General features: G+C 70.0%; 56 protein-coding genes (2 of these 56 running past the window's edge). 11 read left to right on the top strand and 45 right to left on the bottom strand.

The annotated features are described in order from the left end of the window. Both IWX63_RS00500 and IWX63_RS00505 read right to left on the bottom strand, forming a co-directional pair. Positions 1–344, bottom strand: the 5' end (the start) of a protein-coding gene (locus tag IWX63_RS00500) for an exonuclease SbcCD subunit D (protein ID WP_199276206.1). 820 nt of this gene lie to the left of the window's left edge; 344 of the gene's 1,164 nt are visible here — the first part of the coding sequence; the start codon lies at positions 342–344; the stop codon falls past the left edge of the window. 65 nt (positions 345–409) lie between these two features. Beyond that, positions 410–1,579 (bottom strand): aquaporin, encoded by a 1,170-nt coding sequence (locus IWX63_RS00505; protein ID WP_199276207.1) that lies wholly within the window; start codon positions 1,577–1,579, stop codon positions 410–412. Positions 1,580–1,731: 152 nt separating this feature from the next. Here IWX63_RS00505 and IWX63_RS00510 point away from each other — a divergent pair, with 152 nt between their 5' ends. Continuing rightward, on the top strand, positions 1,732–2,841 hold the full coding sequence (locus tag IWX63_RS00510; RefSeq protein WP_334685562.1) for an ADP-ribosylglycohydrolase family protein: 1,110 nt from the start codon (positions 1,732–1,734) through the stop codon (positions 2,839–2,841). 69 nt (positions 2,842–2,910) lie between these two features. Next, complete coding sequence (locus IWX63_RS00515; RefSeq protein WP_199276209.1) at positions 2,911–3,831, top strand: SDR family NAD(P)-dependent oxidoreductase; 921 nt, start codon at positions 2,911–2,913, stop codon at positions 3,829–3,831. Positions 3,832–3,858: 27 nt separating this feature from the next. On the opposite strand, the gene IWX63_RS00520 is transcribed toward IWX63_RS00515, so the two are convergent. After that, positions 3,859–4,851 carry an exonuclease domain-containing protein gene (locus IWX63_RS00520; protein ID WP_199276210.1) on the bottom strand — a complete coding sequence of 331 codons (993 nt, stop codon included), beginning with the start codon at positions 4,849–4,851 and terminating at the stop codon, positions 3,859–3,861. 95 nt (positions 4,852–4,946) lie between these two features. On the opposite strand from IWX63_RS00520, the gene IWX63_RS00525 reads away from it, so the two are divergent. After that, positions 4,947–5,582, top strand: coding sequence for an HAD family hydrolase (locus IWX63_RS00525; protein WP_199276211.1), 636 nt, complete (start codon positions 4,947–4,949; stop codon positions 5,580–5,582). On the opposite strand, the gene IWX63_RS00530 is transcribed toward IWX63_RS00525, so the two are convergent. The 8 genes from IWX63_RS00530 to clpS all read right to left on the bottom strand — a co-directional run bounded on the left by IWX63_RS00530 (position 5,560) and on the right by clpS (position 10,940). Beyond that, the gene (locus IWX63_RS00530; RefSeq protein WP_199276544.1) at positions 5,560–5,961 is read right to left on the bottom strand and encodes a GNAT family N-acetyltransferase; all 402 of its coding nucleotides are present in this window, start codon (positions 5,959–5,961) and stop codon (positions 5,560–5,562) included. The genes IWX63_RS00525 and IWX63_RS00530 overlap by 23 nt on opposite strands. Further along, positions 5,958–6,545 (bottom strand): DedA family protein, encoded by a 588-nt coding sequence (locus IWX63_RS00535; protein ID WP_199276495.1) that lies wholly within the window; start codon positions 6,543–6,545, stop codon positions 5,958–5,960. The genes IWX63_RS00530 and IWX63_RS00535 overlap by 4 nt, the downstream gene beginning before the upstream one ends. Before the next feature lie 190 nt (positions 6,546–6,735). Beyond that, on the bottom strand, positions 6,736–7,368 hold the full coding sequence (rdgB, locus tag IWX63_RS00540) for an RdgB/HAM1 family non-canonical purine NTP pyrophosphatase (RefSeq protein ID WP_199276212.1): 633 nt from the start codon (positions 7,366–7,368) through the stop codon (positions 6,736–6,738). Continuing rightward, the gene (gene rph, locus IWX63_RS00545) at positions 7,361–8,149 is read right to left on the bottom strand and encodes a ribonuclease PH (RefSeq protein ID WP_199276213.1); all 789 of its coding nucleotides are present in this window, start codon (positions 8,147–8,149) and stop codon (positions 7,361–7,363) included. The genes rdgB and rph overlap by 8 nt, the downstream gene beginning before the upstream one ends. A gap of 83 nt (positions 8,150–8,232) precedes the next feature. Then, positions 8,233–9,030, bottom strand: a complete 798-nt coding sequence (locus tag IWX63_RS00550) for an MBL fold metallo-hydrolase (protein WP_199276214.1) — start codon at positions 9,028–9,030, stop codon at positions 8,233–8,235. After that, positions 9,027–9,938: a glutamate racemase gene (gene murI, locus IWX63_RS00555; RefSeq protein WP_199276215.1), complete on the bottom strand. Its 912-nt coding sequence runs from the start codon at positions 9,936–9,938 to the stop codon at positions 9,027–9,029. Before murI ends, IWX63_RS00550 begins: the two co-directional genes overlap by 4 nt. A 108-nt stretch (positions 9,939–10,046) precedes the next feature. Further along, a complete protein-coding gene (locus tag IWX63_RS00560; RefSeq protein ID WP_199276216.1) occupies positions 10,047–10,622 on the bottom strand; it encodes a DUF2017 domain-containing protein in 576 nt (191 codons plus the stop codon). A 9-nt stretch (positions 10,623–10,631) separates the two neighbouring features. After that, positions 10,632–10,940 carry an ATP-dependent Clp protease adapter ClpS gene (clpS, locus tag IWX63_RS00565; RefSeq protein ID WP_199276217.1) on the bottom strand — a complete coding sequence of 103 codons (309 nt, stop codon included), beginning with the start codon at positions 10,938–10,940 and terminating at the stop codon, positions 10,632–10,634. 135 nt (positions 10,941–11,075) lie between these two features. On the opposite strand from clpS, the gene IWX63_RS00570 reads away from it, so the two are divergent. Continuing rightward, positions 11,076–12,392 (top strand): nicotinate phosphoribosyltransferase, encoded by a 1,317-nt coding sequence (locus IWX63_RS00570; protein ID WP_334685564.1) that lies wholly within the window; start codon positions 11,076–11,078, stop codon positions 12,390–12,392. Then, complete coding sequence (locus IWX63_RS00575) at positions 12,389–13,015, top strand: isochorismatase family protein (protein ID WP_199276218.1); 627 nt, start codon at positions 12,389–12,391, stop codon at positions 13,013–13,015. Before IWX63_RS00570 ends, IWX63_RS00575 begins: the two co-directional genes overlap by 4 nt. A 78-nt stretch (positions 13,016–13,093) precedes the next feature. Here the strand turns inward: IWX63_RS00575 and IWX63_RS00580 are convergent, their stop codons facing one another. The 3 genes from IWX63_RS00580 to IWX63_RS00590 are packed head-to-tail and all read right to left on the bottom strand — an operon-like array spanning position 13,094 to position 16,659. Then, on the bottom strand, positions 13,094–14,872 hold the full coding sequence (locus IWX63_RS00580; protein WP_199276219.1) for a DEAD/DEAH box helicase: 1,779 nt from the start codon (positions 14,870–14,872) through the stop codon (positions 13,094–13,096). Further along, a complete protein-coding gene (locus IWX63_RS00585) occupies positions 14,869–16,326 on the bottom strand; it encodes an MFS transporter (RefSeq protein ID WP_199276220.1) in 1,458 nt (485 codons plus the stop codon). The genes IWX63_RS00580 and IWX63_RS00585 overlap by 4 nt, the downstream gene beginning before the upstream one ends. A gap of 33 nt (positions 16,327–16,359) precedes the next feature. Next, the gene (locus IWX63_RS00590; protein WP_199276221.1) at positions 16,360–16,659 is read right to left on the bottom strand and encodes a DUF3039 domain-containing protein; all 300 of its coding nucleotides are present in this window, start codon (positions 16,657–16,659) and stop codon (positions 16,360–16,362) included. A 169-nt stretch (positions 16,660–16,828) separates the two neighbouring features. Between IWX63_RS00590 and IWX63_RS00595 the strand changes: the two genes are divergently transcribed. Next, on the top strand, positions 16,829–18,082 hold the full coding sequence (locus IWX63_RS00595) for an HNH endonuclease (protein ID WP_199276222.1): 1,254 nt from the start codon (positions 16,829–16,831) through the stop codon (positions 18,080–18,082). Positions 18,083–18,112: 30 nt separating this feature from the next. Here IWX63_RS00595 and IWX63_RS00600 read toward each other — a convergent pair whose 3' ends face one another. The 7 genes from IWX63_RS00600 to IWX63_RS00630 all read right to left on the bottom strand — a co-directional run bounded on the left by IWX63_RS00600 (position 18,113) and on the right by IWX63_RS00630 (position 26,416). After that, positions 18,113–18,778 carry a PKD domain-containing protein gene (locus tag IWX63_RS00600; protein ID WP_199276223.1) on the bottom strand — a complete coding sequence of 222 codons (666 nt, stop codon included), beginning with the start codon at positions 18,776–18,778 and terminating at the stop codon, positions 18,113–18,115. 320 nt (positions 18,779–19,098) lie between these two features. Beyond that, positions 19,099–19,629: a DUF6318 family protein gene (locus IWX63_RS00605; protein WP_199276224.1), complete on the bottom strand. Its 531-nt coding sequence runs from the start codon at positions 19,627–19,629 to the stop codon at positions 19,099–19,101. A 458-nt stretch (positions 19,630–20,087) separates the two neighbouring features. Then, complete coding sequence (locus tag IWX63_RS00610; RefSeq protein WP_199276225.1) at positions 20,088–21,653, bottom strand: transporter; 1,566 nt, start codon at positions 21,651–21,653, stop codon at positions 20,088–20,090. Beyond that, on the bottom strand, positions 21,635–22,444 hold the full coding sequence (locus tag IWX63_RS00615) for an ABC transporter ATP-binding protein (protein WP_334685514.1): 810 nt from the start codon (positions 22,442–22,444) through the stop codon (positions 21,635–21,637). The genes IWX63_RS00610 and IWX63_RS00615 overlap by 19 nt, the downstream gene beginning before the upstream one ends. A gap of 61 nt (positions 22,445–22,505) precedes the next feature. Beyond that, entirely contained in the window at positions 22,506–23,618 is a 1,113-nt protein-coding gene (locus IWX63_RS00620) for an NADH:flavin oxidoreductase/NADH oxidase (RefSeq protein ID WP_334685515.1), read from the bottom strand. A gap of 52 nt (positions 23,619–23,670) precedes the next feature. Further along, the gene (locus IWX63_RS00625) at positions 23,671–24,627 is read right to left on the bottom strand and encodes a tetratricopeptide repeat protein (protein ID WP_334685516.1); all 957 of its coding nucleotides are present in this window, start codon (positions 24,625–24,627) and stop codon (positions 23,671–23,673) included. Positions 24,628–24,682: 55 nt separating this feature from the next. Continuing rightward, positions 24,683–26,416 (bottom strand): hypothetical protein, encoded by a 1,734-nt coding sequence (locus IWX63_RS00630; protein WP_199276226.1) that lies wholly within the window; start codon positions 26,414–26,416, stop codon positions 24,683–24,685. 287 nt (positions 26,417–26,703) lie between these two features. Between IWX63_RS00630 and IWX63_RS00635 the strand changes: the two genes are divergently transcribed. Next, a complete protein-coding gene (locus tag IWX63_RS00635; RefSeq protein WP_199276227.1) occupies positions 26,704–28,023 on the top strand; it encodes an AI-2E family transporter in 1,320 nt (439 codons plus the stop codon). Positions 28,024–28,062: 39 nt separating this feature from the next. Here IWX63_RS00635 and IWX63_RS00640 read toward each other — a convergent pair whose 3' ends face one another. Then, complete coding sequence (locus IWX63_RS00640) at positions 28,063–28,875, bottom strand: alpha/beta hydrolase (RefSeq protein WP_199276228.1); 813 nt, start codon at positions 28,873–28,875, stop codon at positions 28,063–28,065. Between the two features lie 76 nt (positions 28,876–28,951). Then, positions 28,952–29,275: a hypothetical protein gene (locus tag IWX63_RS00645; protein WP_199276229.1), complete on the bottom strand. Its 324-nt coding sequence runs from the start codon at positions 29,273–29,275 to the stop codon at positions 28,952–28,954. A 95-nt stretch (positions 29,276–29,370) separates the two neighbouring features. On the opposite strand from IWX63_RS00645, the gene nucS reads away from it, so the two are divergent. Beyond that, positions 29,371–30,066: an endonuclease NucS gene (gene nucS, locus IWX63_RS00650; RefSeq protein ID WP_199276230.1), complete on the top strand. Its 696-nt coding sequence runs from the start codon at positions 29,371–29,373 to the stop codon at positions 30,064–30,066. Positions 30,067–30,098: 32 nt separating this feature from the next. Then, positions 30,099–31,307: an N-acetylglucosamine-6-phosphate deacetylase gene (locus IWX63_RS00655; RefSeq protein ID WP_199276231.1), complete on the top strand. Its 1,209-nt coding sequence runs from the start codon at positions 30,099–30,101 to the stop codon at positions 31,305–31,307. A gap of 36 nt (positions 31,308–31,343) precedes the next feature. Here IWX63_RS00655 and IWX63_RS00660 read toward each other — a convergent pair whose 3' ends face one another. From IWX63_RS00660 to IWX63_RS00720, 13 genes are all read right to left on the bottom strand, one after another. Then, positions 31,344–31,775: a DUF2550 domain-containing protein gene (locus IWX63_RS00660; RefSeq protein WP_199276232.1), complete on the bottom strand. Its 432-nt coding sequence runs from the start codon at positions 31,773–31,775 to the stop codon at positions 31,344–31,346. A gap of 10 nt (positions 31,776–31,785) precedes the next feature. Then, positions 31,786–32,079 (bottom strand): F0F1 ATP synthase subunit epsilon, encoded by a 294-nt coding sequence (locus tag IWX63_RS00665; RefSeq protein WP_199276233.1) that lies wholly within the window; start codon positions 32,077–32,079, stop codon positions 31,786–31,788. A 5-nt stretch (positions 32,080–32,084) separates the two neighbouring features. Then, positions 32,085–33,548, bottom strand: a complete 1,464-nt coding sequence (gene atpD, locus IWX63_RS00670) for a F0F1 ATP synthase subunit beta (protein ID WP_199276234.1) — start codon at positions 33,546–33,548, stop codon at positions 32,085–32,087. Between the two features lie 85 nt (positions 33,549–33,633). Continuing rightward, the gene (locus tag IWX63_RS00675) at positions 33,634–34,527 is read right to left on the bottom strand and encodes a F0F1 ATP synthase subunit gamma (RefSeq protein ID WP_199276235.1); all 894 of its coding nucleotides are present in this window, start codon (positions 34,525–34,527) and stop codon (positions 33,634–33,636) included. A gap of 92 nt (positions 34,528–34,619) precedes the next feature. Beyond that, positions 34,620–36,254: a F0F1 ATP synthase subunit alpha gene (gene atpA / locus IWX63_RS00680; RefSeq protein ID WP_199276236.1), complete on the bottom strand. Its 1,635-nt coding sequence runs from the start codon at positions 36,252–36,254 to the stop codon at positions 34,620–34,622. 99 nt (positions 36,255–36,353) lie between these two features. Beyond that, positions 36,354–37,166, bottom strand: coding sequence for a F0F1 ATP synthase subunit delta (locus IWX63_RS00685; protein ID WP_199276237.1), 813 nt, complete (start codon positions 37,164–37,166; stop codon positions 36,354–36,356). Further along, positions 37,166–37,720, bottom strand: a complete 555-nt coding sequence (locus IWX63_RS00690; protein ID WP_199276238.1) for a F0F1 ATP synthase subunit B — start codon at positions 37,718–37,720, stop codon at positions 37,166–37,168. Before IWX63_RS00690 ends, IWX63_RS00685 begins: the two co-directional genes overlap by 1 nt. 50 nt (positions 37,721–37,770) lie before the next feature. Continuing rightward, the gene (locus IWX63_RS00695) at positions 37,771–37,986 is read right to left on the bottom strand and encodes an ATP synthase F0 subunit C (protein WP_043446083.1); all 216 of its coding nucleotides are present in this window, start codon (positions 37,984–37,986) and stop codon (positions 37,771–37,773) included. 75 nt (positions 37,987–38,061) lie between these two features. Continuing rightward, the gene (gene atpB, locus IWX63_RS00700) at positions 38,062–38,883 is read right to left on the bottom strand and encodes a F0F1 ATP synthase subunit A (RefSeq protein WP_199276239.1); all 822 of its coding nucleotides are present in this window, start codon (positions 38,881–38,883) and stop codon (positions 38,062–38,064) included. An 85-nt stretch (positions 38,884–38,968) separates the two neighbouring features. Next, entirely contained in the window at positions 38,969–39,286 is a 318-nt protein-coding gene (locus IWX63_RS00705; RefSeq protein WP_199276240.1) for an AtpZ/AtpI family protein, read from the bottom strand. Position 39,287: 1 nt separating this feature from the next. Further along, complete coding sequence (locus tag IWX63_RS00710; protein ID WP_199276241.1) at positions 39,288–39,797, bottom strand: hypothetical protein; 510 nt, start codon at positions 39,795–39,797, stop codon at positions 39,288–39,290. Positions 39,798–39,952: 155 nt separating this feature from the next. Beyond that, positions 39,953–40,975 carry an MraY family glycosyltransferase gene (locus IWX63_RS00715; protein WP_199276242.1) on the bottom strand — a complete coding sequence of 341 codons (1,023 nt, stop codon included), beginning with the start codon at positions 40,973–40,975 and terminating at the stop codon, positions 39,953–39,955. Next, the gene (locus IWX63_RS00720; protein WP_199276243.1) at positions 40,972–42,891 is read right to left on the bottom strand and encodes a polysaccharide biosynthesis protein; all 1,920 of its coding nucleotides are present in this window, start codon (positions 42,889–42,891) and stop codon (positions 40,972–40,974) included. The genes IWX63_RS00715 and IWX63_RS00720 overlap by 4 nt, the downstream gene beginning before the upstream one ends. Before the next feature lie 203 nt (positions 42,892–43,094). On the opposite strand from IWX63_RS00720, the gene IWX63_RS00725 reads away from it, so the two are divergent. Continuing rightward, the gene (locus IWX63_RS00725; protein WP_199276244.1) at positions 43,095–44,072 is read left to right on the top strand and encodes a glycosyltransferase; all 978 of its coding nucleotides are present in this window, start codon (positions 43,095–43,097) and stop codon (positions 44,070–44,072) included. Continuing rightward, positions 44,069–45,019: an NAD-dependent epimerase/dehydratase family protein gene (locus IWX63_RS00730; protein WP_199276245.1), complete on the top strand. Its 951-nt coding sequence runs from the start codon at positions 44,069–44,071 to the stop codon at positions 45,017–45,019. The genes IWX63_RS00725 and IWX63_RS00730 overlap by 4 nt, the downstream gene beginning before the upstream one ends. A gap of 10 nt (positions 45,020–45,029) precedes the next feature. Here the strand turns inward: IWX63_RS00730 and IWX63_RS00735 are convergent, their stop codons facing one another. From IWX63_RS00735 to IWX63_RS00775, 9 genes are all read right to left on the bottom strand, one after another. After that, positions 45,030–45,812 (bottom strand): L-threonylcarbamoyladenylate synthase, encoded by a 783-nt coding sequence (locus IWX63_RS00735; RefSeq protein WP_199276246.1) that lies wholly within the window; start codon positions 45,810–45,812, stop codon positions 45,030–45,032. Positions 45,813–45,898: 86 nt separating this feature from the next. Then, on the bottom strand, positions 45,899–46,840 hold the full coding sequence (locus IWX63_RS00740) for a glycosyltransferase (RefSeq protein WP_199276247.1): 942 nt from the start codon (positions 46,838–46,840) through the stop codon (positions 45,899–45,901). Beyond that, on the bottom strand, positions 46,837–47,709 hold the full coding sequence (prmC, locus tag IWX63_RS00745) for a peptide chain release factor N(5)-glutamine methyltransferase (protein WP_199276248.1): 873 nt from the start codon (positions 47,707–47,709) through the stop codon (positions 46,837–46,839). Before prmC ends, IWX63_RS00740 begins: the two co-directional genes overlap by 4 nt. 2 nt (positions 47,710–47,711) lie before the next feature. After that, a complete protein-coding gene (gene prfA, locus IWX63_RS00750) occupies positions 47,712–48,791 on the bottom strand; it encodes a peptide chain release factor 1 (RefSeq protein WP_199276249.1) in 1,080 nt (359 codons plus the stop codon). A gap of 183 nt (positions 48,792–48,974) precedes the next feature. Then, complete coding sequence (gene rho, locus IWX63_RS00755) at positions 48,975–51,161, bottom strand: transcription termination factor Rho (RefSeq protein ID WP_199276250.1); 2,187 nt, start codon at positions 51,159–51,161, stop codon at positions 48,975–48,977. A gap of 331 nt (positions 51,162–51,492) precedes the next feature. After that, a complete protein-coding gene (gene thrB, locus IWX63_RS00760) occupies positions 51,493–52,482 on the bottom strand; it encodes a homoserine kinase (RefSeq protein ID WP_334685517.1) in 990 nt (329 codons plus the stop codon). Position 52,483: 1 nt separating this feature from the next. After that, complete coding sequence (gene thrC / locus IWX63_RS00765; protein ID WP_199276251.1) at positions 52,484–53,587, bottom strand: threonine synthase; 1,104 nt, start codon at positions 53,585–53,587, stop codon at positions 52,484–52,486. Continuing rightward, positions 53,588–54,919 (bottom strand): homoserine dehydrogenase, encoded by a 1,332-nt coding sequence (locus IWX63_RS00770; RefSeq protein ID WP_199276252.1) that lies wholly within the window; start codon positions 54,917–54,919, stop codon positions 53,588–53,590. It lies immediately after the preceding gene. Continuing rightward, positions 54,916–56,291, bottom strand: the 3' portion of a protein-coding gene (locus IWX63_RS00775) for a diaminopimelate decarboxylase family protein (protein ID WP_199276253.1). Its footprint extends 187 nt past the window's final position; 1,376 of the gene's 1,563 nt are visible here — the last part of the coding sequence; the start codon falls outside the window, past its right edge; its stop codon occupies positions 54,916–54,918. The genes IWX63_RS00770 and IWX63_RS00775 overlap by 4 nt, the downstream gene beginning before the upstream one ends.

Consider the following 56,291-nt stretch of genomic DNA (forward strand, 5'->3'; position numbering starts at 1 on the left):
ACGGGCACCGCGATGTCCTCGATGCGCGTGCGCAGGTGGACGCCGCCACGGGCGAGGATGCGCCCGCCGAACCCGAGCCTGGTCGCGGAGTCGTGGTTGCCGCTGCTGATGACCACCTGGGCTCCGGCGACCGTCAGCCGGTCCAGTGCCTCGTCGAACAGTGCGACGACGTCCACGGCGGGCAGTGCGCGGTCGTAGACGTCCCCGGCGACCAGGACGACGTGGACGCCCTCCTCACGGACCGTCTTCTCCAGGTTGTCCACGAAGATCCGCTGCGCGTCGAGGGTCCCGGTGCCGTGGAAGGAACGGCCCAGATGCCAGTCCGACGTATGGAGGATCTTCATGATTTTCACGCTACCGCCGCACGCCGACATTCGATGGATCAGCGCGCGGCGGGCCCGGGATCGGGTCAGGTCTTCGGAGCCGAGGAGTCGGGATCGCCGTCGTGCGTCGACGGCTCGTGCGCGGCCCAGTCGGCGGGCCGGCCGGTCTCCCGTGAACGGAGCTCGGGTGACCCGCTGTCGGGTCCGTCGGTCGCCGGGGCATCGAAGAAGGACGCAGCGTCCTCCCGGTGCTCACCCGCGGCACCAGGTCCGGCGGCGGACCCGGCGGCGGGCGCGGCAACGGATCCGCCGGCAGGTGCGGCGGGTGGCTCGACGGCGGAACCGTCGGCAGGCGCAGCAACGGTCCCGGCGGCAGGCGCGGCGGGTCCGCCGTCGGACGAGCCCTGCTGCTCACGGGTCGCTGTCGGCGCGGTGTCCTCGATCGCGGCAGGAGCGCGGTCCGCGACACGGCGGCTGGAACGACCGTTCGGGTCCCAGGCGTCGACGCTGCGGAAGACCAGCCCGGCGATCAGGGCCCCGACGATCGGGGCGGCCCAGAACAGCCACAGCTGCTCGAGGGCCCAGGTTTCGGCGAAGACGGCCGACGCCGTGGCGCGTACCGGGTTGAGGCCCCCGTTGGTGACGGGCAGGAGGAAGGAGAGCAGGCCCGCATAGGCCAGTCCCACCGCGAAGGGCGCCAGATCGCGCCGCGCGCGCGCGGAACCCGCCCCGAGGAAGACGGCGACGAGGAGCGCCGTGGCCACGACCTCCAGCAGGAACGCGCCGGCCAGCGGGAACTGGGCCGGCGAATGCTCACCGAAGCCGTTGGAGGCGGAGCTGAAGAACTCGCGGATGCCGGAGAGCTGGGCATTGGCGCTGAGCACCAGCCAGAGCAGTCCCGCCGCACCGACGGCGCCCAGCACCTGGGCCACCACGTACGGGGCCACCGACGTCCAGGCGGTGCGGCCAGCGACTGCTGAACCGATCGTGATGGCCGGATTGAAGTGGCCGCCCGAGACGAACCCGAAGGCGATCATGGCCGCGACGACCGCGAATCCGAAGACGAGCGGGGGCTGGAGCGCGGTCTCCGTGGCCAGCATGGTGGCACCGAGCCCGGCGAGGACGATGAGGAACGCGCCGACTCCCTCGGCGATCGACCGTGGGACGAGTCCGGGGGTCCGCTCGGCGTGCGGGGAAGCGGTCGTGACGGAGGCGGTGTCGTCCGCCGTTCCGTTCGTCGTCGTCTGATGCGTCATGACTGCACAATCCTTCGTCGGGGGCACTGCTGCGTCGGTGCTGCACGCCCGGAGCTGCACCGGGCCGCCGGCAAGCCTTCCATGCTAGCCTGCGCGGCGGCTGGGAGCCGTCCGGGCCCGGCGTCGGCTCCGCCTCCTAGACTGGACCGGTGATGACGAACAACACCGCAGGCACCGGCAGCGACACGGAGCTCGGCACGGACGACGCGCGTTCCGTGCAGGATGCATCCCGGGAGACCCCCGCCGCCTACGACGACCGGGTGCTGGGGTGCCTCCTCGGTACGATGGCGGGCGATGCGTACGGCCTCCTGTACGCGGCGGGGGATGATCCGCAGCCCGCGCTCGATGATCCCTCGGACCTGGCGGTCTCCGACGCCACCCAGCTGACGCTGTATACCGTCGACGGCCTGACGGACGCGCTGGAGTGGGCGAACGACGGCGTGGCGGCCGACGAGACCGCCTGCCTGTGGCTCGCCTACCTGCGGTGGATGGGGCGGCAGGGAGAGCACCTCCCGCCCAGGGCACCGGCACCCCCCGCCCGGTGGCTCGACCGGCAGGAGGATCTCCTCCCGGTGCACGAACCGGACGCCGACACCGTCCGCGCCCTCCTCACGGGAGAGATGGGGACTCGCGCACGGCCCCTGAACCCGGACTCCGAGGGAACGGGAGCGCTCATGCGTTCGGCGCCCTTCGGCCTGGTCCCCCGCATCCCGGCCAGCCTGGTGGAGCGCCTGACGGTGGAAGCCGCGGCCCTCACGCACGGATCCGCCGCTGCCCGGGCCACCGCGGCCCTGTACAGCGGGATCATCCGGTCGCTCGCCATCGACGGCCTCTCCCTCGAGGACGCCGTGGTGGCCGAACGCGGCGAGGAGCGGCACCTGGCGGAGGACGCGGGGAGTGATGCGGCTCGGGCCGTCTCGGCAGGTGCCCTGGGTAGCGCCGCAGCGCACCGGCCGCCCGCCGACCGGACGGGGGTGGAGACGACGACGGCCGCCGCGACCCTGGAAGCAGCCCTTCAGGCGGCCCGCGAGGGTGCGGCCGCGGCATCACCGCGCGAGCAGCTCGCCGCGGCGCTGGCGCACGCGGCGGCTGCCGGCCGGCCCGACGCGTCACCCGTGGTCGCGGCCTCGCTCGCGGGCGGCATCATCGGGGCGCTGCACGGCACGGCCGCGCTGCCTGCCGCCTACCTGGACGCCCCCGGGGTCGCGGACGTCGTCCGGTCCATGGCCCGGACGCTCCTCAAGGCCACCACCGGCTCCTGACCCGCAACCCCGACCCGACCCACCGACGCCCTGCGGCCGGCCGCGGCGGAGCGATCTAGGCTGGGTCCCATGTGGAACCCTGCCGAACTCCCTCCGCTCGCCGGTGAGCGCATCCTCGTCACGGGCGGCAACGCCGGCCTCGGCTACTTCGCCTGCGAGCAGCTGGCCGCGGCGGGCGCCCACGTGGTGATGGCGTCGCGGAACGCCGACAAGGCGGCGCGGGCCATGGACGCCATCCGCAGCCGGTACCCCGGCGCCGGGGTCTCCTTCCAGCCCCTCGACCTGGCGGACCTCGCGTCCGTCCGCGCGGCCGCGGCGACGATCGCCGCAGGAGCGCCGCTGAGCGGCCTGCTCGCGAACGCGGGCGTGATCGGGTCCAGGCGACGGAAGACGACGGCGGACGGCTTCGAGCTCCAGTTCGGGACCAACCATCTGGGCCACTATGCGCTGATCGCACTGCTCCTGCCGTCGCTGTCCGCCGCGGGCGCGAGGATCGTGCACCTCGGCAGTATCAGCCACCGGTGGGCGCGCCTCACGCCGTCGTCCCTGCAGCCGTCCTCGTACAGCAGTGCCCGCGCGTACGCGACGTCGAAGCTCGCGGTCATGGCCTTCGGATTCGAGCTCGCCCGCCGACTCGATGCCACCGGCAGTACGGCGACCAGCGTCGTCGCCCACCCGGGGCTGGCCCTCGGCATGCTCACGCCGGACCGTCCCGGAGTCACCGCGCGCCCGTTCGTGCCGGTGGCCCGGTGGAGGCAGCGGGTCATGGAGCCGGTGGCGCAGGGGAAGGACGACGGCGCCTGGCCGCTCGTGCGCGCCACGATCGACCGTGGCATCCCGAACGGCGCCTACTGCGGTCCCGACGGCTGGTTCCAGCTCACGGGGCAACCCGCCGTCGTCCCGGCGGAACGGCATGCACGGGAGCGCAACGCCGCGGCCCGGCTCATCGACCTCTCGGCACGGCTGACCGGCGTCGAACTCCACCTGTGAACCGCCGGCCGGCGACCCCCGGCGCGGTCACTGGCTGTCTGCCGGCCACCGTCCGCCGGTCATCTGCAGGAACTCGGCTTCGGACAGTACCTCGATCTCCTGGCCGCGCTCGTGCAGTTCGAGCACCCGCCGTGCCTTGCCGGTGACGCGGCCGTTGCGGAGGTCGGAGGCCACGAAGCCGTCCCCGACCACGAGGACCGTGGTGCGCCGGGTGACGGAGCTCGCCGGCTGCGCCCCGAGGCGCGCCGCACGCTCCTTCGCCTGGGGGCGCGGGATGCCGAGATTGCCGGTGAAGACCACGGTCTGACCGTAGAGCGGGTGCCGCGGATCGGCCTGGGCGTTCGCGTGGGGGTTCTCCCCCTCCTCCGGCCAGCCGGCCCAGCCGGTGGGCGAGGTGCCGCGCTCGAGGGCCGTGCGTGTGGCCTTCGACAGTTCGTCGATGCCGGGCGCGTAGGGCTCGGCGTGCGAGAGGGGGAGGTTGTGGCTTTCGAGCACGCGCTCGACGGTCGGTGCACCGTAGCGCCGGGCGATGTCGATCATGATGCCGGCGCAGGCCCGGGCGTCCTCCACGGCATCGTGGTGGTTGAGCAGGGGCACCCCGGCCGCCTCGGCGACGAACGGCAGGGAGTAGGAGGGCAGCGAATAGCTCTTGCGCGCGAGCACCACGGTGCAGGCGTAGTCCCATGCGGGACCCGACAGCGCGGAGACTTCGAGCGCCGACCGGATGACGCCGAGATCGAACGCGGCGTTGTGCGCGACCAGGACGTCCGAGCCGATGAACCCGCCGATCTCGGGGAAGAGCTCCCCGAAGCGCGGGGCGTCCTCGACCATCGCCGAGGTGATGCCGTGGATCGCGATGTTGCGGGAGTCGAAGTGGTCGTGGCCGACGGGCGGACGCATCAGCCAGGAGGCCTCCTCGACGACCCGGCCGTCCCTGACCTTGGTCAGGCCGACGGCGCACGGGGAGCCGCGGAAGCCATTCGCCGTCTCGAAGTCGATGGCCGTGAACGCGATTCCCACGGTCCCCAGTTTACCGCCGCGCCCGCGCCTGCCGTTCACCCGAAGTTCACCGCGGCACCGGCACCGTATCGCCGGGTGTGTTCCTATGCTGGACCATGACCCGCACTGACAGTCCACGACGGTGGTACCTCTTCGACTACGGCAACGTCATCTCCACGGCCCCGACACCCCAGGACTGGGATCTGCTCGCGGAGGCGACGGGCGTCGACCGCCTCCAGGACCCCGGCTCCACCTACTGGCGGCACCGCTTCGCCTACGACGCCGGGTCCCTGACCTCCGACGGTTACTGGTCGCTCGTGTGCGGCGACCGCGTCGGGCCGCTCCGCGCGGGCTGGCTCGACATCCTGGACGCGAACCAGTGGTCGCACCTGAACCTCGAGACGCTCGACGTCCTCGAGGACCTGGACGCGCGGGGAGAACGCCTGGCGGTGCTGTCCAACATGCCTGCGGCGATGGCCGCACAGTTCGCGGGCGCCCCGTGGACGAAGCTCTTCCGGCACACCTTCTTCAGCTCCGCGCTGCAGCTCGTCAAACCCGCTCCCTCGATCTTCGAGCGCGTCCTGGCGGAGCTCGCGGCCGACCCGGGCCTGGTCACCTTCGTGGACGACTCGCCCGCGAACGTCGCCACGGCGAAGGACCTGGGCATCCACGGCCTGCTGTTCGACCCGTCGTCGGACCTCTCCCGCCTGCTCGCGGAGGGCCGAGCGGTCAGTGGTGCGCTCCAGGAATGAGGAGGTCCCGGACCGCCCCGACGCCCTGTACGTCGGCCACCCAGTCCGGCCGGACGAAATCCGCCCGGGCCAGCAGGAGGTTCTGCTGCACGTCGACCTCCCCGCGGCGGGCCTCCACGAGCGAGGTCCCGTTCAGGGCGTAGCCGAGCCGGGTGGATACACCGAGCGAGGCACCGTTCCACGCCGCGGCCTCCGATACCGCGGACGTCGCGCCCAGGTGGTCGAAGGCGAACTGCAGCACGGCGGCCCGCATCTCGGTCCCGAACCCCTGACCGTGGACGGACCGGGTGAGCCAGGACCCCGAGGCGACGCGCCCGAACAGCGGCCAGACGCGGACCAGGGGGTCCGCGGCCGCACCGACGGCGGGCCCGCCGGTCACTGGATCCGCTTCCTCGCGCGGTGCTTGCGCACCTTGGAGACCACGAAGTAGACGGCGAAGAGGACGACGGCGACGATCACGATCTTCTGGAACGTGTTCGCGTACTGCTCGACGATGTGCCAGCTCTCCCCCAGGTAGAAGCCCGCCATCACGAAGATCGTGTTCCAGATGAGGCTGCCGGCGGTGGTGAGCAGGAGGAACTTGCCGATCGGCATGCGCTCGATGCCCGCCGGTATGGACACGAGGCTCCGGAAGAGCGGGATCATGCGGCCGAAGAAGACGGCCCGGTACCCGTGCCGGTCGAACCAGGCCTCTACCTTGTCGACGTCCTCGAGGTCGATGAGCGGCACCCTGGACACGAGCCGCCGCATGCGGTCCCGGCCGAGCCAGGCTCCGAGGGCGTACAGCGCGTAGGCGCCGACGACCGAGCCCAGGGTGGTCCACAGGATCGCCTCGAACAGGGAGAAGTTGCCGCGGCTGGCGGTGAAGCCCGCCAGCGGCAGGATGACCTCGCTCGGCAGAGGCGGGAAGAGGTTCTCGAGGGCGATGGCCAGACCCGCACCGGGCGCACCGATGGTCTCCATCAGGTTCACCGCCCAGTCGGTGACCGCGCCGAGGGCCGAGCCGTCCGACGTCGTGGTCGCTGCTGCGACATGGATCGTCTGGACTGTCTGGGTGATGCTCACGGTGTATCCGTCCCTCTCATGGTCCGTCCTGCGGGACGGCCGGCGTGCGGTGTTGGCTGTTGGTGCTGGCTGCTGCTGCGGTCGACCGCTACTGCAGCGCCTCGATGAGGTGCGGCAGGAGCGCCCTGAACGCGATGCCGCGGTGGCTGATCGCGTTCTTCTCCTCCGGGGCGAGCTCCGCGCACGTCCGGTCGTGTCCCTCGGGAACGAGGATGGGATCGTAGCCGAAGCCGCCCGCTCCGCGCGGGGCGGCCAGGAGCGATCCCCGCAGCTCGCCGCGCTCCGTGTGGCCGGCGGGCCCGCCGTCGGGGTGGGCGAGGGCCGCCGCGCAGACGAAGGCCGCGCCGCGACGCTCCTGCGGGATGTCGGCGAGCTGTGCCAGGAGGAGGTCGAGGTTGGCAGCGTCGTCGCCGTGCCGGCCCGCCCACCGCGCGGAGAAGATGCCCGGGGCCCCGCCCAGGACGTCCACGGCCAGCCCCGAGTCGTCGGCGACGGCGAGGAGGCCGGTGGCCCGTGCGGTCTGCTCGGCCTTCAGCACCGCGTTCTCCTCGAAGGTGACCCCGCTCTCCACGACGTCCGGGGCGCCGGCGGTGGCGGCGTCGACGACCTGCGTGTCGACGTCGAGCCCGGGCACCTGACCGCGCAGCAGCTCACGCAGCTCACGCAGTTTGCCGGCGTTCCGGGTGGCGAGCACCAGCCGGGGTCGGGACTGCTCAGGCATCCTGGGAGTCCCGGAGGGTGTCGATCTGGATCTGTGTGAGCTGGGCGGTGCCCACCAACGCGAGGTCCAGCAGGGCGTCGAGCTCGGCGCGGTCGAAGGGCGCACCCTCCGCCGTCCCCTGGACCTCGACGAAGGTACCCGACCCGGTGACGACGACGTTCATGTCCGTCTCGGCGCGCACGTCCTCGACGTAGGGCAGGTCGAGCATGGGGACGCCGTCGATGATGCCCACGCTGACGGCGGCCACGGTGTCCGTGAGCGGGGAGGCCGAGGCGGGGATGAGCTTCTTGTCCTTGGCGTACCGGATGGCGTCGGCGAGCGCGACGTACGCTCCCGTGATCGCCGCCGTCCGCGTGCCGCCGTCGGCCTGCAGGACGTCGCAGTCGAGGACGATGGTGTTCTCGCCCAGAGCCTTCGTGTCGATGATGGAGCGCAGCGACCGTCCGATCAGCCGCGAGATCTCGTGCGTCCTGCCGCCGATCTTCCCCTTGACCGACTCGCGGTCGGATCGCGTGTTGGTGGCACGGGGAAGCATCGCGTACTCGGCGGTGACCCAGCCCCTGCCCTCTCCCTTGAGCCACCGTGGCACCCCGCTGGTCAGGGACGCCGTGCAGAGGACGCGGGTGTTGCCGAATTCGATGAGGGCCGACCCCTCGGCCTGCTTCGACCAGCCTCGTGTGATGGTGATGGTGCGCAGCTGATCGGGTGCCCGACCGTCCGCACGGAGGACGGGGGCGGTGCTCACGGGGGCAGGGACGGACGTCGGATTCGCGGGGGTCATGGCTCCCAGTCTAGACGGGGGCGCATGGGAGATGGCTGGCAACTGCGTCCGATGAAGGTCGGGCGGGCCGCCGGGCCCGGGTGTCAGACGGTGTAGGAGACCCCTGCGACGGCGACGGCCAGGTGGCCGTCGTAGCTCTCGCGGGCCTCGCTCACGGCGACGTTGGCGTCGTTCCAGACCGGCAGGTGGGTGAGGAGGAGGCGCTTCGCGGACGCCCGGGTGGCCACGTCGCCTGCCCGTTTGCCGGTGAGGTGGACCCCCGAGATGCCGTCGTCGCGGCCCTCGTGGAACGCGGCCTCGCACAGGAAGATGTCCGCGTCGCGGGCTGCGTCCACCAGACCGTCGCACGCATCCGTGTCGCCGGAGTAGGTGATGACCCGGGTGTGGTCGACGCCCTCGGTATCGGTCTCGGCCACCTCGACGCGCAGCGCGTACGCCTCCTCGATGGGGTGGAGGACCTGGTAGGGGGTGATCGTGAAGGGCCCCACCGTCACCGGGCCGCGATCGGTCCAGGACTGGAAGTCGAAGTCCTCGTGCATGCCCGGGTCGAGTTCGAGTCCGTAGGCGCTCGCCATCCTGTCCGCCGTCGCCGCCGGCCCCCACACGGGGATGCGGGGCAGCCCCCAGCCGGAGGGATCCCAGTGGACGGCGACGTGCAGGCCGCACAGGTCCATGCAGTGGTCGGGGTGCAGGTGCGAGAGGAAGATGGCGTCGATCTCGCGGAGGTCCATGTGCCGCTGCAGTGCCCCGAGCGACCCGTTGCCGAGATCGAGGAGGATCCGCCAGGTACGACCCTGCCACTGCGCGCTGAGCAGGTAGCAGGAGGCCGGTGACTGGGGACCGGGGAAGGAGCCGCTGCAGCCGACGATCGTGAGTTTCATGCCGACGGGAATCCCGCGGCCGCGATCATCTCGGGCGTGATCCGCGCGAGGCTGCCGGTCGGGTACTGCGCGGCCACATGGTCCACGTGCTGCACGCTGAGCACCTCGGGGCCGAGGAAGCGACGGGCGAGGACCTCGAAGCCCGCGGCATCGCCGGTCGCGATGAAGCGGTGCACCCCCGGCGCAGTGGTCTCGCGCTCGAGGCCGTGCGAGACGAGGGCGCGGTAGACGTCCTTGGCCGTCTCCTCAGCGCTCGAGACCAGGGTGACGGAGTCGCCCATGACGTAGGAGATGACGCCGGTGAGCAGCGGATAGTGGGTGCAGCCGAGCACCAGGGTGTCGACGCCCGCGGCCCTCAACGGCTCGAGGTACTCCTTCGCCGTCCGCAGGAGGGCTTCACCTCCGGTGACCCCGGCTTCCACGAACTCGACGAACGCGGGGCAGGCCACGGACGTGACCTCGAGGTGCGGCGCAGCCGCGAAGGTGTCGTCGTAGGCGCGCGAGCCGACGGTCGCCGTCGTGCCGATGACGCCGATCCTCCCCGAACGGGTGGCGGCGACGGCCCGGCGCACCGCGGGCTGGATGACCTCGATCACGGGGATGCCGTACCGCGCCGTGTAGCGTTCCCGCGCATCGCGGAGGACCGCCGCGGAGGCCGAGTTGCAAGCGATCACGAGCAGCTTGACGCCCGAGTCGACGAGTTCGTCCATGACGCCGAGGGCATGCGCCCGGACCCGGGCGATCGGCAGCGGGCCGTACGGTCCGTTCGCGGTGTCGCCGACGTACATGACGGACTCGTGGGGCAGCTGGTCGATGACCGCTCGGGCGACCGTCAGTCCGCCGACACCGGAGTCGAAGATCCCGATGGGCGCTTCGCTGCGATGCGTGTTCGCTGGCTCTGGGCTCATAATCCTTCGACAATATGACGTGCCGCCGTTGAAAACTATTCGCCGATCCGTGGGTTTTGTCACAGCCTCCCGTTCGACCGCGCGCGGCCGGTCCCCGAGGCGGGCGGGTCAGCGCTCCAGCTTCGCTGCCTTCAGCAGCGCCTGCACGAGCGATTCCTGGAGCCAGGAGATGAAGTTGTAGACGAGGGCGAGGTAGGACTCGACGTCGTCGACGTCCTTCGAATCCGCGATGTCGTGGAGCCGTTCGGCGTCCTCCTCCGTCTCGATGCTGAGGCGGTCGGCGAGGACCAGCCGGACGTCGTTGAGCGCCTGGGCGAACAGCCTCGCCTGCTCGCCGGTGAGCGTCATGGGACTGGACTCGATGAGCAGCGCGCTGCTGCGCAGGGCGCCGATCTTCTGCTCCCGCAGGGACCGTTCCGTCAGGCGGCGGAAGGCCAGCGCCTCGTCGTCGTCGTCGCGCACCGCATCCGGCAGGAGGCGGCGGACGGCGGAATCATCGGGAGCCGTGGCCTCGGCGTCGGCACCGGACATGCCGACCATGGCCGCCAGCGGATCCTCGCTCGGAGCCGTCTCGGGCTCGAGCATGGAGATGACGTCGTCGAGGAGTGCGCCCAGCAGGCGTGCCTCACCGGGCTCCAGTGCTCCGGTGATGCCCCGGCGCGTCGACTTGAAGGGTTTCGCCATGGGGTCCGCCTACTCGCTTCCGGCTTTTTCGAAGGTGGCCCACAGTCCGTACGAGTGGAGGGCGACGGTGTCCTGCTCCACCTTCTCGCGGCTGCCGGAGACGACGGCGGAGCGGCCCTGCTCGTGGACCTCGAGCATCAGGGTGCGCGCCTTGGCCTCGCTGTAGCCGAAGTAGGTCTGGAAGACGAAGCTCACATAGCTCATCAGGTTCACGGGGTCGTTCCACACCACCACGATCCAGGGCTGGTCGAGGTCGGTCTTCTCGGCCGTCCCCGTCTTCTCCTGGGTGTCCGTACCGGTTGCAAAGCCAACTGTCATGATCGCCATTCTAGGGCGGCTCGCCCGCACGGGGTGGCCGGGTACTCTCTCGGCGGACGCCCGGCTATCGTTTTCAGGGTGACCGATGCCCTGACCACGAACCCGCCGGCCGCTGCCGGTCCCACGCCCCCGGCGGTGACCGCACCGAACAGTGCGCTCTTCACCGACCAGTACGAGCTCACGATGCTGCAGGCCTCGCTGCACTCCGGTGCGGCCCATCGCCGTTCGGTGTTCGAGGCGTTCGCGCGGCGCCTCCCGGCGGGCCGGCGCTACGGCGTCGTCGCGGGTACGGGACGGCTGCTGGAGGCGCTGGCCACCTTCCGGTTCGACGACGCGCAGCTCGCGTTCCTCGGCGACCACCGGATCGTCGACGACGCCACGCTCGCCTGGCTGGCCGACTTCCGCTTCACCGGATCGATCTCCGGGTACGCGGAAGGCGAGGCCTACTTCCCCAACTCCCCCATCCTGACGGTGGAGTCGACCTTCGCCGAGGCCTGCATCCTCGAGACGCTCATCCTGTCGATCCTGAACCACGACAGCGCCATCGCCTCGGCGGCCTCCCGCATGACGGGAGCCGCGGCGGGGCGCCCGTGCATCGAGATGGGCTCGCGCCGCACGCACGAGGAATCCGCCGTCGCCGCCGCGCGCGCCGCGATCATCGGCGGCTTCACCAGCACGTCCAACCTCGAGGCCGGCCGCCGGTACGGTGTCCCCACGGTGGGCACGGCCGCGCACTCCTTCACGCTCCTGCACGACTCCGAGCGGGCCGCCTTCGAGGCGCAGGTCGCCGCCCTCGGACGCAGCACCTCGCTCCTGGTGGACACGTACGACGTCGAGCAGGGCGTCCGGACCGCCGTCGACGTCGCGGGTCCCGAGCTGGGCGCCGTCCGGCTGGACTCAGGCGACCTCGTGGCCCAGGCGCGCTGGGTGCGTGAACTCCTCGACGACCTCGGCAACCACAACACCAAGATCGTCGTGACCTCCGACCTCGACGAGTTCGCCATCGGGCTGCTCGCCTCGGCGCCCGTCGACTCCTACGGCGTCGGCACGTCCCTCGTCACCGGGTCCGGCGCCCCGACCGCCGGCATGGTCTACAAACTGGTGAGCCGGCAGGACGACCACGGCACCTTCGTGTCCGTCGCGAAGGCGGCCAAGAACAAGGCGTCGGTCGGCGGACACAAGCGCGCGCTGCGCCGCCTGGACGAGCACGGCAGGGCGCAGGCCGAGATCGTGGGGATCGGCATCAGCCCCGCCGACGACGGCAACGACCGCCCGCTGGTGCAGCAGTTCGTGAGCGACGGCGTGGTCCTGCCCGGCTGGACCGGACCGGAGGCCGTCACCCGCGCCGCCGAGCGTCACCTGAGCTCGATCGCCGAGCTGCCGGGAGCCGTCCGGCGTCTGCAGCGCGGCGAACCAGTCATCCCCACCGAGTACGAGGAGGCAGCATCATGACCCGCGCCCTGATCATCGTGGACGTGCAGAACGACTTCTGTGAGGGCGGTTCACTCGCCGTCGAGGGGGGCGCGCAGGTCGCCGCCGACATCAGCGACCACATCGACGAGCAGGCCGCAGGGTACGACTACATCGTCGCCACGCAGGACTGGCACATCGATCCGGGGACCCACTTCTCGGAGACACCGGACTTCGTCGACTCCTGGCCCGTCCATTGCGTCGCGGACACCAAGGGTGCCGACTTCCACCCGGACCTCGACACCGAGAGCATCGACGCGGTGTTCCGCAAGGGCCGGTTCGAGGCCGCCTACTCCGGCTTTGAGGGCGTCAAGGCTCCCGACGACGAGGTGCCGACGGGGGACCAGAAGCTCGGCGGCGCGGCGGCGGACAGTGGCGATGAAAGCCCGATGACCCTCGACGACTGGTTGCGGGACCACGACGTGGACGACGTCGTCGTCGTCGGCCTGGCGACGGACTACTGCGTCAGGGCGACCGCGCTGGACGCGCTCCAGGCCGGCTACTCCGTCACGGTGCCGACCGCGCTCATGCGCGGTGTGCACGAGGACGGATCCGGGACGGCGCTCGACGAGCTGGAGGCCGCCGGCGCCGAGCTGGTCCGCTAGGTCGCTCGCGGCGAAGGCCGGGCCGGTTCTCCCGGCCCGGCCTTCGCTTCTTCCCTCGTACTTCGCCCCTACTTCGTCCTATTTCTTCCCGATGAACCAGTCCTGCAGCTTCTGCAGGCGGCGCTGGAGCTGGTCCTCGTTGGCCTGCGCCACCGCGGGCCCGCCGCACTGGCGCCGCAGCTCCGCGTGGACCTGGCCGTGCGGCATGCCCGTACGGGCCGCCCAGGCCGAGACGTTCTTGGCGAGCTGGCCCCGCAGTTCGGTGAGCTGCCGGTGGTCCACCACGAGCGGCTCGTCCGCGGGTGCCGCGGCCGGCCTGGACTTCCGGCGGACCTGCTGCTCCTGCTGGCGCTGGCGCAGCAGCTGGCCCACCTGGTCGGCATCGAGCAGTCCGGGGATGCCCAGGAAGTCCTGCTCGTCCTCGCTGCCCATCTCGCCGCCGGTGCCGAACTCGCCACCGTCGAAGAGGACGCGGTCGAAGGACGCCTGCGATTCGAGGGCCTCGAACTTCTGCTTGGTCAGGGAGTCGGACGCCTTGTCCTCGCGGTTCGCGGCCTCCATCAGCGCGTCCTCGAGGCCGAAGCCCTCGTCGTCCTTCTCCGGCCGGTCGAGGGCGTGGTCGCGTTCCAGTTCGAGCTGGTTGGCCAGTGCCATGAGGTTGGGTACGGAGGGGAGGAAGATCGACGCCGTCTCGCCGCGCCGTCTCGCCCGGACGTACCGGCCCACGGCCTGCGCGAAGAACAGCGGGGTCGCCGTCGAGGTCGCGTAGACGCCGACCGCCAGGCGCGGCACGTCGACACCCTCGGACACCATGCGGACCGCGACCATCCAGCGCTTGTCGCCCGCGGAGAAATCCTCGATCTTCGAGGACGCCTTGGCGTCGTCGGACAGGATGACGGTCGGGGACTCCCCGGTGATCCGCTTGAGCTGGCCGGCGTAGGCGCGGGCGTCGTCGTGGTCCGTCGCGATGACGAGGCCACCGGCGTCGTGCACGGTGCGCCGCACCTCGGTGAGCCGCTTGTCCGCGGCGGCGAGGACGGCGGGGATCCATTCGCCCGCGGGGTTCAGTGCCGTCCGCCAGGCCTGGGCGGTGATGTCCTTCGTGACCGCTGCCTCGCCGAGCGACGCCGCCATCTCCTCGCCCGCGCTCGTGCGCCAGCGCATCTGGCCCGAGTAGGCCATGAACATGACGGGGCGGACCACGTTGTCCTTGAGGGCCTGACCGTAGCCGTACGTGTAGTCGGCGCGGGACCGGCGGATGCCGTCGCGGTCCTCGGCGTACTCGACGAACGGGATGGCCGCGGTGTCCGAACGGAAGGGTGTCCCGGTGAGGGAGAGGCGCCGGGTCGCGGGCTCGAACGCTTCACGGATGCCGTCGCCCCAGGAGAGCGCGTCGCCGCCATGGTGGATCTCGTCGAGGATCACGAGGGTGCGGGCGGCCTCCGTCTTGGCGCGATGCAGCATGGGCTTGCTCGCCACCTGCGCATAGGTCACCGCGACGCCGATGAACGCGCCGCCGTGCCGTCCGTCGGCATTCTTGAAGTTGGGGTCGATCGCGAGGCCCACCCGCGCTGCCGCGTCGGCCCACTGGCGCTTCAGGTGATCGGTTGGCGCGACGACGGTGACCCGGTTGACGATGCCACGCTCCACGAGCTCCGTCGCCACGCGGAGGGCGAAAGTGGTCTTGCCGGCGCCGGGGGTCGCGACGGCGAGGAAATCGCTCGGGGAATCCTGGAAGTACTTCTCCAGCGCTTCGGTCTGCCACTGGCGCAGCTTGGGGGCCGTCCCCCACGCTGCGCGCTCGGGATAGGCGGGAGGCAGGGCTGCGCCGGCACCGAACAGGGTGTCATTACTCACGCCGGGACAGTACCTTCCATTGACTTCCTGGGGGAGAGACCGGGGCCGTCACCAGGTGACCGGGCCCCTCTCAGACCCGAAACTATACCTGCTGCGGTGAACACCCAGAGAGCCAGCCAGATCGCAACAAAGGTCGGGACGTGTCCCGGATCGGCGTCGTCGTGCAGGAGGGCGAAGAGGGCGCCGGCACCCGCCGTCCCCACCACTCCCCCGAGCTGGTCGCAGATCTGCAGGGCCGCCGAGTTGCGACCCTGCTCGTTCGCCGCGGACAGTTTCAGTACCAGGACGGAGGTGCTGGAGAGCGTCATGCCCATGGCGAAGCCCGACAGGCCCCACACCACAGCCAGCACCCAGAGCGGGGCCTCGACCGCCGTGGCCAGGGCGAAGCCACCGAGGCTCAGCGACAGGATGGATGACCCCGCGACCAGGAGCCACTGGCGCCCGAACGTCACGCGCGCCTGGACGAAGGAGCCGGCGCTCCACCCGAGCGCGCCGGCGCTCAATGTCAGGCCGGCCGTTCCCGGGCTGATCTCGCGGGAGCTGACGAGCATCAGCGGGATGAAGGCCTCGGTGCCGAAGAAGGCGACGTTGACGAAGCCGCGGGTCGCGATGATGCTGGGCAGCCCGCGCCCCAGGAGCAGGGTCCCCTTCGGCAGGAGGGCGGGGAGCACGAGGAGGGCGATGACGACTCCGGCCGCCGCGAGGCTCACCAGCCCGACCACCACCGCGCCGCCGGGATCCTCGGTATCCGCGAGATGGACGAGCGACCACTGCGCCGCGAAGACACCGGAGGCCAGTGCGAGCCCGCGAAGGGTGCGGGCCCGCGCCGACCCGGCGTCGGGGGCTTCGACCGGACCGAGCGTCCTCGTCTTCGGCCAGACGATGATGACCGCTGCGAGAACGATGGGCACGACGCCGAGGAACACCCAGCGCCAGCCGAACTGCTCGGTCACGAACCCCGCCACCACCGGGCCGATGAGCGCGGGCAGGACCCAGGCGGCCGCCAACCACCCGAACACCACGGGCCGCGCCTTCTCCGGGAACGAACGCCCGATCACCACGTACACCGCGACGATCATGAATCCGCCACCCAGCCCCGAGATGGCACGGCCCACCGTCACGAGCCAGAAGTCGGGTGCGGCACCGGCCGCGAGCAGCCCGAGGACCATGAGGCCCAGTCCGACGGCGAGGGCGGGCCGGGGCCCCCTGCGGTCGCACCACGAACCGGCCACGACGGTGCCCAGCAGCGACGCGGTCAGGTACATCGAGAACGCAAGGCCGTAGCTCGACTCCCCCGAGAGCTCACGCGCCACGGACGGCATGGCGGTCACCACGGCCATCGCCTCGAAGGCTGCGCACGTGATGATCGCCAGGATCCCGATGGTCAGGGGGCGCAACTCGGGGGACATCGCCCCGCCGGTCGCGCCGGTGGATCTGTCCGCAGCCTTCCTCATGTCACCGTGGTTTCAGGTCGCGGGGCGACGCCGTCAGTCCTTCGGCTTGTCGTTGCCCGGGCGAAGACCGTTGTAGATCTCCTTGCACTCGGGGCATACGGGGAACTTCTCGGGGTCGCGTCCGGGGGTCCACACCTTGCCGCAGAGGGCGATGACGGGCTCGCCGGTGAAGGCGGACTCCATGATCTTCTCCTTGCGGACATAGTGCGCGAAGCGCTCTGCGTCGCCGGGCTCGATCTCCTGGCGGACGTCCTCGCGCTCGATGGTCGCAGTAGAGCCACCGGTGCCGGGATCGCGTGGATCGTTTGCAAAGGGATCAGCAGGCATAGTCATGACGCCAGTCTATCGCCCGGGCCTCCGTGGCCTCGAGGGCCCGAAAAGCATTCCCCGCCTATCAGCCTCCGGAGTTTGTCCGCCGACCTCCGGATCGTGTTATGCCGAGTCGCGGCAACCAGGTTCCGAGTGGTCCGATAATGTCGGTGGCGGGCGGGAGAATGTATTCATGAGGACGTCGACGGAACACGCGATGGAGCTCGATCGGATATCCGCTCGGATCACCGCGCTGAGCGCCGAGAAAGCACGGATCGACGCCGAACTCGCGGCGAGCACCGAGGAATTGAGGAAAGTCTTCGAAGTGCGGATGATGGACCATTTCTGGCCCGGCCGGCCCGGGCCCCACCGCACCAATCTCGCTGACACCACCACCGCCACGGAGATCGCCTGTTTGCTGCGCATCTCCGAACGCAGCGCGCACTGCCTCGTCCAGTACTCGGCCCTGCTGGTCAATTACCACCCCAGGACCCTCACCGCCCTCCGCGACGGTGCGATCTCCTGGCCGCACGCCACCACGCTCCTGCACGAATACACCGGCCTGCCCCACCACGCCGCCACCCGCCTCGAAGAGGCCCTCCTGCCCATCGCCGCTGACACCACGGTGCCCCGGCTGAGCTACAAGGCCCGCCGCCTTCGGAGCCAGCTCCACCCCGAGGCCCTCGAGAAGCGCGCGCGCACCGCCGCCCGGGGACGCCGCGTGGACCTCGACGCCGCGGACGACGCCATGGCCTGGATCCACGTCCACCTGCCGGCCACCGACGCCGCCGCCATCGACGCCAGACTCACCCACACGGCCCGCACCCTCCAGACCCCCACCGAACCGAGGACGCTCCCCCAGCTTCGCGCCGACGTCCTGACCGATCTCCTCCTCAGTGACTCCGCACCCTCCTGCCACGCCGCCCAGCCCGATTCCGCTGCGGCAGCCACTGCGGAGGACGGACACCGGATCCGGGCGCACATCAACGTCACCGTCCCGGTCCTGACCCTGCTCGGCGTCGACGATGCCCCTGCGGACCTGGAAGGCTACGGGCCCATCCCCGCCGACGTCGCCCGGCGCCTCGCCGCCCACGCGCCCTCCTTCACGCGCCTCCTCACCCATCCCGAGACCGGGGCCGTCCTCAGCGTCGGACGCAACACCTATGCCGTCCCCGCGGACTTGAAAAAGTGGTTGCGGGTCCGCGACCGCACCTGCCGACACCCGGGGTGCAGCATCCCCGCGGCCCGCTGCGAACTGGACCACACCACCCCCTGGTCCCGTGGCGGACCCACCAGCCACGACAATCTCGCCCATCTCTGCCGCAAGCACCACATGCTCAAGAGTGAAGGCCTCTGGCACTACGACCAGCCCGCCCCGGGCACCCTTGTCGCCACCTCACCCGCGGGCCGTACCTACGCCTGCGATCCCGAGCCCCCACCCTTCTGATCCCGAACCGCGCCACACGCCACGAGTCGGTTATCGCGTGGGGGCTTCGCAGCCGATTCCTCGGGGATTCTCGATGCAGTTCTCGCTCACGTTGTGCCCCCTGGTGCGCCAGATGCTCATGAGATGGGGCTCCGAGACGACCGCTGCCTCACCGGCGACCGGCTGGAACGGGCCACCGTCCACCGAGTAGTCACCGGCGAAGAACGTCGTCAGCGTCAGGTCGAAGTCGCCGGTCTGCGCGTACTGGTGACTCGTCGGTGTCGGGGTGTCGAAGGCGGTGCCGTCCACCGGGCCTCCCGGGGTGGTCGTCGTTGCACTTGTCCCGTCGCCGTAGTTCCACCGGTAGGACACCGGGCGGGCCTTCAGCACGATTGCGGCGTCCTCGAACTCGAAGGTGAACTCCTGCTCCTGCGCCTGCGCGTAGATGTTGGAGTGTGCGTTCCTGAGCCCGAAGTTCGACGGCTGGGACACGATGGTTGCTGCGAGGACGGGCTGCTTCTGGAACTCTTCGAGGGTGATCACGATCGGCGTTTCCTCGGGTGCTTCTGCTCCCTCGATCGGCGGTGCTGGAGGCTCCCCGGGATACATGCAGGACGACCTGCCCGTCGGTGTGCGCGTTGCGGGCTGGACGTTGCTGTCGACTTCGATCCAGTTGACGAGGATTCCATCGTCCTGGGCGTCGCATTGGGCGTTCATGCGTGGGCATTGAGCGGGATCAAGCGAACTGCCGACACCAGCGGTACAAGCCCGCACGTAGGCGTAGGTAACTTTGCTTTGCGGCCGATCAGAGGCCCCGGGCTCGTTCGACACAGGCCCGATCGAACCTACTGAAGCCCGATCCCGCGGACGGTTGTTGCCCGCTGGAGTCCCGCCGAAGAAGTTGGTATCGCGAATTTTTGCAGTTGCCGTATCACCGTCGAACCGGATATTGCTGTCTTTCGCCGACGCTGGTGCCAGCGAGACAATACAGGCAAGCCCAATTATTGCGCCACACAACACGACGTGTCTTTGATTCATCATTCGGTTCCCTCAGGTGCACCGAAATCGAGCATGACCCATCTGCCATCAAGATAAGCCGAGAAAGTAGCCTTGAATTTCGCAGTTCCTTCCGGCGTTTCCTCCACCACATTCCCGGAGGCTGAATAGATTCTAGATTCTCCTTGAACAACCTCGACATAGGAGCCAATCGACCCCTGGGTGTTAATCTGGAAGTCCGAAACAAAAGACATGACCCTCGAGTCACCCCCTGATACCCACCCTCCACTCTCGTATACATTCCTCACGGCAGAAGAGACAGTTGAACAGGTTCCGCATCGGGGATCAGTCACCTCATCGAACGGCGCCCAGTCATTCGTCTCGTAGCCGTAAGAAAACAGCTCGAGCCAGTACTCTGTGAAGGCCTCGAGCCCCTCGGCCGAATTCTCGTCTGCGAGCGCAGGCTTCGCGGGTACCGGGATGTTGGTCGCGGGACCGGCCGATGACGCCGGGGACGGTTCGGGTGCAGCTGAGACCGAGGCTGGGGTGGACGCTTCAGCGGTCGTGGTCACAGCCGATGACGACGGCGGGCCGGAGGTCGGGGCGGGTGAGGCGTCCGCATCGCCCTGACATCCGGTCAGGAGCACCAGTGCCGCTGCGGCCCCGGCAAGAAGTGGTGCCGCTCGTCCAGGAAGAGGTGCTGCTCGTCGATGGCCCTCTGCACGCACAGGAAACACGCAACTCCCCCATCACATCGCCCGACTCGCCGGAATGGGCCTCAGCATAGCCCGAAGGACTCGGCCACCTGAAGGTTATGCACAGGCGGAATGTGCAGCCGGACCACCCGATTCGGACCACTCTTGTCAGGGCGATCTGCCGGGCTTAGAGTTCGCGCGGTCGACGGGGTTCCAACGGCCCGTCGGGGGTGCCGCAAGCAGCCCCCGCTCGCACGGACGGGAAGCGGGCCCGCCGCGACGGGAGACCCGCCCCTCGGACAGGAGACCCGCGCGCACGGCAGGCAGCCGACACCTCAGCGGTTCGCCGAGACCGCCAGCAGGAGTTCGGGTGCCCTGCGGTCGTACCACCGGCCGCCGACCCTGATGCCGGCCACCAGGAGGGATCCGCCGAGGATCACGCCGACCAGCAGGGCCAGCCAGCCGAACAGCGCATCCCCGGTCACGAAGTAGGCGATCGTCAGGATGATCTCGGGCAGCGCCAGCAGCAGCATGACGATCCACCCGATGAACTGCACGGCGAACATCATGAAGTTCGTCCCCGGTGGGGTCTTGAAGGCGCTCTCACCCGGGAGCGGCACGTTGTAGGTGTACCGAGCGGAGACGACGCTCGACAGCCCGGCCCCGGTCAGCAGGAGGCCGATCGACAGGCCCACCATCACCGGCAGGTCCCCGACCCGCCCCGCGATCAGCACCGGGGCGACCGTGAACACCAGGGTGGCCGGGAGCGCGAACACCAGGAGCGCAATCGCGCGGCCCCGGCGGTCGTCGCGCCCGCTGACCCCTGTGGAGAGGTGCAGGCTGAAGGCCGTGTTGTCGTAGGAGATGTCGGCGGAGATGGACCACGCCAGCAGGAACGCCGTGATCGGACCGAGGAACGTGAACGCTCCACCCTCTCCACCACCCGAGAAGAACAGCAGTACGGCGATGAACGGGATCGCCACGAGGGAGGCGAAGTAGCGGGGATCGCGCTGCCAGTACGTCAGGGCACGGGCGGCGACCGCACCGGCAGGCGTGGCCGGGAACCGGCCGAGCCAGCCCAGGTTGCCTCCCGCCCGCTTGGTCACGGCGTTGTAGGGAGGGGTGACGAGCGCGTGGCTGAGGCTGCGGCTCCACAGCACGAGGAACAGCCCGAGCGTCCCGAGGCCGATCAGGAACCGGAGCACCGCGATCCCGGCATCGCCGGCGGCGACATCGGCGGGCGCGGCCCAGAGCGCCCCCAACGGCGTCCAGGCGAGGACGTCGGCCAGGGAGGCGGCGAAGCCGGGAGAGTTCTGGAACCCGGCCGTCACTCCCCCGATGATCGGTCCGAGGAAGATCAGCGGGATGAAGGCGACGATGCCGTTGATGTCCTTGAACCGGCGCGAACCGGTCATGGAGGACACCGCCGTCGTCACCAGGCGTGAAGCGACCACGCACAGCAGGACGGCCACGAGGCCGCACACCAGCGCGGTCACCGCCGCAGCCGGGTACCTGATCCAGGTGAACACCTGTGCCAGCGCGGCGATGAGGGTCACCACGCCGGGGATACCCACGAGTCCGCCCAGCACGAGCCCCGTGAGGAGCTGCCGCTGCGGGATGGCGAAGGTCACGAACCGGGCGGGATCGAGCGTCATGTCGATGCCGGTCGCCGCGATCGGGATCACGATCCAGCCGAGCACCACGGCGGATCCGCCGAGCACGAGGATGGTCCGGATGAGCTCGAGGTCCGCGGCACCGAGGACCACGAGCCCGACGACGACCGTCCCCAGGATGCCGAGCCCGTACAGGCCGCCGAGGATCACCCCGACGAGCTGCGCGGTGCTCCGCCTGAGCGAGTTGCGCAGGAGGAGGAGCTTCAGCCTCAGGAGGTCCGCAACCACGACAACCCCTCCGATGTGTTGCGGCCACCGACGAGTTCCACGAAGCGGTCCTCCAGCGTCGCATCGCCGCGGACCTCGTCGACGGTCCCTGCGGCCAGGACGGTGCCCGCGGCGATGACCGCGACGTGGTCGCACATCCGCTGCACAAGGTCCATGACGTGGCTGGAGACGATCACCGATCCGCCGGACTCCACGTAGCCCGCGAGGATGTCGCGGATGTTCGCCGCGGAGACCGGATCGACCGACTCGAACGGCTCGTCGAGGACGAGCAGCCTGGGCGCGTGGATGAGGGCGGACGCGAGGGCGATCTTCTTCGTCATGCCCGCCGAGTAGTCGACGACGAGCGTACCGGCGTCGTTGGCGAGGTCGAGCGCCCGCAGCAGGTCACCGGTCCGCTCTGCGACGGTCTCACGGTCCATGCCCCGCAGCAGGCCGGCGTAGGTGACCAGCTGCTCACCCGTCAGCCGGTCGAAGAGCCGGACGCCGTCGGGCAGGATCCCCATCAGCTTCTTGGCCTCCAGCGGGCGGGCCCAGACGTCCACGCCGTGGACGAGCGCCTGCCCGAAGTCGGGGCGGAGGAGCCCCGTCGCCATCGAGAGGGTCGTGGTCTTGCCGGCACCGTTCGGCCCGACGAGCCCGTAGAAGGAGCCCTGCGGCACTTCGAGGCTCACCCCGTCCACGGCGATCTTCCCGCCGAAGCGTTTGGCGAGCCCGCGGATGCTTAGGGCGGCGCTGCCGGCCCTGCCCCCGGGGTCGTTCTCGGCGGTCGGCGAAGGCACAGGAGAACTCATGGTTCCACGCTAGCAACGCGCCGTTCCGCCGATCGTCATCCCAAAGGAGGAAAAGGCCTCGTCAGTAGGACCCGGCTCGCCCGTACTGCGGGGCAGGCACGAGGTCGTGTCCGAGCTCATGGGCGGCGCGCATCCACCAGTGCGGGTCACGCAGTGCGGCTCGAGCGATGAGCACGACGTCGGCCCGCTCGCCCCGGATGATCTCCTCCGCCTGACGCGGATCGCTGATGAGGCCGACGGCGCCGGTCGGGACGCCGGAGGACCGCACCTCCTCGGCGAGCGATACCTGGTAGCCCGGCCCCACGGGGATGGCCGCCGCCGGAATCGCTCCCCCGGAGGACACGTCCACGAAGTCGACGCCCTCCTCGGCCGCCCGCTTCGCGAGCCGCGCGGACGTGTCGCCGTCGAGCCCGCCCTCTGTCCAGTCGGAGGCCGAGATGCGCAGCAGCAGCGGCATGCCCTCCGGGATGGCGCGGCGGACCTCGCGGACCACCTCCAGCGTCAGCCGGAACCGGGCCTCCTCCGACCCGCCCCAGCCGTCGGTCCGCGTGTTGACCAGGGGCGAGAGGAACTGGTGCAGCAGGTAGCCGTGCGCGGCGTGGATCTCCATGGTGTCGAAGCCTGCCTCGACGGCGAGCGCGGCGGCGGCACCGAAGTCGCGGATGACCTGCCGGATGTCGTCCTCGGTCATCGCCCGCGGCGAGGCGTAGGCCCCGAACGCCTCGTCCGTGGGACCGAGGGTCTGCCAGCCGCCGTCGGCTTCCGGCACCGAGTCGCGCTTGCCGCTGAACGGCCAGTATGTCGACGCCTTGCGGCCGGCGTGGGCGAGCTGCACCGCGGTCTTCGTGCCCACCGCGCCGTGCTCGTGGATGAAGTCGTTGATCCGGCGCCACGCATCAGCCTGCTCCCGCGTGTAGATGCCGGCGTCGCGCGGGCTGATCATGCCCTCGGGGCTGACGGCGGCCGCCTCCGTGATGATGAGCGCCGCACCGCCGAGCGCGAACTGCCCGAGGTGGACGAGGTGCCAGTCGGTCGGTACGCCGGCAGCGCCGACGGGGTCGCACGAATACTGGCACATCGCCGCGACCCAGCCGCGGTGCGGCAGCGCGAGGGATCGGAGCGTGATCGGATCGAACAGGCCGGGCACACCGGTCGGGGCAGCTGCAGGAGTCATCGTGGTCCTCTGGGGTGGAGAGCGGATGGGCGCAGCGCGCCCGGGGAGGCGCCTAGAACAGGGCGCGGGCCAGCGCGCTGCGCGCCTTCGTCACCCGCGGGTCCGTGACGCCGACGACGTCGAACAGTTCCAGCAGGCGCTTGCGCGCTGCTTCCCTGTCCTCGCCGGAGGTCCGGCCGATGAACGCGATGATGCGGCTGAAGGCGTCCTCGACGTGGCCGCCCGTCAGGTCCAGGTCGGCGACGGTCAGCTGGGCTCCCACGGCGTCGGGCTCGTCGGCGCCGCGCTGGCGGGCCTCGGCGGCGTCGAGGTCCTGCACGCGGTCCATGAGTTCCACCTGTGCGAGTCCGGCCTTCGCGTCGGCATCGGCCGGCTGCTCGGCGAGCGCACGGCGGTAGGCCACCGCGGCGGCACCGTAGTCACCGCGCTCGATCGCGTCGAACGCCTCCTGGTGCAGCGGCGGCAGCGGTGGCTCCTCCGCGCCGGCCGGAGCGGGCTCTGCACCGTCGTTGAGCGTCCCTGTCACGCCGTTCGCCTCGGCGACCTTCATCAGCTCGTCGAGGTAGGCGCGGATCTGGGGATCGGGCAGGACGCCCTCGAAGAGGGGCACGGGCTGGCCCTTCACGACGGCGACGACGGTCGGCGCGCCCTGCGCCTGGAAGGCCTGCGCGATCTGCGGCTGCGCCTGGAGGTCCACGTTGGCGAGCAGGATCCGTCCGTCGAACTCGACGGCGGCGGCCTCGAGCACGGCGGTGACCTGGGTGGACTGGTCGCTGTAGGTGGCGCGGAGGTTGACGACCACGGGTACCTGCGCCGAGAGCTGCACGAGCTGGGGGAACGTCTGTTCCGTCACCTCGACGATGTACGGGCTCGATCCCGCCGCGGCCTGTTGTGCCGGCGCAGGCCGTGCGGCCGCATCCGCGCGTGCCTTGAGGGCGGAGAGGTCCACCGCTCCCCGCAGGTTCATGCTCGACGGCGGCATCCCGCCCCGCTGTGCTGGTGTGGACAATGCTCTGCCTTTCTGTGACTGCTACTGGTCGAAGCAGGGAGGGGTGTGGGGGAGGTCAGCGGAGGGTGGCCGACAGCAACTGCTGGGCGGCGCCGATGACCCGGATCCTATCTTCGCTGCCCGCGGGCGGTACGTACATCATCACGGCCTCACCGTAGTTGACGTCGATGCCCTTCTCGCTCACGGCCTTCCCTGTCAGCGACTGGTACACCGTGCCCTTGAGGTCGATGGTGTCGCCGCTGGCCTTCGGGACGCTGGAGTAGGTGTGCGTGAGGTAGCCGAAGACCATCGCTCCGCCGTCACCGGTCAGGAGTGCCTGCGTCTGATCCTCCCGGGCCGCGTGCGTGAAGGTGATCTTCGCGGCCTTGTTGCCCGGGTCGGCGACGACGCCGGCCTGGAACTCGGTGATCGCCTCGGCGAAGGAATTCTCCTCGAAGGTCTCCGCGTTCGTGCCGGAGGGCTCGGTGAGGAAGTCGGCGATGGATGTGACGGCGGACTGCGGCGCGCTCGCGAGGGCGGCGTCGTCGTCGAGCGGCACCGGACCGGTGGCGCCCGGAGCCGGAGGCGAGGGGAACGTGCTGCCCGGCAGCATCTGCACGGCCGAGGTCAGCCGGTAGTTCTCACGCGGCGTGTCCTGGACCAGCAGGAGCGCCTGCGGCACTGGGTTGCCGTCGCCCTGTGTCAGGGCGACGACCGTCCGGGGCCACCCGGTCCCCGTGGGGACCATGTCGAGCAGGAGCGGCGACGCGGCGACGGGCGCGGGGGCCGCGGCCTGGGTGTCCTTGGCGCGCACGGCGTAGGCGCCGGTGCGGAGGTCCAGGGCGGCGCCGTCGACGCGGGGGGCGAGGCGCGTGGCGTCGGAGGCGGTATCGGCGTCGGCCACGGCGGTCGCGACGGCGCCGAGGATGCGTTCGAGCTGGCTGTCGAGGACGACGGGCGGCCCGCTGGCCTCGCTGCCCGCCGAGGGCGCCCCGTTGACGGTGGCCGACGAGGCACTCGAGGACGGCGACGGCGTGGGCGACGGCGTCGTCGTGGCGATCGAGGGAGCGATGCCCAGGAGCGCCCCCGACCCCACCAGCCCCGTGACGAGAAGGACCGCGCCGGGGGCGGCCGTGCGGGAGGCGCTGCCGCGGGTGCCGGCCGTGGCGTTCCGGCGTGCGTAGGCGCGCGTCCCCTCCACGGGCTCGGGTCGGTGCCCGTTCCCGGGGCGGCGGGGTGGGATCAGCAGGAGGGCGATGCCGAGCACGACGACGAGCGCGCCGCCGATGATGAGCGGCAGGGCGAAAGGGGTGGACTGGTCGTTGGGGGTGGTGACGGACACCCGGGTGGGGGCGGGTGCCTCTCCGTCCGCCGCGAGCAGGATGGACCAGTCGCCCTCGGTGGGCTCGCTCCACCGGTAGGTCAGGGATCCGTCCCCGGATTCCTCCGCGATCCAGAGATCGCTGCCGCTCGGATCGGGCACCGAGTCCTCGCCCTCCGAGAACCCGGACTCCAATGTCTCCTCACCCGGTCCCGTGACGCTCAGGTGCGCTGCGTCGCCCACCCAGGCGTCGACGTCGGACGCACGCCCGACGGCCAGGGTGAAGGGGCCGTCGGCCTCGACCGTCACCTCGACAGGGCCGTCTGCGTCCCCCCGGGCCCCGGGCTCGATCACGGTGACAGGTCCGGCCGTGGCGTCCTGGGCGACGACGGCGGTGACGGTCTCTGCGGGGGCCCAGACCGTCCGCTGTCCGATGCCGAGGAGCATCAGCAGGAGTCCTGCCACGATGATCGGTACTGCTGTCTTCACGCGCACTGGTTGCCTATCGTTGTCCGTGACGGCGGACCGCGTGGCCCCTTCCGCTCTGATCCCGCTCTGGTGGTCCGGCGCGGCGACGCATGCCGCTGCGGGCCCACGCAGGAATAGTTCCTCAATGGTAACGACAATCGTCGGTGCCGATCCGGCCGCGGGGCCCCTGGGGCCCACCCGGACCGCCGTCCGTCAAGAACCCGGCTCCGCGTGACCCTGCTGTTAGGGTTTCGCTAGTCCTCCCTCCCGCGGTCCCGGCGCCGCGCACGTGAAAGCAGAGCCCTTCGTTGACAGACCCCCAGGACGTCCCGCTCGATCAGCCGCTCCCGCGGCCCGAGCCGGCCTCGAACGGAAGCGACGGAGGGCCCTCCGATGACCAGGCACAGGCTGTCGCGCGGCCCGAGCCGTCCTGGCGTTCCCTCTTCACCCTGGCACGGCGCTCCCTCCCCACCGCCCGGCCGCGCCCCCGCTTCGAATTCCCGCCCGACGTGGAGCCGGGCGAGGTCGCGGTGGACCCTGATGTGTCCCTGGCCGACGAACGCCTGAAGTTCGGAGGCAACGACGCGCCGACCATGCGCGCGCACCCCATCCACTTCGGCTTCATGATGAGCGTCGGCGTCGGGCTCGCGCTGCTCGCCTTCTTCATCATCACCAACGTCGGCCAGCTCCTCGTCTGGATCGGAGCGGCGCTCTTCATCGCGCTCGGCCTGGAGCCGATCGTCCGCTGGCTCGAGACGAAATACGTCCCGAGGCCCGCCGGCATCGCCGTCTCCCTCCTGATCCTCGTGGGCGTCGTGGTCGGGTTCTTCGCCCTGCTCATCCCGACGATCGTGAGCCAGACCTCGCAGATCATCGACCGTGCGCCGGGCTACGCGGACAGCTTCCTCAGCTCGGAGTTCTTCACCAGCATCGACCGGCAGTTCCAGGTGCGCGAGCGCGTCAGCTCCGAGATCGACAAGTTCCTCGCCAACAGCGAAGCCGTGGGCGGGATCTTCGGCGGTGTCCTGGGAGTGGGCACGGTGATCGTCAACGGGCTCTTCGGAGCGCTGGTGATCCTCGTCCTCGCCCTCTACTTCCTCGCGTCCCTGCCGGGCATGAAGAAGTGGGCGTACCGGTTGGCCCCCCGCTCCCGCAGGCCCCGCGTCGAGGTGCTCTCGGAGGAGATCACGCGCAGTGTGGGCCTCTACGTCATCGGCCAGGCCTGCGTGGCCCTGCTCAACGGGACGTTCGCGTTCATCGTGATGTCGATCGCCGGCGTGCCGTTCTCCGTGCTGCTGACATTCGTCGTCGTGCTCCTGGCCTTCATCCCGCTGATCGGCGCGGCCATCGCGGCCGTCCTGGTCTCCCTGATCGCCCTGACCGTCGGCTGGCACACGGCGCTGCTGTTCGCGATCCCGTACGTCGCCTACCTGCAGTTCGAGGCGTACTTCATCTCGCCGCGCATCATGCAGCGCGCCGTCGCGGTGCCCGGCGCGGTCGCGGTGATCGCGGTCATCGCCGGCGGCAGCCTCCTCGGCGTGCTCGGCGCCCTGATCGCCATCCCGACGGCGGCCGCCGTGATGCTGCTGCTCAAGGAGGTCTTCATCGCCCGCCAGGACCGCCAGTAGTCCGGCGTGCCGGGCGGCACCCGGGCGCGGCACTCCGTGTCAGCGCGTCACCAGCGCGGACGGTGCGACGGCGGCCGGGCCCGTCCACTGCGTGGGCAGCGGGAGGTCCACCTCGGGGCGCACGACGCCGACGATCTCGTCGAGGGCGCGCGCCGCGTACTTCTCCCCCACCCAGAGGTGCTTCGCGCCGTCGATACCGGCGACGTCGGCCTGCGGCACCCGCGCGAACCGGGCAGCCGCGTCCTCCGGCACCAGGTAGTCGTCGAACTCCGGTACCAGCACCTTCAGGGGCAGGCCGCTGGCACCCCAGGCGTCGAGGTCGGCGTCCCCCGCGCGGTGCAGCGGAGGCGACAGCAGGATAGCCCCCTCGACGAATTCCGCCACCGGGTCCCGGGCGCCGTACTTCAGGCACAGCTCGGTGCCGAAGGACCAGCCCACGAGCCAGATGTGGTGCAGGCCCTGCGCCACGGCCCAGTCCACCGCCGCCTGCAGGTCCAGCCGCTCGCCGTCGCCGCCGTCGAACTCCCCGTCGCTGCACCCGCGCGGCGAGCAGGTGCCGCGCGTGTTGAAGCGCAGGACGGCGATGTCCGCGAGGGCCGGCAGGCGGAAGGACGCCTTCCTGTAGACGTGGGAGTCCATGAAGCCGCCGTGCGTGGGCAGCGGGTGGAGCGTCACGAGGGTCGCCTTCGGGGTACGCCCGCCGGAGGGCGCGGCGAACTCCCCCACGAGCGTCAGCCCGTCCGCGGTGTGCAGTTCGATCTCCCGCCGATCGGCGGGCAGGACGGTGGACGCGCGGATCTCGATCGGCTCGTCGCTGGTCGTGAAGCTGTAGTCGGTGGTGTCGCTGGCCATGCACCCCAGTCTAGGTCGGGCCGGCCCGGCGCCCGGCGCACGGCCACCGGTCCGTGCGCGCCGTGTCAGTGCCGTGTCAGTAGCGGAAGCTGCGCGTCTGCCAGCACCGCACGTGCCAGTGGCGGCGCTCGGCGAGCGCGGTCTGCGGACCGAACAGCGAGTCCTCCCGCCAGACGACGAGGTGCGCGATCCCCGGCTGGATGAAGGAATTGCAGCCCGGGCAGGTGTAGGTCTTGGCGGCGTTCCGCTCCGTGATGCGACGCACGGACCACTCGCCGTCGGGCGCGCTCTCGCGGCTGGGGATGCCCGCCCGGGCACGCTCGAGGTCCAGTTCGGGCGGCGGGGTCCACTTGCTCCGCGCACCACCACCGGGCCGGCTGGGTCGGTTGGAACGGGGCACGGCTCCAGTCTGCCATCCGCCCGCGGCCCCGGCGGCCCCCCGTGGACCGCTCCCCGAATCATGCGCTGCGCACTCCGCCCGGTAGAGTCGTCCCCGTGCGTCTTGTCATTGCCCGCTGCTCCGTCGATTACATCGGCCGCCTCCGGGCGCATCTCCCGTTGGCCACCCGGCTCCTCATGGTGAAGTCGGACGGCTCCGTGCTGGTGCACTCCGACGGCGGCTCCTACAAGCCCCTGAACTGGATGAGCCCGCCCGCGAGCCTGCGCGTGAGCGCACCCGACGACGCCGACCGCGCCGAGGGCATCACCGAGGTGTGGACCGTGCAGCACGCCAAGAGCGACGACCGGCTCGTCATCAACATCCGCGAGCACCTGCACGACTCCTCCCACGACCTCGGCGTCGACCCGGGCCTGGTCAAGGACGGCGTGGAGGCCGATCTCCAGCGCCTCCTCGCCGAGCAGATCGAACTGCTGGGCGCAGGGTTCACGCTGATCCGTCGGGAGTACATGACGGCCATCGGACCCGTGGACATCCTCGCCCGCGACGCCCAGGGCCGTACGGTGGCCATCGAGCTGAAGCGTCGCGGGGACATCGACGGCGTCGAACAGCTCACCCGCTACCTCGAGCTGCTGAACCGGGATCCGCTCATGTCCCCCGTGCGCGGCGTGTTCGCCGCCCAGCAGATCAAGCCCCAAGCACGGGTCCTGGCCACGGACCGGGGCATCGACTGCCTGACGCTGGACTACGACGCCATGCGCGGCGTCGACGACAGCGCGTCCCGCCTCTTCTAGGGACGCTGCGTCCGGCCCCCTACACTCGGACCATGGCTCTCTCCAGCAGAACGCCCACAGCCCTGTCCGGACGCATGGTGACCGGCGCGGGGATCATCGACGACGGCGTCCTGCGGTGGGAGGGCTCACGCATCACCGAGGCCGGGTCGGCGAACGGCGGAGCCCCCGTGGAGCAGCTGCCCGAGGGCTACCTCATCCTCCCGGGGCTCATCGACCTGCACTGCCACGGGGCCGGCGGAGGCGACTTCACCTCGGGCTCTGACGCCGACATCGCCGGCGCGGCGGCCCACCTGCATCGCAGCGGTTCGACGACGGTGCTCGCGAGTACGTGTGCGGCGCCGCTGGCGGAGCTCGAGGCCGCTTTCGGCCGGCTCGCGGCGGCCGCGGAGTCGGGGCTGATCGCCGGCATCCATGCCGAGGGTCCGTTCCTGTCCAGGAAGCGCCACGGCGCCCACGACCCGGCGTTCCTGATCCTGCCCACGCAGGAGGACATCTCCCGGCTCGTCACCGCGGGCCGGGGACATCTCGCGTCGATGACCTACGCCCCGGAACTGCCGGGCTGCGACGTCCTGGTCTACGAGCTCGTGACACACGGGGTCATCCCCTCGATCGGGCACACGGACAGCTCCACCGAGGAGACCTCGGACGCCCTGGACCTCATCAACGAGGAGCTCGCCTCGACCGGTTTCGCGGGCTTCAGCGGACGGCCGACGGCCACCCACCTGTTCAATGCGATGCCCGTGACCCACCACCGCTCACCCGGACCGGTACCGCTGCTGCTGCAGCGGGCACGCGCCGGGGAGATCGCCGTCGAGCTCATCGCGGACAACGTCCATCTCCACCCCGAGACGGTGCGGATGGCCTTCACGGTCGCGGGTTCCGAGAACATCTGCCTCGTCAGCGACTCCACCGCGGTGGCGGGCCGCGCGTCGGGCGAGTACCGCCTCGGACACAGCGCCATCACCGTCATCGACGGTGCGGCCGTCCTCACGGCCACGGGCGTCCTGGCCGGTGGTGCGGGGAGCCTGCTGGACATCGTGAGGTGCACGGTCGAGGCGGGGGTCGACGTCGTCCACGCGGTGCGCTCGGCGACCGCCGTCCCCGCAGCGGTGCTGGGGCTCTCCGACGAGGTCGGCAGCCTCCGTCTCGGGCTGCGCGCCGACGCTGTCGTGGTGTCGCCCGATCTCCGGCTCAAGGGCGTGCTGCGCGACGGGACGTGGGTCAGACCGATCGAGGACTGAGCCCCTCGCCTCGGGGACGGCTCCGCGGAAGGGACGTCAGCGCCAGGTCCCGATGCCGATGACCGGGCCGGCCTCGATCCATGAGGAGAGGCCCGCGTACACGTCGTAGCGCATCGCGATGTCGAACGCCTCGCCCTCGTGGGCCAGCTGGACGATGATCGCCCCCGGCTGGACGCGCACCCGTTCGGCCTCCGTGGGCGCCCGCCAGCCCTCGACCTCGAGCGAGCTCCGCAGGAAACGGAATTTGGGGATGGGACTCAGCGACAGCAGGCTGAGCCATTCCAGGTGATTGTCCGTATAACGACAAACCCCCACCCGCCATCCCTTGGGAGGGAGGCGGATGGAGGCGTCGAACGTGCCGAGGGCACGGTTCAGGTGGAACCGTCGGAGGAGGAATGCTCCGATCACGAGCACGAGCAGGCCGAAGACGACCGCAAGGCAGATGAACGTCACACCCAGTGCCTCCATGCTGGGAGGCCTAGGCGGATTCCGGAGTCACCGAACCGCCGACCTTGGCGTTGTCCGCCACGATCACGACGCGGTTGGAATCGACCGAGAAGAAGCCTCCATCCACGCCGACGACCAGGCGCTCGCCGCTGACCGGCTCCACCGAGATCTCCCCGGCTTCGAGGATCGCGAGGATCGGTGCGTGACCGGGAAGGATCCCGATCTGCCCGTTCGACGTGCGTGCGTTGACCTTGCGCGCCGCGCCCGACCACACGAAGTGGTCGGCCGCGACAACTTCGACTTCGAGTTCGCCCTGTGATGCCATGGGCTTTACTTACCGGTCTGCTGTTGGATCTTGGCCCACTGGCGCTCGACGTCATCGAGTCCGCCGATGTTGAAGAACGCCTGCTCCGCGATGTGGTCGAGGTCGCCGTTGCAGATCGCCGAGAAGCCCTCGATGGTGTCCTTGATGGAGACCGTCGAGCCCTCCACGCCGGTGAACTGCTTCGCGGTGTAGGTGTTCTGCGAGAGGAACTGCTGGATGCGGCGCGCACGCGCGACGACGACCTTGTCCTCTTCGCTGAGCTCGTCGATGCCGAGGATCGCGATGATGTCCTGCAGTTCCTTGTTCTTCTGCAGGATCTGCTTCACGCGGACGGCCGTGGTGTAGTGATCATGGCCGATGTACTGCGGATCCAGGATGCGCGAGGTCGACGCGAGGGGGTCCACGGCCGGGTACAGGCCACGGGACGCGATCTCGCGGGAGAGCTCGGTGGTCGCATCGAGGTGCGCGAAGGTGGTGGCCGGCGCCGGGTCGGTGTAATCGTCGGCGGGGACGTAGATCGCCTGCATCGACGTGATCGAGTGGCCCTTGGTCGAGGTGATGCGCTCCTGGAGGAGACCCATCTCGTCGGCCAGGTTCGGCTGGTAGCCCACGGCGGACGGCATGCGGCCCAGCAGGGTCGACACCTCGGAACCCGCCTGCGTGAACCGGAAGATGTTGTCGATGAAGAGCAGCACGTCCTGGTTCTGCACATCGCGGAAGTACTCCGCCATGGTCAGGGCCGAGAGCGCCACGCGGAGGCGCGTTCCGGGCGGCTCGTCCATCTGGCCGAAGACGAGCGCGGTGTCCTTCAGGACGCCCGCCTCTTCCATCTCCACCCAGAGGTCGTTGCCCTCACGGGTACGCTCGCCCACACCGGCGAACACCGAGGTGCCGCCGAAGTTACGGGCCACACGCGTGATCATCTCCTGGATGAGCACGGTCTTGCCGACACCGGCGCCGCCGAACAGGCCGATTTTTCCGCCCTTGATGTACGGGGTGAGAAGGTCGATGACCTTGATGCCGGTCTCCAGCATCTCCGTGGATCCCTCGAGGGTAGCGAAGGCCGGGGGCTTGCGGTGGATCGGCCAGCGCTCGGTGATCTGCAGCTCGGACTCGTCGACGTCGAGCGGCTGGCCCAGGACGTTGAAGATGTGTCCCTTGACGCCGTCGCCGACGGGGACGGAGATCGCCGCACCGGTGTCCTGCACCACGGTCCCCCGGACGAGGCCGTCGGTGGCCTGCAGGGAGATAGCGCGCACGAGGTTGTCGCCGAGGTGCTGCGAGACCTCGAAGGTGATCAGGCGGGTCTCACCGTTGAGAGTGATCTCGGTGGTGAGGGCGTTGTACATTGCGGGGATTGCGTCGGCCGGGAACTCGACGTCGACAACCGGGCCGATGACACGTGCAATACGGCCGGTGGCGCCGGGGGCAACTGAGTCCGTACCGTGTTCAACAGTCTGGGCAGTCATCTCTCTCACTTCATTTACGTAGATGGCGTGGAACTAAGTCTAGCTGTGCACCCGGCACCCTCGAGGGCCCGGATGGGGAGGTGCGTCAGGAGGCGTTCAGTGCGTCCGCGCCGGCCACGATCTCCGAGAGCTCCTGGGTGATCTCGGCCTGGCGGGCGGTGTTGCGGAGGCGGGTGTACTTCTTGATCAGCTCTGTCGCGTTGTCGCCCGCGGACTTCATCGCCCGCTGGCGGGCGGCGAGCTCGCTCGCTGCCGCCTGGAGCATGGCGGCGAAGATGCGCGATTCGATGTAGCGCGGCAGGAGGGCGTCCAGGACCTGCTCGGGCTCCGGCTCGTACTCGTACAGCGGCAGGAGGTCACCCTCCTGGGTCACTTCCTCCTCCACGACCTCGAGCGGGAGCAGGCGCATGACCGACGGCTCCTGCACGACCATGGAGCGGAACTTCGTGTAGACGACGTGGATCTCGTCCACTCCGCCGTCCTCGTAGTCCTTCAGGAACGCCGCGAGCAGCGCCTCGCCGATCTCGCGTGCCGTGGAGAACTCGGGGGCGTCGGTGGAACCCGTCCAGACCTTCTCGTAGTCGCGGCCGCGGAAATCGAAGTACACCTGGGACTTCCGGCCGACCAGGAAGGCCTGGATCTCCTTGCCCTCCGACCGGAGCGTCTCGAAGAGACCCTCCGCCTGCTTGAGCGCACTGGCCGAGTACGAGCCGGCGAGACCGCGATCCGAGGTCATCACCAGGACGGCGGCACGACGGACTTCACCGTGCTCGGTGGTCAGCGGGTGGTCGATTTCAGACTGCGACGACACGGCCGAAACGGCACGGGTGATCGCGTTGGCGTACGGCAGTGCCGACGCGACTCGCGAGCGTGCCTTGCCGATGCGAGAAGTCGCGATCAGCTCCATCGCCTTGAAGATCTTCCGCGTCGACGTGGTCGAGGCGATCTTCTGGCGGTAGACCCGGATCTGGGCTCCCATTCTTGTCCTTTCCTTCGCCCCCGCTACGGGAAGCGATCAGGCCAGGGTCCTGCGGACGGGAGGGGCCGGGCCCCTCCCGTCCTGCAGATCCTCTAGCGCTTCTGTCGAACGATCTTTTCCTGCTCGACCGAATCCGCGTCGATCGCCTGGAATTCCTCGTGACCTGCACCGAAGCCGTCCGCCCCGGCACCGAAGAAGCCCTGCTTGAATCCGATGATCTGCGACTTCAGCTCCTCGGCGGTCGAGTCCTCGAGCTTGCCCGTCTGGGCGAGCGTGGTGAGGATCTGCGACTTGTGTCCAAGGTGCTCCAGGAATTCCGTCTCGAAACGGTTGATGTCCTCCACCGGGACATCATCGAGGTAGCCGTTGGTACCGGCCCAGATGGACACGACCTGCTGCTCGACCGGCATCGGCGAGTACTGGCCCTGCTTGAGCAGTTCCATCAGGCGTGCACCGCGGGTCAGCTGCTGGCGTGACGCCGCATCCAGGTCCGAGGCGAACATGGCGAAGGCCTGCATGTCGCGGTACTGGGCAAGGTCGAGCTTCAACGTGCCCGAGACCTTCTTCATCGACTTCACCTGGGCGGCACCGCCCACGCGGGACACCGACACGCCGACGTCCACGGCGGGACGCTGGTTGGCGTTGAAGAGATCCGACTGCAGGAAGATCTGGCCGTCGGTGATGGAGATGACGTTCGTCGGGATGTACGCCGAGACGTCGTTCGCCTTCGTCTCGACGAGCGGGAGACCCGTCATCGAACCGGCACCGAGTTCGTCGGAGAGCTTGGCGCAACGCTCGAGCAGGCGGGAGTGCAGGTAGAACACGTCACCCGGGTAGGCTTCGCGTCCCGGCGGGCGCCGCAGCAGCAGGGACACCGCACGGTAGGCCTCGGCCTGCTTCGACAGATCGTCGAACACGATGAGGACGTGCTTGCCGCCGTACATCCAGTGCTGCCCGATGGCGGAACCGGCGTAGGGGGCGAGGTACTTGAAGCCCGCGGGGTCGGAGGCAGGAGACGCGACGATGGTCGTGTACTCCAGGGCACCCTTGTCCTCGAGGGTCTGGCGCACGGCGGCGATGGTCGATGCCTTCTGGCCGATCGCCACGTAGATGCAGCGGACCTGCTTGTTCACGTCGCCGGAAGCCCAGTTGGCCTTCTGGTTGATGATCGTGTCCACCGCGATCGCGGTCTTGCCGGTCTGGCGGTCACCGATGATCAGCTGGCGCTGTCCACGGCCGATCGGGATCATGGCGTCGATGGCCTTGAGCCCGGTCTGCATGGGCTCGTGCACCGACTTGCGCTGCGTGACGCCGGGAGCCTGGGTCTCGAGTGCACGGCGGCCTTCGGCGACGATCTCGCCGAGGTCGTCGATCGGCTGGCCCAGGGGGTCGACGACGCGACCGAGGAAGGCGTCACCGACGGGGACCGAGAGGATCTCGCCCGTGCGGTGTACTTCCTGGCCTTCTTCGATTCCGTTGTAGTCACCGAGCACGACGACACCGATTTCACGGGTGTCGAGGTTCTGGGCGAGTCCGAGCGTGCCGTCCTCGAACCGCAGCAGCTCATTGGCCATGACGGAGGGAAGACCCTCGACACGGGCAATGCCGTCGCTGGCGGTGGTCACGCGGCCGACTTCGACGCGCTCCGCGTTTCCGGGCTCGTAGGACGCCGCAAAGTCGTTCAACGCACTACGGACGTCTTCGGCGTTGATGGTCAATTCGGCCATCTCAGTCCCTGCTCTCCTGTGTTGTGATCACCATGGGATGCGTGGCGACCGGTGTGTGATTCAGTGGGTGTGGCGCGGAACGGACGGGGCGCGGGCGCCCTATCCTGCCAGCTTGCGGCGGAGTTCGGACAGCCGCGTGATGACGGTCGAATCGACCATCTCGTCTCCTACGCTGACTCGGACTCCGCCGATCAGTGCGGGGTCTACCTTGACGTTGACCTTGAGCTCGCGGCCGTACATGCCGTTCAGACCGGACTCCAGCCGTTCGAGCTGAGTTGCCGTCAGCGGACGGGTGACGCTGACGTTGGCAATCCAGCGCTGCTGGCGCGCGGCGACCAGTTCGAGGAACCGTTCGACGAGGATCGCGGGCTTCAGCCCGCGCGGTGAGCGCACGGCCTGGGTCATGAGCAGCCTGCCTGCGGGCCCGGCCTGCGGCACGAGCTTCAGGCCGAGGGCGACCTTCGCCTCCGGGCTGGCCTGCGCATCCGAGAGCGCCCTCTGCAGGGCGTGGTCGGAAGCGACCACCTGCGTGAAGGCGTACAGCTCGTTCTCGAGCCGGTCCAGGCCCTCCACACCGCTGCCCTGCTCGGCCACCGCGATGACCACGGTCGCCGCGAGGGTCTCCAGGGCGTCACCGATGTCGCGGGCGTTGGCCCAGCGCTCGCTGACGAGGTCCTTGACCACGGCTGCGGCGTCGGACGAGACGCGGCCGGCGATGAGCTGGTCCACCAGCACTGCCTTGTCCTTGCCGCTGCGGGACGGGTCCGTGAGTGCGCGGCGCAGGCCGGCGTTGCTGTCGAGGATCGACAGCACGCCGAACAGCTCCTCTGCGAGGCTCAGGCTTGCGCCCTGGAGGCGGGCCTCCAACCCTTCACGGACGGTTGCCAGGGACTGGCTCGATACTCCTGCCATTACTTCGCTGCACCTGCGCTCTGCGACGAAGTCTCGAGGTCGGCGAGGAAACGGTCGACGACGCGGGACGAGCGGGCGTCATCGGCGAGGGACTCCCCGACGATCCGGCTCGCGAGGTCGGTCGCGAGCGTGCCGACCTCCGCGCGGAGCGAGACCACTGCGGCCTGGCGCTCTGCCTCGATCTGTACATGGGCCTGCTCGGAGATGCGCGCCGACTCGGCAGCCGCCTTCTCCTTCAGGTCCGCGAGGATCTGGGCACCTTCGGCGCGTGCTTCCTCACGGATGCGGTTGGCCTCGGTGCGGGCATCCACAAGCTGCTGCTTGTACTGTTCCAGCGCCGCGTTGGCTTCCGCCTGGGCGGCTTCCGCCTTGGCGATGCCACCCTCGATGGCAGCTGTGCGTTCTTCGAACGTCTTCTCGAATGCCGGCATGACGTACTTGATGACGATGAACATCAGCACGGCGAAGCCGACCAACGTCACGAGGAACTCCCACCAATTCGGTGCGAGCGGGCTGGAGCCCTCCTCCGCCGCCATAATCGCTGCGTTAAGCATTTTTCACCCGTCTTTCTTCAGCTTGTCTTCGGTCGGTCAGGGCGGCCTTGTCAGGCGCCGATGACGAAGGCGAAGACGAGACCCAGGATCGCGAGGGCTTCGGTCAGCGCGAGGCCGAGGAAGGCGATGGGCTGGAGGACACGCTGTGCCTCGGGCTGGCGAGCTACGCCATTGATGTAGGCCGCGAAGACGAGACCGACACCGACACCACCGCCGATCGCGGAGAGGCCGTATCCAACCATGTTGAGGCTACCCTGTACTTCCATTGTGTTCCTTTCAAGATGCCGCTGTGATGCGACAGGTTGTTTGGGATCATCCCCGACGGGGAAGACGTGTGTAAATCAGTGGGCGTCGGCGTTGAGAGCGCCTTCGATGTAGATCGCGGCGAGCAGCGTGAAGACGTACGCCTGCAGTACCATGATCAGGGCCTCCAGCATGTACATGGCCACGGCGCCGGCGAGGACCAGCACGCTGGTGCCCTGCAGCAGGATGTTGCCCGTCATCACCATGTACTCGATGGCGGATCCCGCGAGGGTCACGATCAGGTGACCGGCGAGCATCGTCGCGAACAGTCGCAGCGAGTGGGTGACCGGGCGGACGATGAAGTTCGAGATGATCTCGATCGGCACGACGATCGGCAGGATGTACCAGGGCACGCCCGAGGGGACGACGGCCAGCTTGAAGAAGCGCAGGCCGTGCTTCTGGATACCGATGCCCACCCAGAGCACGTAGAAGATCGCCGCGATGGCGTAGGCGCTGCCCGGGTGCGCGAAGGTGGGCAGCTGCAGGAACGGTATGGCCCCGAAGATGTTGTTCACCAGCACGAAGAAGAAGGCGGTGAAGAGCCAGGGGACGTATTTGAGGAAGTCCCGGCCGCCGATGATGTCCTTGCCGATGGAGTTGCGCACGAAACCGTACGCGGTCTCACCGAGGAACTGCACCTTGCCGGGGACCATCTCGTGGCGTCGTGACGCCACGAGGAAAAAGGCGGCGATGATGACCACGGACAGGATGACCATGAGCATCTGCTTGCCGAAGCCAGGATCGAACCAGACGCCGTAGGGGTCACCCCAGGGGAGGATATCCCGGTAATGGGTGTCCTCGATCGTCGGGGCTACGAATCCCTCTTCGGTAGTTGCGGCCGGGAGCGCAAGCGCGATCAACGCGTTTCCTCTCTGCAGTGTCCATCGTTGGGCAAGATCTGTTCGGCCGCAGCGTGACTGGTCCGACTCATGAAGTTGTGGGAAGTCACTCCGGTCCATCCTCGGCACCGGACGTCGACCGGGATCCGCTCTGCGGATTCGGTGTGTGGTTCCGGGTGAGGTTGTGCATGTGGGAGAGATAGAAACCCCCTGCTGCACCTAAGAACGCTCCCGCCAGCACCAACCAGCGCGTGTCGAGGAGATTATCCAGCCCCCAGCCTATCAAACTCCATACCGCGATCCCGCCAATCATGTAGCTCAGGACCGCGATACCGGCGTTGTAGCCGCCGTTGGAAAAGCGCGCCTCGCCCGGTTCCGGGGGGACGCCGGAGCGGTCGTCGGGCCCCGGGGAGATGCCCGCCATGTCAGTGTCCTTCCGGTGGCCGGAATGCCGGGATGCTCCCGGTCGGCCCGGGCGTGTCGTTGTAGAGGGGCGTGCGGAGCCGCGAGAACGCGACGACCTCCGCCACCTGCCACACGATCACCGTTGCGAGGGCACCCCAGAAGAACCAGGTCCGCTCGAGCCATCCCGGGGTCCCGAACAGGAACAGGACGGCCCCGAACCCGACGACCTTGATGGCATAGGTGACGGCGAACAGTCCGAGCGCGCCGGAGGGGTTGGTCCTGCCGGTGAAGTGGCCGATCAGGAGGCTGATGCCGAAGAACGTCATGACGAGGGCCGCTCCGAACAGCACGCTCAGACCGGCGGCGGGTGAGGATACAAGCAGGGCCACGGCTGCGAGCACGACGGCGGTCGCCGTTCCCGCGGCGGCACTCCGGGCGAGGATGCGCAGCCAGGGGCTCGTCGTGGGTCCGGACGCCGGGGAGAGCGTCGGGTCGTCGGCTCCGGTGGCCGGGTTCTCCGGTCGTGGCACGTGCTGTCCGCTCTGTCGGCTGCGCCGGGGGGGGGGGGGCGCCCTGCTGGTCCTCGATCGACGGCGTCGGGAGGGCTGGGGCCGGATGCGCGGGCCCGCAGGTCACCGCGCCCGGCGCCTGAAATTCTACCTCACGGCGGGGTGCGCTCCCCCGCTCAGGCGTCGACCACCGTCCGGCGACGGGCGAGTGCGCGGAAGATCCGCGGCGAGTAGAGGTACAGCGCGACCACGGCCGCGGCGAACAGCGAGGCGGACACGGCGAGGGGTGCGGGGGCGGTGGCGAGCACGAAACCCGCGGCCCCGGTGAGCACGGACAGGATGCTCACGAAGAGGGCGACCTGCACATGGCTGAGCCCGGTATCGGTGAGCCTCTGGTAGACGTGCTGGCGGTGCGCGACGGAGAGCCGCTCCCCGCGCCGCGCCCGACGCAGGAACGTGGTGAACGTGTCCGCCAGGTAGATGAGCACCGGCGACAGGAGGTATTCGAGGTAGACGCCCGCGAGCAGGCCCGTGACGGCGATGGCCGCGATCGACGCCCCGAGGAGGTAGCTGCCGACGTCGCCCAGGAACACGAAGCCCCGGCCGAGGTTCCAGGGCAGGAAGCCCGCGAACGCTGCAGCGACCACGAGCCCCGCGACGGTGAGCCACACCTGGTCGCTGAGGACCCCGGCCCACGAGTAGAAGAGGCCGACGACCAGCCCGTGCATGCCGGAGATGCCGTTGATGCCGTCCATGAAATTGGCGGCGTTGATGTAGGTGGCCACCGCGATCGCCCCGACCGGGACCCACCAGTAGCTGCTGTCCTCGATCGTCGTCGCGAGGACGATCGTGCCGAGCACGCCGATCAGGAGCTGCGCGGAGGCACGCACCCTGATGGACAGTCCGCGGAAGTCCTCGATCCAGCCGAGGGTCGACGCCGCACCCACCATCCCGATGACGACGAGGACGAGCGAGCGGTCGACGGCCACGACCCCGATCGCGAGCGAGACGGCGAGGGCGACGAGGATCGCGACGGCGACGGCCATCCCCATGCCCCGGATCACGACGGTGTTGTGCGAGGAGCGGTCGTTGGGGATGTCGACCACGCCCCAGCGCTTCAGCAGGGGCTTCACGACGACGGGGAGCGCGAGGGACAGGCCCAGGGCGACGAGCCCGACGATGACCAGCTGCGCGGTCACGACGTCGGTCCCGTGGCGCCGGCGGTGGACGGCGTGGTGGTGCGGGCGGCGGGCTCACCGGGCTCACCGGGCTCACCGGCCAGGATGCCGAGTTGCGCCTGGCCGAAGCCACCCTCGGTCTTCCAGCGCTGGAGGCTCAGGTGCCCGGGATCCAGCGGCGCCACCGATGTGTGGGAGATCTTCGGGTGGCGCGGGCGGGAGTCGTCCTCGCCGACGCCGATCAGGTCCTCGTGCATCTTCTCGCCGGGCCGCAGCCCCGTGAAGACGATGTCGATGTCCTTGCCGGACATCGCGATCATGCGCTGGGCGACGTCGAGGATCTTCACGGCCTCGCCCATGTCGAGGATGAGGACCTCCCCTCCCCTGCCGATCGCCCCGGCCTGGACGACGAGCTGGCAGGCCTCGGGGATGGTCATGAAGAAACGTGTCACCTCGGGGTCGGTCACGGTGATCGGACCGCCGTTGCGGATCTGCTCGGTGAACAGCGGGAGCATGGAGCCGCGGCTGCCGATCACGTTGCCGAAGCGCACCGAGACGTACCGCTGGCCCGTGTGCTCCGCCTGCCACGAGGTGAGCTTCTCGGCCACGCGCTTGGAGTGGCCGAGGACGCTCGTGGGGTCCGCCGCCTTGTCCGTGGAGATGTTGACGAAGTGGGTGACGCCGACGGCGGCGGAGGCCCGGAGGACGTTCAGGGAACCCTGGACGTTGGTCTTCCAGGCCTCCTCCGGGTACTGCTCGAGCAGCGATACGTGCTTGAGGGCGGCCGCGTGGAAGACGACCTCGGGCTTGCGGTCCTCGAAGATGTTCAGCAGTGCGTCCGCGTCGCGGATGTCGGCCAGCACGGTGTCGCGACCGGTCAGCAGGCCGCGCCCGGTGAGGGAGATCTGCGTGGACTGCAGGCCGGTCTCGTCGCGGTCGAGCATGATGAGCTCCGCCGGGGCAAAGGTCGCGAGCTGGCGGCACAGTTCCGAGCCGATCGACCCGCCGGCCCCGGTCACCAGGACGCGCTTCCCGGTGACGTACCCGGCCACCTCGTCCGGGTGGATGTCCACCGGACGGCGTCCGATGAGGTCCTCGACGGCGACCTCGCGGAAGTCCGCGATGGCGGCACCGGCGGCGCCGAGCATGTCCCGCAGTGGCGGGAGGACGAGCACCCGGATGCCCAGGCCCGCCACGAGGTCGGAGACGCGGCGCACCTGCGCGGCCTCCACCTCCGCGAACGCGATGACGAGGACCGAGGCCTGCGTCCTCGCCACGACGTCCCGCAGATCGTCGACCCGCCCGAGGACGGGCACGGTGGAGAGCCGCAGGTGCTTCTTGGCCGGATCGTCGTCGATGAGGCCGACGGGGAAGTAGGGAGAGCCCGGATCCTGCATCATGCGGCCCACGAGCGAGTTGCCGAGGAACCCTGCCCCGTAGATCAGCGTGCGCTGCGCGTCCTCGCCGGGCTTGGCCTTGCTCTCCACGTACATGCGCTTGAGGTAGCGGGTGGCGGCGAGGAACATGCAGGCGAAGGGGAACGCGATGATGCCGATGCTGCGCGGGACCTGGATGACGGTGAAGAACGCGACGCTGACGAGCACCAGGATGACGGCGACGAGCACTGCGACGATGACGAGGAGCTTCGCCTCGTGGAAGCTCCCGAAGCTGTACCTGCCCCGGTACAGCGCGAAGCTGAGCCCCACCACCAGCTGGGCGACGACGGCCACCGCGCAGAACGCGGCGAAGCCGGGGATGTTGACTTCATTGACGAGCAGCTCGTAGCGGAGGATCAGCGCGAGGAGGATGGCCACGATCCAGGCCAGGGCGTCGAGCAGGTACTGCGACCACAGCCAGATCGCCGGCTTGTCGCCGGAGGAGGCTACGGCCGTCGAGCCGGGTGTCCGGGCGGAGGCCCGGCCTTCGTTGAGTCCCATGATTCCTAACGGTGTCATGCAGGCATCCACCGCGTTCCACACCGAGCGTGCGGCGGCCAGGGAGCCCCGCACCCGTGATGTCGGGACACGTCCGGCCGGGACTGGAACACGGTGTAATAGACTGCTATTACCCCAGAATACTAACTGCCCCGCCTGTGCCAGGCCCGTTGCGCACTGCCATGGCGCGGCCCGGAAGGACCAGGTTGCACGTCCCCGACGCCGGCTCGCCCCGCGTATTCCTCGTGATCACGACGTTCAACCGGGCGGCCCTCCTGCGGGAACTCCTCGACTCGATCGCCGCCCTCGACCCGGCGCCCGCCGCCGTCGTCGTGGTCGACAACGCCAGCACCGACGCCACCGGCGATGTCCTCGCCGACGTCCGCCTCCCGATGCCCGTCATCGTGGAGCGCCTGCCCCGGAACGTGGGCGGCTCGGGTGGCTTCGCGGCCGGTGTCGCGCGTGCCGTCGACGAAGGGGCCGACTGGCTCTGGCTGATGGACGACGACGTCGTCGTCCTCCCCGACGCCCTCGCATCCTTCGCACCCTGGATGAAGCACTACTCGTGCATCCACGGACGGCGCTACGACGCCACGGGCGGGCCCTTCTTCTGGCAGCACGTCCTCAACGAGTTCACCGGCATCCACCTGCCGGTCCGCGGCGACGTCTTCGCGGCGTCACCGGTCTTCCACACCAATGTGGCCTGCTTCGAGGGCATGCTGGTCTCGGCCGGCGTCGTCCGGGAGATCGGCCTCCCCGACGCCCGTTTCTTCCTCAACGGCGATGACCTCACCTACGGGTGGCTGGTGTCGCAGCGGTATCCGGTGGCCTACGTGGACGCCTTCGTCCTCCGGAAGACGCGCGCGCAGCGGCAGGTGGACCTCGGCGTCCGGCACCTGAACGAGTCGAGCAACCTGTCGCGTTTCTGCGGGATGCGCAACCGCGGGCACCTCGCGCGATACCTGCAGGTGCACGGCCGCTACCACCGGGCGGGCTTCGCCGTCGGCACGCTCCTGTCCGCCGGGAAGGAACTCGTGCGCCTGGTCGCCGTCGAGCACTCGATCTCCGGTGCCTCCCAGGTGTGGCGCGGGTGGAGGGCCGCCCGGGTGATCCTGCACGATCCCGACTGGCAGCCGGAACCGCCCCTGCGGGACACCGCCGTGCAGACGGGCAGGTCCTCATGAGCTGGCTGGTGCTCGGCGGCTCCGGCTTCGTCGGCTCCGCGGTGCTGCGGGCCCTGGACGCTGCAGGCATCGACGCGCACGCCCTGCCCGCGCCGCGGCTCGCGACGACCGCCGATGCGCCGGCGGCACTCCTCGACGCCGCGGACGCCGCGGACACCGCCGGGCTGGAGGCCGCGATCGCGGGGTACGACGTCGTCGTGAACGCGGCCGGCCTCGCCACGCCCTCGGCGACCGACGGGGCGGACCTGCTCGGCGCGAACGCCCTGCTGCCCGCCGTCGTCGCCCGCGCCGCGTCCGCCGCCGGAGCCCGGCGCCTCATCCACCTCAGCAGCGCGGCCGTACAGGGCCGGACGCCGATGCTGGACGAGACCGAAACCGTGCGCCCCTTCTCGGCGTATTCGCGCAGCAAGGCCCTCGGTGAGCAGACCCTGGCCCTCGCGGCTGCACGGGAGCAGTCCCTGTCCGTCGTCACGGTGCGGGCCACCTCGGTGCAGGGCGAGGGGCGTCCGACGACTGCGGCCCTGGCGCGTCTCGCCCGCTCACCGCTCGCGTCGGTGGCGTCCCCGGGGAACGCGCGGTCGCCGATCACGTCGGTGGACTCCCTCGCGGAGCTGGTGCTGGCCCTCGGGCGCCACCGCGGCGCCCTTCCGGCGCGGGTGCTGCAGCCGTGGGAGGGACTCACGGTGCGCACCGTGCTCGAGGCAGCAGGCGGACAGCCGCGGGCGCTGCCGGCCGCCCTGTGCCGCGCCGCCGTCCGGGGTGGCTATATGGTGTCGTCCCTGATGCGCGGACGCCTCGACGGCCATGTCAGACGGGTCGAGCTCATGTGGTTCGGCCAGGACCAGGTATCCGGCTGGGCCGCTGACCAGGGCCTGGTCCCGACGGCCAGGGTCCGTGAGGTCCTCGCCGGTGCGGCCGGTGCGGCCGCGGACCCCGACGGGCGCTGACCGCGCAGGCCTACCTCCCGGCGTCCGACCCGTCAGGAACACCGGCCTCCGACTCATGGGGAGCACCGGCGTCCACCGCGTCCGGGGCGTCGGCGTCCAACCCGTCAGGAGCACCGGCGTCCACCGCGTCCGGGGCGTCGCCGTCGATCCCCACGACGCCCGGCACCACCTCCCGCAGCTGTTCGAGCGACACGGTGCCCTCCCGGACCACGCGCAGGGTCTCCCCCGTCGTGTCGACGATGGTGGACCCCGTGCCGTCGGCGTCGGCCCGGGGCCCGGCGTCGAGGTAGACGGCCACCGACTCGGCGAGCTGCTCTGCGGCTTCCGCCGCCGTCGTCGCCGCCGGTCGGCCCGTCCGGTTCGCGGAGGACACCGCGAGCGGTCCCGTGAGCACCAGCAGCTCGAGGGCGATCTCGTCGTCGGGCATGCGCAGCGCCACGGTACCGAGGGTGTCGCCGAGGTCCCAGGTGAGCGACGGCTGGGCATGGCAGATCAGGGTGAGGCCACCGGGCCAGAATGCCTCGGCGAGACGGCGCGCGTCGGGGTGGACCTCGGTCGCCAGGCCGTCGAGGGTCTGGATCCGCGGGATGAGGACCGGCGGCGGCATGTTCCGCCCGCGCCCCTTGGAGGCCAGCAGGGTGGCCACGGCCTGGGGCGAGAAGGCATCCGCCCCGATGCCATAGACGGTGTCCGTCGGGAGGACGATGCACTGCTTGAGCGCTACCGCGCGCTGGGCGGCGGCCAGGCCCTCGGTGCGCTGGGCGGGATCGGAACAGTCGTAGCTCGTTGTCACCCGATCATCTTTCCACTGCCACCCGCCGTGGCGCACATCGGGCGCGCCCGATGTGCTAATGAGCGGGTGACCGGCCGCCGGCGTTCTCAGGACGGCGGCGGCCCGAAGCCCGTCCCGCGGAGCCCCGCCGAGTAGGCGGTGAACCAGGCACGCAGGCCCCTGAGGTCGCGCTGCGTGATGAAGTAGTAGGGGAAGCCGATGACGTCCGCGCTGAACCAGCGGAGGTTGCGGTACTTGCGGGCCAGGTAGGCGCGGTTCCTGAAGTAGGAGAACCGCTTGAAGTCGCCGTCGGGGATCACCGGGGTGATGAAGCCGCCGAAGATCGGCTTCATCTCCGACCAGGTGGCAGGATGCCGTACCGCGACGGTGGCGAGCGTCCCGTATTTCAGGCCGGCCTTCCGCACGCGTGCCAGGAAGTCCACCTCGTCGCCGCGGATGAAGAACTTCATGTCCGGCAGGCCGATCTTCGAGAACACGTCCGCGCGGATCAGCGCGCCGTTGAAGAAGTGCACCATGTCGGGCAGGTAGCCCATGGACTCGAGCGTTGCGCGGTCGTTGGTCAGCAGCCCGTTGATGCGGAAGTTGAAGGACAGCCGTGAGGGGTCCGACGTCGCGGCAACGAGCGGGCTCACGATGTCGAGCTCGTGCTCGTGCGCGGCCCTGAGCAGTTCGGCGAGGCAGCGCCCGTCCTCGGGGTGGCCGTCGTCGTCCATGAGCCAGATCCACTCGGCGCCGCTGGCGATCGCCGCGAGGATGGCGAAAGCGAAGCCCCCCGCGCCGCCGAGGTTGGCTTCCGAGCGCAGGTAGTGGATGGTGCCGCCGGCCGCCGTGGCGGCGTCGACGACGTCCGTCGCGGCCTTCGTCCCCGAGTCCACGAGGGCCACGGTGCCGATCGGCGCGGTCTGCGCCGCGAGGGAGCGCAGGAGCTGGGCCAGTTCCTCGTGCCGGTCGTAGGTGACCGCCGCGACGGCGACCGTGGCGGCCTGCGGGGTGGAGACCGGTCCGCGGGGTGGAGTCTGCTCCGTCATCGGTGAGCCTCTCGGGTGGTGTCGGGGGAGGTGCGGCCGGCGGCCAGCACGGCACTCGTGGCGCGGTCGCGGCCGCCGAGGTCCTGGTGCGTGGTGACCGCGGTCCAGACGCCCGCCTGCTCGAGGAAGGCGGCGACCCACGGAGCCTGCACCTCCGCGTGTTCCATGACGAAGTATCCGCCGGCCTTGAGCAGGCGGGCCGCCGACCCGGCGGCGGCACGGGGCAGGTCCATGCCGTCCGCTCCCCCGCCGTACAGCGCCATCCGCGGGTCGTGTTCGGCGACCTCCGGATCGTTGGGGACGGCCTCGGCGGGGATGTAGGGCGGGTTGGAGACCACGATGTCGAACGTGGCGTCCTGCTCCGGGAGGGCCGTGGCGAGGTCGCCCTGCACCAGGTGGACCCCGAAGCGCGCGAGGTTCGGTCCCGCCCAGGCGAGCGCGAGGTCGCTCAGTTCGACGGCGTACACGTCGGCGCTCGGCACCTCATCGGCGACGGCGGCGGCGATCGCCCCGGACCCTGTGCCGAGGTCGACGATCCGTGGCGCGACAAGGCCCGACGCGCGGTCGATCACGAGCTGCGCGACCGTCTCGGTCTCGGGCCGCGGGACGAAGACGCCGGGGCCCACGGACAGTTCGACGCGGCGGAAGTAGGCCACACCGGTCAGGTGCTGGAGCGGCACGCGCCGGGCACGTTCGTCCACGAGGTCCTGGAAGCCCTCGGGGACCGCGGAGCCGATCAGCGCCAGCGCGCGCAGCCGTCCGCGCGACACGCCCAGGAGATGGGCGGCCAGCAGCTCGGCGTCGACCCGCGGACTGGGGACGCCCGCCGCGCGGAGCTGCCGTTCGGCAGCCCGCAGGGCTTCCTCCACGGCTACTCGTCCGCGCCGATGGCGTCCAGGCGGGCCTGCTCGTCCATCTCGATCGCGGACTGCACCACGGGCTCGAGGTCGCCGTTCATGACGGTGTCGAGGTTGTAGGCCTTGTACCCGGTCCGGTGGTCGGCGATCCGGTTCTCCGGGTAGTTGTACGTGCGGATGCGCTCCGAGCGGTCCATCGTGCGGATCTGCGACTTCCGGATGTCGGAGTTCGCCGCGTCGATCTTCTCCTGCTCATGGGCGAGGATGCGCGAGCGGAGCACGCGCATGGCGGCCTCGCGGTTCTGCAGCTGGGACTTCTCGTTCTGCATGGCGACGACGATCCCGGTGGGAAGGTGCGTGATGCGCACGGCCGAGTCGGTCGTGTTCACGGACTGGCCTCCGGGGCCCGAGGACCGGTAGACGTCGATCTTGAGATCGTTCTGGCTGATCTCGACCTCCTCGGGCTCGTCCACCTCGGGCAGCACGAGCACGCCGGCGGCCGACGTGTGGATGCGGCCCTGCGACTCGGTGACGGGCACGCGCTGCACGCGGTGCACCCCGCCCTCGAACTTGAGCCGTGCGTAGACGCCCTCGGCGGGATCGTTCGAGGACCCCTTGATGGCCATCTGGACGTCCTTGTAGCCGCCGAGGTCCGACTCGTTGGCGGAGAGGAGCTCGGTCTTCCAGCCCCGGGACTCGGCGTAGCGCGTATACATGCGCAGCAGGTCGCCGGCGAACAGTGCGGCCTCGTCGCCGCCCTCGCCGCCCTTGACCTCGATGATGACGTTGCGGCTGTCGTTCGGGTCGCGCGGGATGAGGAGCCGGCGCAGCCGCTCCTGCGCCGTCGCGAGCTGCTCCTCGAGGACGGGAACCTCGGCCGCGAACTCCGGATCCTCGGACGCCATCCCGCGTGCCGCCTTGAGGTCGTCGTCGAGCGCGCTCCAGCGGTTGTGCGCATCGACGATACGCCCCAGCTCCGCGTACCGGCGGCCGAGCCTCCGGGCCAGCGCCTGGTCGGCGTGGACGGCCGGGTCGGCGAGCTGGTCCTGCAGCTCGGAGTGCTCGTCGAGCAGTCCCTGGATGGACTCAAACATCGGAAGTACCTCTTTCGGCTTGTGCAGCCAGTCTACGAAGGTCGGGACGGCAGGAACGACCACGCTGTGGTGCTCCGCCCGGTCATGTCCGCCGACCCGACGCAGCATGCCGGTTAACGGAAGAAGCCGCTTGTACTGCCGGCACCCGCGAGGGGGCCGGCAGTACAAGCGGCAGGAACCCGGTTAGTCCGAGTCCTTGGATCCCAGCGTGGTCTTCTGGACCTGCATGAGGAACTCGACGTTGGACTGCGTCTCCCGGATCTTGTTGGTGAGCAGCTCCAGGGCCTGCTGGGTCTCGAGACCCGACAGCACGCGGCGCAGCTTCCACATGATCTTGACCTCGTCGGGCGAGAGCAGGTTCTCCTCGCGACGCGTGCCGGAGGCATTGACGTCGACGGCGGGGAAAATGCGCTTGTCGGCGAGGTTCCGCGAGAGGCGGAGTTCCATGTTGCCGGTGCCCTTGAACTCCTCGAAGATGACCTCGTCCATCTTGGACCCGGTCTCCACGAGGGCGGTCGCGAGAATGGTGAGCGAGCCACCGTTCTCGATGTTGCGCGCGGCACCGAAGAATCGCTTCGGCGGGTACAGCGCTGCGGAGTCGACACCACCGGAGAGGATACGGCCCGACGCCGGGGCGGCCAGGTTGTATGCGCGGCCGAGGCGGGTCATGGAGTCGAGGAGCACAACGACGTCCATGCCCATCTCCACGAGGCGCTTGGCGCGCTCGATGGAGAGTTCGGCGACCGTGGTGTGGTCGTCGGCGGGTCGGTCGAACGTCGAGGCGATGACCTCTCCCTTGACCGTCCGCTGCATGTCCGTGACTTCTTCGGGACGCTCGTCGACCAGGACCATCATGAGGTGGACCTCAGGATTGTTGATCGTGATGGCGTTCGCGATCGCCTGCAGGATCAGGGTCTTCCCCGCCTTGGGCGGGGAGACGATCAGGCCACGCTGGCCCTTGCCGATCGGGGCCACGAGGTCGATCACGCGGGGGCCGATCTTCTTCGGGTCCGTCTCGAGGCGCAGACGGTCCGACGGGTAGAGCGGCACGAGCTTCGCGAACTCGACGCGGTCCTTCAGCTCCTCGGCAGGCTTGCCGTTGATGGAGGTGACACGGACCAGGGCGTTGAACTTCTGGCGTGCGGCGGCCTGGGTCTCGCCCTCGCGGGGAGCGCGGATGGCGCCGACGACGGCGTCGCCCTTGCGCAGGTTGTGCTTCTTGACCTGGGCGAGCGAGACGTAGACGTCGTTCGGACCCGGCAGGTAGCCGGAGGTGCGCACGAAGGCGTAGTTCTCGAGCACGTCGAGGATGCCCGCGACGGGCAGCAGGACGTCGTCGTCGGTGACCTCGACGTCGTCGACCTCGGGGTTCTGGCTCCGGCCCCGACGGCGGTCGTTGCGCTCGTTGCGGTCGCGGAAGCGGCTGTTACGGTCCTCGGGACCGTTGCCTCCATTGCGGCTCGCACGGTTGCGGCGGTTGCGTCCGCGGCCCTCGTCGTCGTTGGAGCCGTTGCCGCGGCTGTCGCTGCGCTCGTTGCCGTTGCGGCCACCGTCGTTCTGGCCGTCATTGTTCGACGGGCTGTTGAACTGGTTGCCCGACTGGTTGTTGGACTGGTTGCCCGACTGGTTGTTCGAGCCGTTGCTCGACCGGTCGTCGTCGCGGCCGTTACGGGAGCGGCTGCGTCGCTCACCGCGGTCGCTGCGCGCGTCGCCCTGCTGCCCGGACTGGGAATCGGCCTGGGCCTCGCCCTGTCCGGCGTTCTGCGACTCGCCCTGCGCACCGTTCTGGGACTCGCCCTGGCCCGACTGCGCGTCGGAGCGGTCCTCACCACGGCGGTTGCGACGGTTGCGCTGGTTACGGCCACCGTTCTCACGGTCCCCGCGGTCCTGCTGCTCGCCGGCCGGGCTGTCCTCGGCTCCGTCACGCGACGGCGCCTCGGCCTGGTCCGCGGTGGCGGTCTCGGTCGTCGGGACGGAGACGACGCCGTCGCTGCCCGCGCGGCGGTTGCGGTTGCGGGTGCGGGGCTGGCGCTCGGCCGGAGCGGACTGCGCGTCCTGGTCCCGGTTCTCCTCTGATCCGCCCTGCGTGCCGGCTGCGGCCGGACGCTCTGCGTCGGCGCTGCGCTCGGTGCGGACGCTGGGGGCCTTCTGGCGGTCGGCGACCGCGGACCCACGCTGGTGGTCGGAGATCGCGGAGACGAGATCGCTCTTGCGCATCCTCGATCCACCGGTGATGCCGAGCTGGCCGGCAAGAGCCTGCAGCTGGGCGAGCTTCAGGCCGGCAAGGCCGCTGCTCTTGGAAGTTGTTGCGCCGGTCGCTTCAGCGTCTTGGGTGGCCACACCTGGTAACAGGTCAGTGGTTTCAGTCACGAAGGATCCTTCCCCCTCGTCGGGCGGCCACATGATCCGTGGTCCGCGGTGGTTTGCCCCGTGCCGCATATGAAGCAGGCGGGGGATCAGCCGAACCGGATGAGATCCGGCAGGCCTGGGTGATGCTGGGAGCCTGAGAATGTCCCTGCGCGGGAGGGTGAGTCCGTACGCTGCGGGATAGGGTCGGAGGCTACACCGTCAGGATGTGCTGCTGCTGATGGGACCTGCAGTGTTGCGGCGGTCCAGAAAAGACGGCCGGCTCAACAGAAGCACACGGTGCTTTTCGAGACATACTTCCCGAAATGCACAGTAGGTCGGCATGAATGCCTCGCTACCCCTGGTGCCATCTTATTTTAGCACCTTCCCGATCCACTGCCAGACGAAGGACACGCCACGCCCCCGGCGTGTCGCCCGCGTCGATCAGGCGATGGAGCGCCCCCTCGGCGGCGTCGGCACCGCCTTGTCCGACGGCGAGGGTCAGCACGCTGGGCCCCGCGCCGGAGATGGTGCTGGCGAACCCGGCGGCGCGCAGTCCGCGCAGCAGGGTGGCGCTCCGCAGCATGGCCGGCGCGCGGTAGTCCTGATGGATCGAATCCTGCGTGGCGGGGAACAGCAGGGAGGGATCGGTGCCGAGCGCGTGCACGATCAGGGCTGCCCGACCGGCGTTGGCGGCGGCACTGGCGTGGGACACGGACGCCGGCAGCAGTGCCCGCGCGCTCTCGGTGGACAGCGTGAGGTCGGGGACCGCGAGGATGGGGATGACGTCCGGGTGCACCTCGACGCGCGTGCTGTGGAATGCGCGGCCACTCTCCCAGGAGATCGCGAGGGCGCCCATGAGCGCGGGGGCCACGTTGTCCGGGTGCCCCTCGATCGAGGCCGCCCACTGCAGCAGGTGGGCGGCGTCCATCCGCTCGTCGGCCGGCAGCAGCGCGTTGCCCGCGAGGACCCCGGCGACGATCGCGGACGCGGAGGAACCCATGCCCCTGCCGTGCGGGATCACGTTGACGGTGTCGAGGTCGAGCCCCGGTGCGCGGCGCCCCGCCCGGTGGAGGGTGCTGATGAGCGAGCGTGCCACGAGATGGCTCCCGTCCACGGGCAGGTCACCGGCACCCTCGCCCGTGGGACGCACCGTCGTCGTACCCGACGTGGTCGTGCGGACCCGGACGGTGTCGTGGAGCGAGAGGGCGAGTCCGAGCGAGTCGAACCCCGGTCCGAGGTTCGCGCTCGTCGCGGGGACCGTCACCTCGACCTCCTGGCCGGCATCGACGGCCGGGAGGTCGAACAGGTCCTCCGGCAGGGGTGCCGCGTGCAGGCCCGGCACGTCAGTCCTCGAGCCCCAGCGCGGCCGCGACGCTCACGACGTCGAACTCCACCTTGGTGGGCTCGATGTCGGACCCGTCGGCGGTCCGCAGCGCCCACTGGGGATCCTTGAGGCCATGGCCGGTGACGGTGATGACGATCGTCTTGCCCGTCGGGACGAGGCCCTCGGCGTGCTTCTTCAGCAGTCCCGCGACGCCGGCGGCGGACGCCGGCTCCACGAAGACGCCCTCCCGCGAGGACAGCCAGCGGTGCGCGTCCAGGATCTCCTCGTCGGTCACGGCCTCGATGAGTCCGCCGGACTCGTCGCGCGCGGCGACCGCGAAGTCCCACGACGCCGGGTTGCCGATGCGGATGGCGGTCGCGATGGTGTCCGGCTCGGTGATCGGGTGGCCCTTGACGAGCGGCGACGCGCCCTCCGCCTGGAAGCCCCACATGATCGGGGTGTGCGTGGCGACGGCGGGGAGCTCACCGTGGTACATGGAGTCGTAGGGGGCTGCGTACTCCTTGTAGCCCTTCCAGTACGCGCTGATGTTGCCGGCGTTGCCGACCGGCATCAGATGGTAGTCCGGGGCGTCGCCGAGGGTGTCGACGACCTCGAAGGCCGCCGTCTTCTGGCCCTCGAGGCGCGCGGGGTTCACCGAGTTCACGAGGAACACCGGGTACGCCTCCGCGAGCTTGCGCGCGACGTCGAGGCAGTTGTCGAAGTTGCCGTTGACCTGCAGCAGCTGCGCGCCGTGCGCGATCGCCTGGCTCAGCTTGCCCATCGAGATCTTGCCGTCCGGGACGAGCACGGCGCAGGTGATCCCGGCCTGGGTGGCGTAGGCGGCCGCCGAGGCGGAGGTGTTGCCCGTGGATGCGCAGACCACGGCCTTCGCTCCGGCGGCGACGGCGGCGGTCATCGCCATGGTCATGCCCCGGTCCTTGAAGGACCCCGTGGGGTTCATCCCCTCGACCTTGAGGTAGACGGTGGAACCCGTCAGCTCACTCAGGTGCCGGGCGTGCACGAGCGGCGTGCCGCCCTCACCGAGGGTGATGACCTCGGTGGCGTCGGTGACGGGCAGTCGTTCGGCGTATTCGCGGATGACTCCGCGCCACTGGTGGGCCACTTAGATTCCCTCTACTCGGAGCACGGATGAGACGGCGGTGATGACGTCGAGCGCGGCGACCTGCCCGACGGTCGCGGCGAGGGACGCCTCGGGCGCGCGGTGGGTGACGATGCGCAGCTCGGCGGTGGTGCCGCCGTCGGGCCCGCCCTGGTGGATGCGCTGGCGCATGGTTTCGATGGAGACGCCGTTCTCGGCGAAGATCTGGGCGATCCGGGCGAGGACGCCCGGCTGGTCCGCGACCTCCAGGCCGATGCAGTAGCTGGTGCGGACGGTGTCGATGCTCAGCGGCGGGACGTGCCCGGTGGTGGTCTCGGTGCGGCCCGGACCGCCGAGCACCATGCGGCGTGCGGCGCTGACGACGTCGCCCAGCACCGCCGAGGCCGTGGGGGTGCCGCCGGCGCCCTGGCCGTAGAACATCAGCTCCCCGGCGTTCTCCGCCTCGATGAACACGGCGTTGAATGCGCCGCGGACGGCTGCCAGCGGATGGGAGCGCGGGAGGAGGGTGGGGTGGACGCGGACGCCGACGCCCACAGCACCGGCGTCGTCGGTGAGGATTTCGGCGATGGCCAGCAGCTTGATGACGTAACCGTCCTCCGCCGCGGCCGCGATGTCGTCGGCCGTGACCGAGGTGATGCCCTCGCAGTACACGTTCTCCAGGGCGAAGCGCGTGTGGAAGGACAGGGAGGCGAGGATCGCGGCCTTCGCGGCGGCATCGTGGCCCTCGATGTCGGCCGTCGGGTCCGCCTCCGCGTAGCCGAGGTCCTGGGCGGCCTTCAGCGCGTCAGCGAAGGAAGCGCCCGTCGAGTCCATCTGGTCGAGGATGTAGTTGGTGGTCCCGTTGACGATGCCGAGCACGCGCGTGATGCGGTCGCCCGAGAGGCTGTCGCGGATGGGCCGCAGGATCGGGATCGCACCGGCGACGGCGGCCTCGTAGGAGAGCTGGACACCGGCGGCGTCGGCCTGCTCGTAGAGCTCGGGGCCGTCCTGGGCCAGGAGCGCCTTGTTTCCGCTGACCACCGTCGCCCCGTGCTCGATCGCACGGAGGATCAGGGACTTGGCGGGCTCGATGCCGCCCATGAGCTCGATGACGATGTCGGCATCCTCGACGAGCTTCTCGGCGTCGAGCGTGAGGAGTCCGGCGGGCAGGTCGACGTCGCGCTCGGCGTCGAGGGTGCGGACGGCGACCCCGACCAGTTCGAGCGGCGCTCCGGCGCGGCGGCCGAGGTTCTCCGCGTCCTCGAGCAGGATGCGGGCGACCTGCGAGCCCACGTTGCCGCAGCCGAGCAGGGCGACGCGGAGGGGCTGGCGGGAAGGCGTGGCTGGCGTGTTCATGCGGTCCGTGGGGCTCCTGGTTCCGGGGCGGGCAAGGCGGATTCGTGCGACGCGGGTTCGCGCTGGACGTCCCTGCGGAACAGGTCCTCCTCGGTCTCGCCACGGACGATCAGCCGGGCCCGGCCATCGGCCACTGCCACGACGGGCGGACGCGTCAGGTAGTTGTAGTTGCTCGAGAGCACCCAGCAGTAGGCTCCGGTGCCCGGGACGGCGAGGAGGTCACCGGCTCCGGTGTCCTCGGGGAGGTAGACGTCCCGCACCACGATGTCACCGCTCTCGCAGTGTTTTCCAACCACGCGGGAGAGCACCGGGTCCGCCTCGGGCGTCCGGGACGCCAGGACGGCCGAATAATCCGCGCCGTAGAGCACCGGACGGGCATTGTCGCTCATGCCGCCGTCCACCGACACATAACGCCGCGGGTGCGTAACGGAGGCCTCGGCCGGTTCCCCGGAGCCGTCGGCCGCGGCATCCACGCGCACGGTCTTCGTGGTGCCGGTGGTGTACAGCGTGAAGGTCGTGGGACCCACGATGGCGCGGCCGGGTTCGATCGAGATGCGCGGGACCTGCAGTCGCAGCTCCCGGCACGTCGAGCCGACGACGGACGCCATGGCACGGGCGATCTCGGCCGCCGGTCGCGGTTCGTCCTCCTCGGTGTAGGCGATGCCGTAGCCGCCGCCGAGGTCGAGTTCGGCGAGTTCGACGCCGTGCCTGTCCCGGACCTCCGCGAGGAAGCCGAGCAGCCGCTGGGCCGCCAGTTCGAAGCCCTCGGGCTCGAAGATCTGCGACCCGATATGGCAGTGCACGCCGAGGAGGTTGATGCCCGGGTGGGCGAGCGCGTCCGCGACGGCGCGCGCCGCGGGTGAGGAGGCGCCGTCGTCCTGTCCCCCGCGTCCTCCGCCCGCCGGGCCGGAGCCCTGGTCTGCGGCCAGCGACAGGCCGAACTTCTGGTCCTCGTGCGCCGTGGCGATGAATTCGTGGGTGTGCGCGTGCACGCCCGGCGTCAGGCGGATCATGACATTGGCGCGGCGGCCGCGCTGTACGGCCAGGTCGCCCACCAGGGAGACCTCCTGCAGGCTGTCGACGACGATCCGGCCGAGGTCGGCGTCGATGGCGCGCGTGATCTCCGCGGCCGACTTGTTGTTCCCGTGCAGCCCGAGGCGGTGGCCCGGCATCCCGGCGCGGAGGGCGACGGCGAGCTCGCCGCCCGAGCAGGTGTCGAGGCCCAGCCCCTCCTCGCGCACCCAGTGGGCAACTTCCGTGCACAGGAAGGATTTGCCCGCATAGAACACGTCCACTCCCCCGCACAGGTCGCGGAAGGCGTCGTCGAAGGCGTCGCGGAACGTGGCGGCGCGGGAGCGGAAGTCGCGCTCGG

Source organism: Arthrobacter sp. CAN_A2, assembly GCF_015752045.1.
GTDB lineage: Bacteria > Actinomycetota > Actinomycetes > Actinomycetales > Micrococcaceae > Arthrobacter_D.

Excerpts from the sequence above, each read along its gene's own strand:
- prfA (WP_199276249.1), bottom strand. The coding sequence starts at position 48,791 with ATGTTTGAGTCCATCCAGGGACTGCTCGACGAGCACTCCGAGCTGCAG.
- atpA (WP_199276236.1), bottom strand. The coding sequence starts at position 36,254 with ATGGCCGAATTGACCATCAACGCCGAAGACGTCCGTAGTGCGTTGAAC.
- rdgB (WP_199276212.1), bottom strand. The coding sequence starts at position 7,368 with ATGCCTGAGCAGTCCCGACCCCGGCTGGTGCTCGCCACCCGGAACGCC.
- IWX63_RS00685 (WP_199276237.1), bottom strand. The coding sequence starts at position 37,166 with ATGGCAGGAGTATCGAGCCAGTCCCTGGCAACCGTCCGTGAAGGGTTG.
- murI (WP_199276215.1), bottom strand. The coding sequence starts at position 9,938 with ATGAGCCCAGAGCCAGCGAACACGCATCGCAGCGAAGCGCCCATCGGG.
- IWX63_RS00590 (WP_199276221.1), bottom strand. The coding sequence starts at position 16,659 with ATGACTATGCCTGCTGATCCCTTTGCAAACGATCCACGCGATCCCGGC.
- IWX63_RS00730 (WP_199276245.1), top strand. The coding sequence starts at position 44,069 with ATGAGCTGGCTGGTGCTCGGCGGCTCCGGCTTCGTCGGCTCCGCGGTG.
- IWX63_RS00575 (WP_199276218.1), top strand. The coding sequence starts at position 12,389 with ATGACCCGCGCCCTGATCATCGTGGACGTGCAGAACGACTTCTGTGAG.
- IWX63_RS00705 (WP_199276240.1), bottom strand. The coding sequence starts at position 39,286 with ATGGCGGGCATCTCCCCGGGGCCCGACGACCGCTCCGGCGTCCCCCCG.
- IWX63_RS00660 (WP_199276232.1), bottom strand. The coding sequence starts at position 31,775 with ATGGAGGCACTGGGTGTGACGTTCATCTGCCTTGCGGTCGTCTTCGGC.
- clpS (WP_199276217.1), bottom strand. The coding sequence starts at position 10,940 with ATGACAGTTGGCTTTGCAACCGGTACGGACACCCAGGAGAAGACGGGG.
- IWX63_RS00690 (WP_199276238.1), bottom strand. The coding sequence starts at position 37,720 with ATGCTTAACGCAGCGATTATGGCGGCGGAGGAGGGCTCCAGCCCGCTC.
- IWX63_RS00550 (WP_199276214.1), bottom strand. The coding sequence starts at position 9,030 with ATGAAACTCACGATCGTCGGCTGCAGCGGCTCCTTCCCCGGTCCCCAG.
- IWX63_RS00585 (WP_199276220.1), bottom strand. The coding sequence starts at position 16,326 with ATGAGGAAGGCTGCGGACAGATCCACCGGCGCGACCGGCGGGGCGATG.
- rph (WP_199276213.1), bottom strand. The coding sequence starts at position 8,149 with ATGACCCCCGCGAATCCGACGTCCGTCCCTGCCCCCGTGAGCACCGCC.
- IWX63_RS00535 (WP_199276495.1), bottom strand. The coding sequence starts at position 6,545 with ATGGAGACCATCGGTGCGCCCGGTGCGGGTCTGGCCATCGCCCTCGAG.
- IWX63_RS00505 (WP_199276207.1), bottom strand. The coding sequence starts at position 1,579 with ATGACGCATCAGACGACGACGAACGGAACGGCGGACGACACCGCCTCC.
- IWX63_RS00620 (WP_334685515.1), bottom strand. The coding sequence starts at position 23,618 with ATGACTCCTGCAGCTGCCCCGACCGGTGTGCCCGGCCTGTTCGATCCG.
- IWX63_RS00740 (WP_199276247.1), bottom strand. The coding sequence starts at position 46,840 with ATGACGGAGCAGACTCCACCCCGCGGACCGGTCTCCACCCCGCAGGCC.
- IWX63_RS00515 (WP_199276209.1), top strand. The coding sequence starts at position 2,911 with ATGTGGAACCCTGCCGAACTCCCTCCGCTCGCCGGTGAGCGCATCCTC.
- IWX63_RS00720 (WP_199276243.1), bottom strand. The coding sequence starts at position 42,891 with ATGGGACTCAACGAAGGCCGGGCCTCCGCCCGGACACCCGGCTCGACG.
- IWX63_RS00665 (WP_199276233.1), bottom strand. The coding sequence starts at position 32,079 with ATGGCATCACAGGGCGAACTCGAAGTCGAAGTTGTCGCGGCCGACCAC.
- IWX63_RS00695 (WP_043446083.1), bottom strand. The coding sequence starts at position 37,986 with ATGGAAGTACAGGGTAGCCTCAACATGGTTGGATACGGCCTCTCCGCG.
- atpD (WP_199276234.1), bottom strand. The coding sequence starts at position 33,548 with ATGACTGCCCAGACTGTTGAACACGGTACGGACTCAGTTGCCCCCGGC.
- IWX63_RS00600 (WP_199276223.1), bottom strand. The coding sequence starts at position 18,778 with ATGAACGCCCAATGCGACGCCCAGGACGATGGAATCCTCGTCAACTGG.
- IWX63_RS00675 (WP_199276235.1), bottom strand. The coding sequence starts at position 34,527 with ATGGGAGCCCAGATCCGGGTCTACCGCCAGAAGATCGCCTCGACCACG.
- IWX63_RS00525 (WP_199276211.1), top strand. The coding sequence starts at position 4,947 with ATGACCCGCACTGACAGTCCACGACGGTGGTACCTCTTCGACTACGGC.
- IWX63_RS00615 (WP_334685514.1), bottom strand. The coding sequence starts at position 22,444 with ATGAGTTCTCCTGTGCCTTCGCCGACCGCCGAGAACGACCCCGGGGGC.
- IWX63_RS00655 (WP_199276231.1), top strand. The coding sequence starts at position 30,099 with ATGGCTCTCTCCAGCAGAACGCCCACAGCCCTGTCCGGACGCATGGTG.
- IWX63_RS00560 (WP_199276216.1), bottom strand. The coding sequence starts at position 10,622 with ATGGCGAAACCCTTCAAGTCGACGCGCCGGGGCATCACCGGAGCACTG.
- IWX63_RS00510 (WP_334685562.1), top strand. The coding sequence starts at position 1,732 with ATGACGAACAACACCGCAGGCACCGGCAGCGACACGGAGCTCGGCACG.
- IWX63_RS00595 (WP_199276222.1), top strand. The coding sequence starts at position 16,829 with ATGAGGACGTCGACGGAACACGCGATGGAGCTCGATCGGATATCCGCT.
- IWX63_RS00770 (WP_199276252.1), bottom strand. The coding sequence starts at position 54,919 with ATGAACACGCCAGCCACGCCTTCCCGCCAGCCCCTCCGCGTCGCCCTG.
- IWX63_RS00640 (WP_199276228.1), bottom strand. The coding sequence starts at position 28,875 with ATGGCCAGCGACACCACCGACTACAGCTTCACGACCAGCGACGAGCCG.